The following is a 57,671-nucleotide window of genomic DNA, read 5'->3' on the forward strand; positions in this document are numbered from 1 at the left end:
CCGTCGATGGGCGGCGCTATTCCGTTGATGTGCAGTGCTATTCCGTCGATGGGCGGTGCTATTCCGTTGATGTGCGCCGCTATTCCGTTGATGTGCAGTGCTATTCCGTTGATGAGCGGTGCTGTTCCGTTGATGTGCGCTCCTATTCCGTTGATGTGCAGTGCTATTCCGTTGATGTGCGGGGATGTTCCGTTGATGTGCGCTGCTATTCCGTTGATGTGCGGCGCTATTCCGTTGATGTGCAGTGCTGTTCCGTCGATGTGCGGCGCTATTCCGTTGATGTGCGCTCCTATTCCGTTGATGTTGCGTCCCAGCATTTTTGAGCTAACGTTTTCCGTTCGTTTATCGGCTTCGTAATAACATTTTTTTAAAATATCATTATTCAAGCAGGAGTTTGTATAATGGTGTCGAATATTAGTGATATAGAAAAATTCATAAGAAGGAGTGTGTCATTTTTGAGTCCAACTGTTTTAAAACCTAGATGTAAATCCCATGCATTATTGGCTTATGAGGCGCTGTTTAGGCAATTTTTACCACAATACCGCAAGCATGAATCCATCATTTCAGAATACAGGAAGGAAAAGGCCGGTTATGATGGTGAACGAAATGTTGACTACAAGCTTTCCACCTACCCGCGAAAAGATTTCCTCGTCGTTCAAGGCATCCGTCTGAAGAATCCACCATTTTACTTCCAAATCGATACGCTTATCCTGACGAGACGATTCATTTGTATCCTTGAAATTAAAAATCAGAAAGGAACGCTTAAATATGATGCAAGTTTAAAGCAGATGGTACAAGAAATAGATGGAAAAGTCATATCTTACAAGGATCCAATTCTGCAAGCGGAAGCACAAAAAACGCACCTGCGGGAATGGCTGGCGATGCACGGAATTTTCAATGTCCCCATCGAGGCGCTTGTCGTCATCGCCTATCCGTCAACAATCATCGAAAACGTCCAGGGTGACCCAGGTGTTTATAATCAAATCATTCATCGTGAAGGCTTGCATCAGCACCTTGAGCGGGTGGGTCGCAACCATCCGAACCATTTGCTCACCAACGCACAACTGAAAAAATTGTGCCGTGTCTTAGCTGACGAGGACACCCCACTACAGACAGACATCTTAGAAAAGCACGGCGTCAGTGGCCGTCATTTGATCAGGGGAATCCCATGCAGCAAATGCCACACCTATCCGATGAAACGATTATATAAAAATTGGCAATGCCAAAAATGCCTTGCTACCAAACCAAAAGCCCACGAACGTGTCATCTTGGATCACTTTCTTCTTCATCAGCCAACTGTCACAAACCAGGAATGCAGAAACCTGCTCCAGATTGATTCCCCAAGAACGGCATACAACATCATGAATACGATGGGGCTTCATAAATCAGGGAAGAATAGTGCAAGAGTATATCATGCACCACCCCTTAGTGAATTTCCGCAAGATTCCAGTTTCCCGTTCAACTTGCAAAACCATATCGCAAAACAAAGCTTGGACTAAAATATACCCGCAGTTATATTTCGATTCGACCCGTCGATGAGCGGCGCTGTTCCACGATGGGGCAGCGCTATTCCGTTGATGTGCGGGGCTATTCCGTCGATGTGCGGCGCTGTTCCGTCGATGGGCGGGGATATTCCGTCGATATCCGTATCTATTCCGTTGATGCGCGCCGCTATTCCGTCGATACCCACCTCTATTCCGTTGATGCTCACCGCTATTCCGTCGATGCTCACCGCATTCCGTTGATGTCCACCCCTATTCCGTTGATGCACACTCCTATTCCGTCGATGCGCGCCGCTATTCCGTTGATACCCACCACTATTCCGTTGATGCTCACCGCTATTCCGTTGATGCACACCACTATTCCGTCGATGCGCACCTCTATTCCGTTGATGTGCGGGGCTATTCCGTCGATACCCGCATCTATTCCGTCGATGTCCACCTCTATTCCGTCGATACCCACCTCTATTCCGTCGATGTGCACCTATATTCCGTCGATGTCCACCGCTATTCCGTTGATGCTCACCGCATTCCGTTGATGTGCGGGGCTATTCCGTCGATGCGCGCCGCTATTCCGTCGATACCCACCACTATTCCGTTGATGCGCGCCACTATTCCGTTGATACCCACCGCTATTCCGTCGATGTCCGCTCCTACCGCTATTCCGTTTCCAATTTCCAGCCATCAACCCTTCAACGACGCTGACGCAAAAGCAGCCAAAAACCCAGCCTAAACTTGGCTGGGTTTTTGGCTTTGCTTGATCTTAGGAGTTAATTATGGTCTTTGGTTACGATTCTAGCTGTCACACCACCTCCTTAAGGTTGCTGTCGGACAAGGAATAACCGGTCATCCTATTGGTTTGGCGGTTGAGTCTTCTGGCTCTTCTTCATCTACTCTATACTTGTTCCGGGTTGCTTCACCTCCACGGAGATGGCGGATCGATTTGTTGTAACTTAGCACGTCCTTGACTTGGTTAAATAGTTCCGGGCTTACTTCCGGCAAGCGTTCTGTTAAATCTTTGTGGACTGTGCTTTTGGAAACTCCGAATTCTTTTGCTATTAATCGGACGGTTTTCCTCGTCTCCACGACATATCTCCCTATCTTGATAGTCCTTTCTTTGATGTAATCGTGCACACCGTTCGCCTCCCTAAGTTGGATATTTCCGAGGTGTGGGTTGAGACAAGGTGATACAATGTCACGCTGTTCACTCTTCTTTTGGATACGGACTTCTGTGCAGCTGTAGCTGTCGTATATATGGATCAAAACGAGAAAAAATGTACGCTTGAGGTTGATATGTAAGCAGATACAAAAGTTGGTCGGTTGGAAGGAATGCTACACAAGCTCTCACCTCAGACTTTTCTGAATGCTCGATTTGTATCATTTTATTATGTGCTGGCGTGGATTATGATTAAATTTACGTCATTTAGAATAGCGGACATGCAGTATTTTTGAGGTGTCGGGCGATTTTCGAATGATGACGAGCAGGTGGAAACCTTGCTTACGCGGGCGTTCATTGGAAAATAGTGGGATAACCGTTTGAGGATTCAAAAAGAGGATACACGTTTCTGATTCGAACAGATGATACACGTTTCTGAATGGGTGGGATGTCACTCACGTATTGCTTCTCCTTGATGGTGGCAATGCGTTCCCCCACGTTCTTTTCCAGGCCGGTGTGAAAATAGGGAAGGCTTACGTTGGCCGTTGTTTATCCAACTCGGCATGTTATTGCAGTAGCAGATCCGGGTCGCCGGTGAGCACAAGGATCACCTGCATGGCTGTTTCCACCGAGTTTAAAGGGAGAAAACATTACCCTAAGAAAAGCCTTGCCCTATTTTCCATTCGTGGTAGTTGGTATTCAAGCCATATCTAGTTTATAAAGTGCATTGAGTGGCAATCTACTGAAAAAATAGTCGTTTCGTTTTTCAACGAAGCTATTATATGACTGAAGGAGGATGCCTTTACTCCGCTTCGCCATACCTAGGTAGTACAATTTGAACGGACTGTCTATATCAACGTCTTTTAAAATGGTTTCTGCTTTAGCATAATTTCCTTTGGCTAGTTCGATGTGTGCCTGTTCGCTTTTGTCTGTCGTCGTTATGTCATCGAATCTTCCAAAGTGGGCTGATAGAAATGGGATACTCCGCTGCTCAATGGATTTAGCTTGCTTGTCCATCTTTTCCGCCCGGGCAATTTCCAATGCTTTATACAAATGGTATATACCTTGTTCGTACGTGTCATAAACATACGATAGTCCTAAATGGATGTGCATATTTATTTGTGTGCCCGGATTCGTCATTTGGTTCAACGCTTGGAATGCATATTTCCGTGCTACGATTGCCGCATTGCGGAACAAATAGTAGACAAATAAGTGTTGATATAGCCGGATATTAAAAGAAGATAGAAGAAATGGATCATTTATCTTATTAAATAGTTTTTGCTGTTTTTCCAGGAAATTACCAAATTCTCCATATGCGTTTCTCCTGTAATGAACAATAATTTTGATGAATTCAATTAACGACTGCAGCTCTGGTTCATCGGTTTGCAGTCTGTTCGTACGCCTGAGTATTTCATTTGGCGGGTAGCGCTTTTGTTTCTGATCGAGAGTAAGCTGATAGACTGCTGCCCAATGTTGAGTTGACAGATTTTCCGACTCTTTATTCCGATTGATTAATTGCTGCAAATCGTTATCATATCCATTCACGTATAAAAATTCCATTCCCTTTTTCCGGGCATCATCCGAGGAGGACTGCAAACAGTAGCTTCGTGCCACTTGCTGCGCTGTCTTCTCGTCATACTTATGCCGCGACAGCAATAATATTTGCTCAAGGGTTACCTGACTTACATCAGCTATGTTTGGGATTGCATTGGACAGGGTATCGGCTGTTAACTCGGACATGGATATCTCCCTTTCTTCGTGATGCGTGTTGCATGAATAGAACGACAAAATCCAACGCGCTCAAACTAATAGTACCACGATACAAGGTAAAATGTAATAGTATTATTGAAAATTTTGCGAAAAACGGATGTCTATATAGCACTCCCCTGAAGGTGGCTGCATAAAGGCGTTGGGGAAACTAGCATTTGCACTCGGGGAAATGGAAGCATATGGGATGAACGAGCGGGCTCCAAAAAAATAACCCTAGATGTTATACTAGGGTTATTGGTTGATTTATGGTTTATTGGTTGTCTGATGTGGAAGGTGAATCGGTTGGATTTTCACCTTCTGCATCTGGCTTTTCGGTTTTTTCCTCGTCGTTTGATGGTTCTTCTTTATCGGTTTTATCGGATTGGTCGGATGATTCATCGGACTTATCGGATTCATTCTCTTCCTTAGAAGATTCTTCTGATTTCTTGCTGTCGTCTGATTCTGCATTCTTTTCGTTTTTGTCAGAATCGGTGTTTTCCTCTTCCTCTTCGGACTTTTCATCGTCAGTCATGACCTCATCCAGTGCACTGACCGGCTGGTTGAAGAATGTTTCCGGATTAACGGCTTCTTCATCTTTTCTAATTTCAAAATGAACATGGGTGCCATTGTCTTTGCCGAATAGGCTCTCTCCGGCGGTACCAAGCACATCGCCTTGTTCCACTTGATCCTCAGCAGAAACGTTCACCTTGCCGAGACTTGCATAATGCGTTGTTACACCATTTTCATGTGTCAGTGTCACCTTATTGCCCATGAGTGGGTCTTCCTTGACTTCTGTAACTTTACCACTTAACGACGCTTGTACATCAAATGTTTCCCCATCATCAGCAGCGATGTCAATACCGGTGCTTTGATAGTAGCGATTGTTAAAGACAACAAGGGCATTCTCCTGCTCTTTTTGATCTGCGTCGTAGTCATAGTATTTAGTTACGATTTCTGCTTGATCCATGTTCTCAACAGGCCTCTGGATGATTTCCTGCTGATCCATGACAGGCTTTGCTTCCCGGTCATGTTCAACCGGTGTATAATCTTCCGTATCTGGTTCTTCCTGGCTTTGATTCATCTGATTGTCAAGGTTCTGGTACCAGACCACCAACGACAGGAGCAATGCAGCAACCGTCAAATACACTGCTGGAAAAAACCACTTCTTGCGTAAAATGCGACTCCACTTATTTTTTGGAGTTTTGTTTTCTTCTGTCATATGTCATCACCTCAACAACCATTCTGAGCAGAAAAATCAAAAACTATACATTTTATTCATAAAAATTCCCTGGATTCATGCATTTTTCTGTGAAAGTAGGGAAACGTAAAGGAATCAAGCGTGCTGAAACTAGTTTTTATTCCGGCACAACAGCAAAAAAGAGAGGAACGACGAATGGTCGAACCTCTCCTTCTTTATAGCACATAGCATTTTTATGCCATTCAAGTTTGGCGTTTTTGCGATGAACTTTGGCGTTTTCATGCTAAAGTTTGGCGTTTTCGAGGTAAACTTTGGCGTTTTCACGCTAAACTTTGGCGATTTTCCCTAAAATGCTCTTCCCGCATCCTTATTTGGCAACAAGGGTCGGAACGGCGTCGTTGACGGTGCTGATGTCGATTCCTTGGTAGTAGTGTTGGACAATTTCTTTATAAGTTTTCCCTTCTTTGGCCATACCGTTTGCGCCGTATTGGCTCATGCCGATGCCGTGCCCATATCCTTTCGTGGTGAAGATCAGGTGGTTGTTTTTCTTTTCAATGGTGAAGTCGGTGGAGCGCAGTCCCAATGCCTCACGCACGTCTCTACCTGTATATGTTTTGCCGCCAATGTTCAGCTGGCTGACGCGGTTACTATCAGTCCGGGCAATTTCCATAGTGAGTTTTTTGATGTCCGGCAGATCCGTTTTCAGCTGTTTTTCCACTTCCCGAAGTGTAAATATTTGCTGATCTAAAAATTTCGGTGTGTCTTTGTCCCACGGGCTTTTCACACTGCGTAAGTAAGGCACCTCATTTTTCCAATAGTCTTCTGAGTTTTCGGTATAGCCATTGCTTGTGGAAAAATAGGCCGGTGTGATTGGTTGGTCCTTATAGGTCAAAATTTCCCCTTTCGTTGCTGCGACTGCCTTTTTGATTTTTTTCATTTCTTTGTTGTAATCACTTCCCATCGTTTTCCGTAATTCTTCTTCATTATGATAGACTTGATCACTTGTCGTATCAGTGACATCCGGTTTATCTGAATTGTCCTGATGCAACAGGCGATTAACGATGTATGTTCTGGCGGCCAAGGCTTGTGCTTTCAGCGCCTCCATGTCGAATTCCGCCGGGGTCTCGGAGGCGACAACACGGGAAACATATGTCTCCAATGGAACATCTTCCACTTCATCGGTGCTTGCCCGTGCGACTTCAACGGAAAACGGCGACTCCCCAAGTGCGACTTCTACACCGGCAGCACTTCTTTCCACTGCTTTTCCCTCTGCACCCCCGCTGGACATGAATGGGAGAACGACGGCGGTTGGAAGGATTAATATGACCATAAGCAAACTTGTCAGGAACAGAAGGACGGGGATTTTCCATCGTCCGGACGCTTTACTAAGCCAAAGCGGTTTTTTGTTCTTCTGAAGTAATTGTAATTTGTCACGTTTCGCCAGGCTTTTGGGTCGCTTTTTTTTCAAGGTTTTCGGGATGATTGGTTTTTTCTTCATGAACTGCCTCCTTTACCTTGATTGGATAACTTCATCTTCTAGTATTCCTGCTATTAAATTTATACAATTTGGGGTCAAAATAGAACCAGAAAGTGAAATCAGCGAGGCCTTGTTAAATAGTCAGAAAAAAACCTGTGCAATGTTATGACTGCACAGGTTTTTTCCGCGTATTGACGGTTGGGGTACGTAAGAAATAGAGCGATGTAATTTTTTCTGGCATGTTAAGCCACGTCCGGCTACAGCGCCCAGCGACTAGCGCGACTTCCTTCACCTCCGTCCGATAAGTCAACATCGACTCCCTATGGTCGTCGTGTTTCCTTTATCTCCTTCGGCTAGTTAGGAAGATCGGCTAACCCCACCGCGATGCGCGGCAACGCCGACCCACCTGCGACGCGCAGGCGCAGTCCGTACGTCGCTAACCGGGCGCTTACGCCTTTGCTTTATCATGCAGGTGGCAGGCCACGTAATGGTCTGTCTCGACTTCTTTCCATGCCGGCTTTTGTTCCGCGCAAATGTCCATCGCAAATGGGCAGCGCGTCCGGAACACACAGCCACTCGGCGGATTGACCGGACTCGGCAGTTCCCCGTCCAGAATGATCCGCTCCCGACTGTCCTCAATATCCGGGTCAGGGATCGGGATAGCTGATAAAAGTGCCTGGGTGTACGGGTGCAGCGGGTTTTCGTACAGCGAATCACTTGAGGTCAACTCCACCATGTTGCCTAGATACATCACACCGATTCGGTCGGAAATTTGCTTCACCATGGATAAGTCATGGGCGATAAATAAGAAGGTGAGCCCTTTTTCCGCCTGCAATTTTTTTAATAGATTGACAACTTGTGCTTGAACGGATACATCCAATGCGGAGATTGGTTCGTCGGCGATAATAAAATCCGGATCAAGCGCAAGTGCCCGGGCAATGCCGATCCGCTGCCGCTGTCCACCGCTGAATTCGTGTGGATAGCGTTCAGCGTGACCACGATTCAGCCCCACCTCTTCCAACAGTTCAATAACGCGGTCAAGCTGCTTTTTTTTCGATGTATACATCCCGTGAACTTCCATCGGTTCGGCGATAATTTCCTTGACGGTCGAGCGGGGGTTCAATGACGCATATGGGTCTTGAAAAATCATTTGCATCGTCCGGTAGAATTGGAATTGTTCCTTATTGTCCAATTCGTGTACGTCCCGGCCATCATAAAGCACCTCACCCGACGTTTTATCATATAGGCCCATGATGGTGCGGCCGATCGTCGTTTTCCCGCAGCCCGATTCCCCGACAAGCCCGAACGTTTCGCCTTTATTAACATGAAACGTTACATCATTCACGGCTGTCAGCACGCTTCCTTTTCCCACTGCAAATTGTTTATATAGATGATTAATTTGTAAAACACGCGCTGTCATTGGGATTCCTCCGTCTGCTCCCAGTAGCGTCTGGCAGCACAAAGCTCTTTTTCATATTTCGTTCCTTTGATTGATATGATTTCAATCCCTTTTCCTGCCTGCGGTGAATGAAGCATTTTCCCATCACCGCAATAGAAGCCGACATGATGCAGCCTACCTTTTCCTTCTTCATAGGCAAAAAACAGCAAATCCCCCGGCTGCAGCGATTCTATCGGGACGACTTCCCCATCCCGCGCTTGGTCACTGGCATCACGCGGAATGATATACCCATTTGCTTTATGCATCGCATAGGCGAAACCGGAACAATCATAGCCGAACGCACTCATGCCGCCCCAAAAATAACCGAGCCCGAGATGCCGCTTTCCGTCCGCAATAAGCTGCTCTCCCGGCTGTTTTGGTAAGCCTTGCTGTGAATGAAATAGTTGTACGCCTCTGCGTGGTAGAAAACGTGTGCCATGGGGGGTAGCGACACAAATGCGGTCGTCTGTTTCGTGAATGACCGGCAGTATGGTCATATAGCTAAGCTTCATTATTTTTTCCCCTGCTTCATTTTCCAGCCACAGATATTTGTCAGAGACTGCAGCTGACATGGTGCGCTCCCAATCGGATTTATTGACGCGTTCAAGTTGCGCCAGCGGTACCCAGCCCGGATAGCCGCGCTCATCTTTGATAGAGCTTTGCGACGGGATGACGACATGCGCCCATTCGTCGGTTGTTTCTGTAATGATTACCGGCTCCCCGTACAGCAGCTGGGTTTGCACGCGGTCTTCATCAGTCAGCGCAACCGTTGTTTCATACGTTAAACCGGCAATCCACTTGTCAATATCGGTTGGGTTCGTCACCCCATGCCTGTCAATGGTGCGCGGTGACGCTGGTGAGGTCCAAACAGTGGCAACCTGGACCGCTGTCACCCATATGTCATCGGAAAATTGATCAAACATCATGTTCTTCTCCCCCTTTGTGCTGTTTTCGCCCGTACTTTGCAGTTGTTTGTGTCGTGGTGGACGGTTATATCAATATGATTACAATCTATCAACCGGATCTGACGGCGTATACGGTTCAAGCAATGATTGATTAGAAGACAGCGGTCAGCCCGAGATACCGCTATATACATCCACATTCCAGCGCACTGCCTCCGCTTTCATCCGGCTTATGCCGAGACCTGGTTTTTCCTCGAGTCGGATATGCCGGCCATGATAGCTGATGCCGTCCTCCATCGTGTCATCAGCGAGCATCAGCGGTGCATCAAAATCGTACCGCGTTACATTTGGCTGGCTTGCGGCAAAATGTGCTGCGGCCGTGATGCCGATACCTGTTTCAATCATGCTGCCGGTCATGCATTCCACACCATAAACGTCGGCCAGTTTTGCTATTTTCAACGCTTCGTGAATGCCGCCCGCCTTCATTAGCTTGATGTTGATTAAATCGGCCGCGTTTTTTTCCAGCACCATTCTGGCATCATGTGCGGAAAACAAACTTTCATCAGCCATGATTAAAGTTTCGGTGTTAGCTGTCACATATCGCATCCCGTCCAAGTCATGTTTAGGAACAGGCTGCTCAATCAATTCAATGTCCAACCCGAGCGTTTCCATTTTACGGATGGTGCTAATGGCCTCTTTCGCCTGCCAGCCTTGGTTAGCATCAAGGCGAATAGACGGCTCCGGCCCGACTTGCTCCCGAATGGCTTCAATGCGCCGTATATCTGTCAAACTATCATCACTGCCGACTTTAACTTTGAGCACATGAAATCCTTGCTCAATGCAAGTTTGTGCATGCGCCGCCATTTCATCCGGTTGATTCACACTAACCGTATAGTCCGTTTCAAGCGCTGATTGATAACCGCCAAGAAATTGATAGAGCGGCATCCCCGCGTACTGCGCTAAACAGTCATAAATGGCCATATCAACCGCAGCTTTGGCACTTGTATTACCGACTGCACTCCGGGATAAAGTTGCAAATACCTGCTCACGCTTTCGTACCGATTCACCAAGTAATCGTGGTTTAATGATGTTGTTGACGGCATAATCGATGCTTGCCACGCTGTCACCGGTGATCACATGGGTCGGGGGCGCCTCTCCCCAACCGGTGATGCCATTATCACAAGTAACTTTGACAACCACGGTCTCTGCAGTCGTTACGGTGCGCAAGGCTGTTTTAAACGGCGTATGCAGCGGAATCGACGCATACCCAGTTTCGATTGTTCGGATGTTCATTTTGTTATCTCCTTTCGAGAATCCATAGATACGGGCCAGGCCCATCTTGCGGGCGGTGGAATATTGCGCGACTGGTTCTATTCGCTTACCCAGTGCGGCGGATTGTCGCACGACTGGTTCTATTCGGTCGTCCTGGTGCGGCGGTGGCTTATTGCACACCCGGCTCGACCGTTAATGTTTTCGCTGATGTCGATAAAACGGCATGTGCCCCCAGCGGAACGGAAAAATGCGGAAAACAATGACCGATTTTAAATCCTGCCATAACCGGACAGCTGAGATTTGCCAAATAATCGTTAAAAACTTGTTCCAATGAGAGAGACGGCCCTTTATTTGGCTCCGCATCGGCAAAATCACCGACAATAATGCCGGCCGCTTCGTCTAATTTACCCGCGAGACGCAGCTGGTTGAGCATCGAATCGACTCTATATGGCGCCTCACCAATATCCTCCACCAGCAAAAGTTTATTTTTGGTATCAATCTCATATGCGGTACCGAGTGTACTGATTAATAATGATAGATTCCCTCCAACAAGCTGCCCTTCCGCTTCGCCCGGCACAATAACCTCCAATGGGGAAACTTCCTCGGTGTAGTGCAACGTTTTCGGGTAAAATAACTGCTGAAATAAGTTTGCGGATAGTTGATCAAAATCCTTATCAGCAATATCAGATACCGGCATCGGTCCATGAAAGGTGACCAATCCCGTCTGTTGGCGGATGGATGTATGCAGGTAAGTGATATCACTATAACCCCACATAATTTTGGGATGTTTCCGGATCAACTCGTAATCAATTTTATCGGCAATCCGCGCGGTTCCATAGCCGCCACGAGCAAAAAATATTGCTTTGACGGATGTGTCGGCTACCATAGCGTGAAAATCCGCAACCCGCTGCCCATCCGTTCCAGCCAAATATCCATACTGCTCATCAAGTGCTGCACCAAGCAACACGTGCAACCCCATCCGCTCGAAAAAAAGAATCGATCGAGTTAGACGCTCCCCATCAATCGGACCAGCCGGTGCAACCACTCCAATCGTATCTCCCATCTTCAAACACTGCGGTCTCATCCTCATCAAACCTTCCTCCTTGGGCCAGGGGGACAGGAAACTTGGGCCAGTTTTCGCGCGAGTTGCGGGTCGGGCCGCGCGCCTTCCCCCTGTTTTCGCTCGAGTTCAGGACGCTCTCGCTCAAGTTCAGGACGCTGTCGCTCGAGTTCGGGCAGCCGTCGCTCGAGTTCGGGCAGCCGTCGCTCGAGTTAAGGACGCTGTCGCTCAAGTACAGGCCGCTGTCACTCGAGTTCGGGCGTTTCTCGCTAGAGTTCCCCCTCGTTGTTCGAACCATCTCACCCAGGTTTACGCTAATCTTGCATTTCCTCATGCTTCCCTAATCAAAAGGAGGATTTCCGGCTGCTGCCGGAAATCCATGGCATGTTACTCCTTATCTGCCCATTTCAAATCAAGATAGCCTACTGGATGGCGGACAACGCCTGTTACATCATCCTTGTAGATGTATACATGGTTGTAGTAATGAATCGGGAAAATCGGCATTTCTTCTGCCAGTAATTTTTCCGCTTCATACATGTACTCCCAGCGTTGTTCTTCATCAGCTTCCTGCTTTGATTTGGCAATCAGGTCATCATATTTCTCATTTGACCAGCCCGTGCGGTTCATGGACGATCCGGTAATAAAGCTTTCCAGGAAGTTGATTGGATCCGGGTAATCAAAAATGAATGAGCTACGGGAGAATTGCAGATTTAACTGTTTCTGGTCTTCCAAAAAGACATTCCATTCTGTATTTTCCAGTTCTACATCAACGCCTAAGTTCTCACTGAACATATTTTGCAACGTTTCGGCAATTGCTTTATGCGAATCACTCGTATTATACGTCAGGGTCACTGGTGGCAGTTCGTCATAGCCTTCTTCTTGCATTCCTTCTTTCAACAGTTGCTTCGCCTTTTCCGGATTAAACGTTACCAGGTCACCATTCACGTCTCGGAATTCTTTACCTGATGGGCCTGTAAATCCTGGAGATACAAACGCTTTTGCGGCCTTTTCTTTGTTTTTGGTGACATAATTGACAATGTCCTCCTGATTAACCGCCAGTGCAAATGCTTTTCGGATTTTCTCATTCTGAAATGGCTCCATGTTGACGTTAAACCGGTAGAAATACAAACCGCCCTGATCTTCAATCACAACATCGTCCCCGTCAATTAACTTATCAGCCATTTCAGACGGAATTTCCGTCATATCCAGTTCATCACTTTCAAACATCTGGTATTCCGTTTCTACTTTGTTGACCATCGCCCAGTGCACTTTATCCAGATTTACCGTGTCTTTATCCCAATACTGGTCGTTCTTCACCATGGTCATTTCCTTGTCATGCTGCCACGAAGCTAATTTGAACGGGCCATTGGCGACAAAAGCGTCTGCTTCGGCGTACCATTCCGGATTTTCCTCTGCCACTTCAGCGTTTACCGGGAAGAATGCCGGATTTGTCACGAGCTGCAGGAAGAAGTTTGTCGGTGCATTCAAAGTGACTTCCAATGTTTTTTCATCAACAGCTTCTACCGCGACGTCTTCAGCTGACCCGTCACCGGCGTTGTACGCTTCCCCGCCTTCAATGAAATAACCGAGGAATGCTGCTGATGAGCCTGTTTCCGGATTTAAAAGCTGCTTCCACGCATAGACAAAGTCTTCTGCTGTGACCGGATCACCGTTGGACCAGTTCGCATCTTCGCGGAGATGGAAGGTGTACGTTTTGCCTTCGTTCGATTTTTCCCAGTCCTCGGCCATCGCCGGCTGCGGTTGGTCATCCTTACCAAGCCTTGTCAGCCCTTCCATCAAGTTGTTCAGGACGTTCCAGGAGACGGAATCAAATCCAATCGGCGGGTTCAGCGATGTCGGTTCTTCCCCATTATTCATGTACAGCACTTTTTCATCGCTGCTGTCTCCCTCCGCCTGCTTTTCTGAATCATTTCCTTCATCACTATTGCCCTCGTTACCTGAAGATGTGGTACATGCTGTCAGTACGGCGATGAACATCATTGCAATGAACCACAATAAACCCTTCCTCATACCTGTCTCCCCCTTATCATGTTTGATCGGCCGTTTCAGCCAATAATTGTTTTGCCCGGTCATCCTGAAGCCAGCAATCCACTTTATGTGTATCACTAACTTCCGTTTCAACCGGGTAAACTTTATTACACACCTCCATCGCCATCGGACAACGCGCGGTAAACGGGCATCCTTGTGGAGGTGAGAATAAATCCGGTGGTGTTCCATCAATCGGGATTAGTTTTTCCCCTTTCATATCAAGTCTTGGCACGGACTGGAGCAATCCCTTTGTATAAGGATGTTCCGCATGGTAAAAAATTTCACGTCGTGTGCCGGACTCGATAATTTTCCCTGCGTACATGACAGCGATGCGGTCGGCAATTTTCGCGACAACTCCGAGGTCATGTGTAATGAGAATAATCGAAACCCCGGTCTGCGTTTGGATGCGGTCAAACAGTTCCAATATCTGTGCCTGAATCGTTACGTCCAATGCTGTCGTCGGTTCATCCGCGATCAACAGCTCCGGCTCACAGATGAGGGCGATCGCAATGACAATCCGCTGCCGCATCCCGCCACTGAATTGATGCGGATACTGCTTAAAGCGTTCTTCCGGATTGGGGATTCCGACCAGCTCCATCATTTCAATTGCTTTTTCCTTCGCCTCAGCACTTGACGTTTTATGATGCTCGCGTAATCCTTCCATCAGCTGCGTGCCAATCGTCAATGTCGGGTTCAATGCGGTCATCGGGTCCTGAAAAATCATTGATATATCGACACCGCGAATCGAACGCATCTCTTTTTCTGTAACATCGGTGAGCTGTTTGCCTTTAAACGTGATCGTACCTCTCGAAATTTTCCCGGGCGGATCTGGAATAAGTCGCATGATGGCATTGGATGTCACACTTTTACCACAGCCGGACTCACCGACAATCGCAAGCGTTTCCCCTTTATTCAAATGAAAATTGACGCCCCTGACCGCTTTGACGGTGCCACCGTATGTAGTGAATGTCACATGCAGATCGTTGACTTCGAGTATTTTCTCCATCTGTGTCACCTACCTCCTCAGCTTCGGATCAAGCGCGTCCTGTAGTCCGTCACCCAATACGTTAAATGCAAACATCGTAAACGATATGAAAAAAGCCGGGAAAAATAATGTCCACCAGTTACCGGATAAAATTGCCCCAAGCGCATCATTAGCCATGACACCCCAGCTGGCATAGGGAAATTGGATCCCCAACCCTAGAAAACTCAAGAACGCCTCAGCAAAAATGGCAGTCGGCACCGTTAGCGTCATTTGCACGATAATTGGCCCCATTGTGTTCGGGAGCAGGTTCTTCCGGATAATGCGTGGTGTTTTGGTGCCAAATGACTGGGAGGCAAGTACAAATTCAAGATTCTTGATCTGCAGGACTTGGCCTCTGACAATCCTCGCCATCCCGACCCAGCCGGTTACCGACAGCGCGATAATAATGGTCGTCAGGCTTGGCCCCATCACAACGAGAAGCAGAATAACAACTAATAAGTACGGGAGACCATAGAGAACCTCAAAATACGCATCATCACACTGTCCGTGCGCCCGCCTTTATACCCGGCAATACCACCGTAAATAACGCCCACTGTAAAATCTATTAATGCAGCCATGAGACCGACAAATAGAGAAATCCGCGCACCAAACCACGTGCGGGTAAAAACGTCCCGGCCCAATGAATCAGTTCCGAACCAGTGATCCATCGATGGCGGCATGAATTGATTCGGCCGGTTTTGATCCGCAACCGAGTAAGGGGACAGCATCGGGCCAATAATCGCCATGATTCCGAGTAAAATTAAAAAAATGAGTCCGGCCATGGCCAGCTTATTTTTTCGAAGACGGTTCCACGCATCGCTCCAATACGAAAGTGATGGTCGAGCCACGGTTTCAGCCGCTTCCAAATCTTTTTCCTTCCATGAAAACCAATCGTCCGGTATGTCAGCAGGAGAATGGATTGTGTTTGGTTCACTACCTGGCTTTGTCATGATTCTCCTCCCTTTTTATGCAATTTAATACGCGGATCCAATAGACCGTATGCAATATCAACCAAAAACAGCATCAAAATCAAAAATGCACTATAAAATACGGTTGTCCCCATAATTACCGGATAATCTCGCTGATTAATGCTTTCAACAAAATATTTTCCCATTCCCGGAATACCAAAAATTTGTTCAATAACGAATGTACCGGTCAAAATACCTGCCAGCAGTGTACCCATAATAGTTACAACCGGCATGAGTGCGTTTTTCAGTGAGTGTTTAATAATAATTTTCCATGGCTTCAGTCCTTTTGCACGCGCCATTTTGATATAATCCTGGGTAAGCACTTCAAGCATGGTCGAACGCGTCAGACGGGCAATGATCGCCATCGGTCCGGTAGCCAGAGCGATTGTAGGCATAATCATATGCATAGGGCTGGACCACGTCGCTGCCGGCAAAATGTTCAAATTGACAGCTAACACTTGAATGAGCAGTGTGGCCAAGACAAAGTTTGGTATCGATATGCCTAAAACCGCAATCGTCATCGCTAAATAATCTATCATGCCATTATGTTTCAACGCCGCAAAAATACCGAGTATGACTCCGGAGATGACAGCCACGACAATGGTAGCTATCCCCAGTTCAAACGAAATCGGAAATCCCCGACCAAGCAAATCATTCACCGATTCCGTCGGCTGTTTAATCGACGGACCGAAGTCAAGCGTGACAACAGATTTTAAATAAAGGAAATATTGTATGTAGTACGGTTCATCCAAATTATAATGTTCTTTCAGGTTTTGCTGCACGGCTTCATTCGTCGTACGCTCCTCATTCAACGGTGAACCCGGTATCGTCACCATTAAAACGAAAGTAAGTGTGACAATGATCCATAATGTCACCGCCATGATAGCAAACCGTTTAAGAATATAACGAAGCATGTTGTCCCCCCTACCAAACTATTATTAAGAACAGTGGCTAATTACAAGTAGTTTCATAATCACCTGCCCGAAAGCATAGCAATTTAATGGTGCACAAACGAATGATTTAATCCATTTCATCATTTTTAATTTTCATTTAATTGTACCAGAAATCAGATCAAATGCAATAATTTTTTGAAAAGAAGGACAGGTGAACCAGGGGGACAGGTTTTTTGGTCCAGGTTGAGGGAGTTGGCTCGGGCCGCGCGACTCTCGCCCTCGGCCGCGAGCGTTCCAGCCCGGGCCGCGCGAGCGTTTCGGCCAACAAAAAAACAGGTGCACTTACACCTGTTTTTCTCATACATATGCGGTTCATTAAGCAACTGATCGATAAACGAAAGATTCGCTATTAAGATTCTAGAGAGAGAAAGGCTAGGAAATTTCCTGGCTGATCGTTTATATGCAAAAATGGCTTTACCGAATCACCGTTAGCATCGATCCGTTCAATTGATGCACCGAGCCCGGCCAGCTTTTCTGCAAAATTCACGTAGCCGCGGTCGAGGTGTTTCAAATCAGTTACACGAGTTATTCCTTCAGCCCGCAAGCCTGCCAGGATAAGTGCGGCGGCTGCACGAAGGTCTGTTGCTGCGACTTCTGCCCCTTGCAGTTCGCCCGGGCCTTCAATAATTACGCTGCGCCCTTCGATTTTCATTTTAGCATTCATGCGGCGAAATTCTTCCACATGCATAAACCTATTTTCAAATACGGTTTCCGTGATGACACTAGTTCCATAGGCATTCAGCATCAGTGCCATCATCTGTGATTGCATATCTGTTGGGAATCCGGGATGAGGCAGTGTTTTGATATCCGTCGCTTCTAGTTTGTCAGGTCCTAGAACGCGAATGCCTTCCCCTTCCTCAACAATAGTCACACCCATTTCTTCCAGTTTGGAAATGATTGATCGCAAATGGCCAATTTCAGCATTTTCAATTAAGACATTTCCGCCGGTGATGGCCGAGGCAGCCATAAACGTTCCGGCTTCAATTCGATCCGGGATAATGGAGTGATTTGCACCGTGAAGTTCTTCTGCGCCTTCAATACGGATTGTTTCCGTACCGGCGCCAACTACTTTTGCACCCATTTTATTGAGGAAATTGGCCAGATCAACTATTTCAGGTTCCTTAGCACAGTTTTCAATCGTCGTTGTGCCCTCAGCTAATGATGCTGCCATCATGATGTTTTCCGTCGCACCAACGCTTGGCATATCTAAATAGATTTTTGCACCGTGCAACCGTCCTTCTGCTTCCAGTTCAACAAAGCCATTACCAACGTGTGTGCGAGCTCCCATAGCCTCAAACCCTTTCAGATGCAGGTCAATCGGCCGGGAACCTATTGCACAGCCGCCGGGCATAGCAACTTTCGCATGACCGTAGCGTGCAAGTAACGGCCCAATCACGAGAACGGATGCACGCATTTTTCGCACATATTCTGTTGGTGCTTCTGTCAATAATTGGTTAGATGCGTTTACATGAACAGTATTATAATCAAACATTACATCTGCATTCATATTGCGTAGGACTTCATTAATTGTATATACGTCGGCAAGGACAGGAACATCAGTGATGACACTTTCGCCTTCACTTGCGAGCATACTTGCCGCTATAACAGGCAACACGGCATTTTTGGCACCTTCAACTCTGACAGTGCCATGCAGTCGCTTCCCACCTCTTACGATGATTTTTTCCATATTTTTTTAATCCCCTTATTATCCGTTTTCAGTATATTAGTATTCAGTAATCAGTATAGGTGTGCCTATCGTTAGCGTTGTTCGATCAGGTCCTTTATTTTTTAGCACCATTTGTACGTTCATCGATTCATTATTAATCATAAGTTCTTCGTTCAGCATGGGAGTATGCCCGTAAACTATTTTTTCAAATTGCGACGTTTCCACGGTGTCTTTCTGCGTTTGCGATACTTTTACATTCATCGTTTCCGTAAGTTTATCTAAAAAATAAACACCATCCATTTTACCATCAATGGTAGTCGTCAGACAAGCAAATGTTTTTGCATGTTTGCTAAAATATGTATCCTTCATGTGTGCTATTCGCGAGTGATATGCTTTTTCCGTCTTATTATTCCAAACATCTCCGCTAAACACTGCGATGAATTCCGCCTTGTAAGCAGTATTTTTTGGAATAACCACTTGATAATGTTCGGTTATATCAGTCTGATTTTGTCTGTGCTCAAACAAATATTTTATACTATTTTCATCCGCTTTGCTTGAGGAAATGTAATCATTTTTTGATTGCAGTTTTTTAATATAACCTCTTAATTGTTCCCTGTTCATCTTTTCTTTAACCACAACCTGCCAACTGTCAGCTTGTAAACCTATATCAGCTGTCACACCGGCCAACGTGGTGAGACTATCCGTTTGCTTGGAAATAGCCGTTACGTTTGTTGTTAATAGTAAGAAAATCGTAAATATAAGTGCTATGAAACGCATAAAAAAATCCCCCTTGTTCACTATAAATATAGTATGAACAAGAGAGATTTGCCTTAAACGGTAAAAGACTATTTTCGTTGTTGGTAACTATTAATGATATTGTGTTAGAACAAATATAGTAAGTCCTGCGACCATTGAATAAAGTCAAGAAAGAAGCGGCTGACCCCGGTACCAATGAAAATAGCAACCAATATAATAAGCACTCTAGCCTCGGTTTCCCGGCCCTTTCTGATTAAAGGATCAATATTAATGGTTGTAATAACACGCCACGTGACGTAGATAAAGAATAAATGCGATATCATTCCGATTAAAGCGGTCATACCGATTGATGAAAACATAAGAACCACCTTGCTTTGTATTGTCTTCTATTAAAGAGGTTTTGTTAGTCTATTTGTTACTTTGCCATCTATGCAGCCGAATGTCAATTGATTACCAGTCTTGCACAGATGTGAAGTCGCCAGTGCGGAGATCAATATTTCTGATAATAATGTCGATATTTCCCGGGAAATGATAGGGTTGGTCAAATCCTTTCCTTTTCTGATGATTTAAGTAACATGTTAACGAATTAGATAGTACTCGAAATGAATAATGTATTCCTGACTAACACTTATACTAATTAAGGCTGGGAGGCAAAAATTGCGATGTTCTGTGCGACGTGGGTTTACCTCAAATATGATAATAAAACCACTCAAAAAGTCAACTAGCGTCGTATATAAAACGTGAAGTTAAATTATAAAAAAGAAAAATCCCTTATAACAAATTGTTACAAGAGATTTTCTATTTATCGTGCGACATCCAATCGATTCATTGCTCGTTTGAGTGCTAATTCTGCCCGCTGGAAGTCGACGTTATCCTGTTGTGACTGGAGACGTCGCTCAGCGCGTTTCTTTGCTTCTTCTGCACGCTGAACATCAATTTCGGCCGGCTTTTCTGCGGACTGGGCTAAAATCGTTACTTTATCAGGCCGCACTTCCAGAAACCCACCATTAACAGCGAGGCTGACCGAATCATTGTCATCCTGTTTAAGACGGACGGAACTGATTGATAATGGCGCAACCATTGGAATATGTCCAGGCAAAACGCCGAGTTCGCCATTTTCCGCCTTACAGCTGACCATATCAAATTGATCTTCCAATACCGGGCCATCAGGAGTAACAACACTCACATCCAGTGTTTTCAATGTAACCCCTCCTTGAGACAATGGCATGCCCGGATGAGACAGGACTTGATGCTGAGCACAGCTATCAAGCCAGGTAACGGTTATTCAACGTTACCTGTAAGCAACATATCGGTGCCACAGCTATATCATACCAAGTGCGCCGTATGTGCTTGTGAACTGTTTCATCCAGTGATGCCTGATTGATTATTCCATTTCTTTTGCTTTTTCATCAACGTCTTCAAGCCGTCCGACAAGGCGGAAAGCGTCTTCCGGTACATCATCGTACTTGCCGTCAAGGATCTGCCTGAAGCCTTTTACCGTTTCTGAGACCGGTACATAGGATCCCGGCTGGCCTGTGAATTGTTCAGCAACGTGGAAGTTTTGTGACAGGAAGAACTGGATACGACGTGCACGGGACACCGTCAGTTTATCCTCGTCTGAAAGCTCGTCCATACCAAGGATAGCAATAATGTCTTGCAATTCTTTGTACTTCTGTAATGTCTGCTGAACTTCACGTGCGACATTATAATGCTCCTCACCGACAATTTCCGGGTCAAGTGCACGTGATGTCGAAGCCAATGGGTCCACAGCAGGATAAATCCCCTGTTCAGACAAACCACGGTCCAGGTTAGTTGTCGCATCCAAGTGCGCAAATGTTGTCGCCGGTGCCGGGTCTGTGTAGTCATCGGCTGGCACGTAGATGGCTTGAATGGATGTAACTGATCCTTTGTCCGTCGTTGTAATACGTTCCTGTAATTGTCCCATTTCGGTTGCCAGTGTCGGCTGGTAACCAACGGCAGACGGCATACGGCCCAGCAATGCGGACACTTCCATACCTGCCTGAGTAAAACGGAAGATATTATCAATAAATAATAGAACGTCTTGTCCTTCTTCATCACGGAAATATTCAGCCATGGTGAGGCCCGTCAAGGCAACACGCATACGAGCTCCTGGTGGCTCGTTCATCTGACCGAAAACCATGGCCGTCTTCGAAATAACGCCCGAATCTTTCATTTCATAGTAAAGGTCGTTACCTTCACGTGTACGTTCACCAACACCGGCAAATACGGAAATACCGCCGTGTTCTTGTGCGACGTTGTTAATTAGTTCCTGAATCAGAACGGTTTTACCAACACCGGCACCTCCGAACAAACCGATTTTTCCGCCTTTCGTGTATGGTGCCAATAGGTCAACAACTTTAATACCTGTTTCCAAAATTTCTGTATCTGTTGTAAGGTCCTCGAATTGTGGTGGCTGACGGTGAATTGGATCACGGCGCACATCATTCGCAACCGGTTCTTCCAGGTCAATATGTTCACCAAGTACGTTGAACACACGGCTAAGCGTTTGTTCACCGACTGGGACTGAGATAGCCGCACCAGTATTGACGACTGGCATATTACGCTTGAGACCGTCTGTTGAGGACATCGCGATGGTGCGCACTGCATTGTCACCGAGATGAAGTGCAACCTCCAATGTCAGGTCGATTGCATTATTATCATCATCACTGTGGACAGTTAGCGCATTATAAATGTCCGGCAGTTCACCCTCGTCGAACTTAACGTCGACAACAGGGCCCATGACTTGTGTAATGTGTCCCTTGCTCATTGGTTTCCCTCCTATCTTACTCTTCAAAACTGCAGCAAATGCCTGAATCAAAATAGTATATTACAACCGTTTCTTATCCTGTTTCCACGTTCGAACTGCGCATAGAAAGTTGACAGTGACGATTTATTCGAGTGCAGCCACTCCGCCGATAATTTCATTGATTTCTTGTGTGATAGCCGCTTGACGTGCACGGTTATATGACAAGGTCAAATCATCGATCAGATCGTTGGCATTATCAGTGGCATTACGCATTGCTGTCATTCGTGCAGCGTGCTCGCTTGCCTTACTGTCTAAGAGCGCACCATAAATCAGGCTTTCTGCATATTGCGGCAGGAGCACTTTCAAGATCTGCTCCTGATCTGGCTCATATTCGTACTGACTGACGCTGGAAGTATTTGCTTCCTGGGCAATATCGGTCAACGGTAGCAGCTTTTTAGTTGTCACAACTTGTGAAATAGCACTTACATAATGATTATATACTAGTTTTAACTCATCAATTTCCCCATCAATGAACGTTTGCACTGTTTCAGCTGCAAGTTCTTTAATGTCATTGAATTCCGGTTGGTCCGCCATACCAACAATACTTTTCGTTACCGGCATGTTGCGCTTTTGGAAAAATTCATAGCCGACACGACCGATAGCAATAACTGTATATTCATCGGTTGATTGGTGGTTTTTATTAATTAATTCATATGCCTTTTTCAGCACATTACTATTAAATGCACCAGCGAGACCACGGTCAGATGTAATTACGAAATAGCCAGTTTTCTTCACTTCCCGTTTCTCAAGCAGTGGGTGTGATGCATCCATACTACTGGCTGCGATATTGGCGACCACTTCCTGAATTTTTTCGCTGTATGGCACAAAAGACTTTGCATTTTCTTCAGCCTTATTCATTTTGGAAGCGGAGACCATCTCCATCGCTTTGGTAATCTTTTTCGTCTTTGATGTTGAATCGATACGCTTCTGTATATCTCTAAGTGATGCCAAGCCTTGTTCACCACCCTTCCTTAACAAGAGGCAGGAGGTCAGAGGTCATCATCGGGGCATCCGAGACCTCTATTCCAAACCTATTATTATGGTCCGTTATTATTCACTTGGACTAAATGTCTTTTTGAATGCTTCGACTGCTTCGCTCATATCATCCTGTTCAGCTAATTTACCTGTTTCACGGATAACAGAAAGCAACTCACTGCGATTTTCATCAAGCCATGTATGGAATTGTTCCTCAAATCTAGTAACATCTTCAACCGGAATGTCATCGAGGAATCCTTTTGTCAGTGCATAAATAATCATTACTTGTTTTTCAACGGCCAGTGGCTTGTGCAAGCCCTGTTTCAGTACTTCAACAGTACGGGCACCACGGTCAAGTTTGGCTTTTGTCGATTTATCCAAATCTGAGCCGAACTGTGCGAATGCTTCCAGTTCACGGAACGACGCTAAGTCAAGACGCAATGTTCCGGCAACTTTCTTCATCGCTTTTAGCTGTGCCGAACCACCGACACGGGATACGGATAAACCAGCGTTGATCGCCGGGCGTACACCGGAGAAGAACAAATCGGATTGCAAGAAGATCTGCCCATCGGTAATAGAAATAACGTTCGTCGGAATATACGCACCGATATCGCCTGCCTGTGTTTCAACAAATGGCAGCGCGGTCAGTGATCCTCCACCTTTATCGTCGCTCAATTTCGCTGCACGTTCCAAGAGACGTGAATGCAAGTAGAAGACATCACCTGGGAATGCTTCACGGCCTGGTGGGCGACGTAGCAACAAGGAAAGTTCACGATAAGCTGCTGCCTGCTTAGTTAAGTCATCATAGACGACAACCACGTGCTTTCCGTTATACATGAAATCTTCACCCATGGATACCCCTGCATATGGTGCAAGGTATAACAGTGGAGCAGGTTCTGACGCGCCAGCGGAGACAACAATGGTCTTATCAAGCACACCATGACGGCGGAATGTTTCCACTGTAGAGCGGACGGTTGAATCTTTCTGTCCAATCGCCACATAAATACAGAGCATATCCTCGTCTTTTTGATTTAAAATGGTATCCACTGCGATAGTCGTTTTACCGGTTTGACGGTCACCAATAATCAGTTCACGCTGTCCGCGTCCGATTGGTACAAGTGCGTCTATCGCTTTAATACCGGTCTGCAATGGTTCTTCAACTGACTGGCGGTCCATAATGGAAGGAGCCGGTGATTCGATTGGACGGTTTTTTGTCGTCTCAACCGGGCCTTTGCCGTCCACTGGTTGACCAAGCGGATTCACAACACGCCCCAGCAATTCCTCCCCAACAGGTACTTGCATAACTCTGCCTGTGCGGCGGACTTCATCGCCTTCTTTTATATCTGCATATGGTCCTAATATGACGATACCAACATTACTTTCTTCAAGGTTTTGCGCCATACCCATAACACCGTTCGAAAATTCAAGAAGCTCACCGGCCATGGCATTATCAAGGCCATGAGCACGTGCGATACCGTCACCGATTTCGATAACTGTACCGACATCGCTGACTTCGATATCAGCGTCAAAATTCTCGATTTGCTGTTTGATCAGCGAACTGATTTCTTCAGCTTTAATGCTCATACCATTTCACCCCTATCTTCATTAGTTTGCCGTTGTGATATTCCGCTCGAGCCGTTGCAATTTACCTTTGAGTGTCCCGTCATAAATGGTATTGCCGATTCGCAGCTTAATACCGCCGAGAACTGATGGGTCAACAACGGTCTTAAGTTTGATAGCTTGTTTGTCGACTCGCTTAGCAAACGTGTCTTCAATTCGTTGTTTTTCCGTTTGTGATAATTCTCGAACAGAATATACAGTCGCCTCTTCAATTCCTTTCGCATCATTTACCAAGTGGATAAAATGGTCAATAATAGACGGTACGACGTCATAACGATGACGCTCTCTTAACAGATGCAGCATGTTGACGACATCGGCCGAGAATGATTGAAACACTTCATCGATGAATTGTTTCTTTTTTTCATTATTAACGCGTGGATGCTTCAGGAATGATATCATTTGTTCATTGTTATTAAAGATTGTTTTCAGGACTTCAAACTCTTTGGCCATTTGATCTGTTGTTCCTTTTTCATTGCCAAGCTGGAAAAGCGCGTCCGCATAGCGTCTAGCTACTGCCACTTCACTCATCGCTCTTCCCCTAACTCTTTAATGTATTCATCAATCAGCTTTTCCTGATCTTGTGTGCTAAGTTCTTTTTCAATCACTTTGCCGGCAATTTGTACGGATAATGTAGCCACTTTGTCCTGAAGTGCTTGAAGTGCTTTTTCTTTTTCATTTGCAATTTCTTCTTGTGCCGATTCTTTAATACGATCTGCTTCACGGCGAGCAGCTTCGACAATTTCGCGTTCTTGCTTGGCTCCGGCACTTTTTGCATCGTCAATAATCTGTTGTGCTTCCTGCTTTGTCTGTTTCAACTGCTCTTTTGCTTCAGCCTGTGCCTTTTCTGCTTCTGCACGGCTCTTTTCGGCAGCATCGATTTCACCACTGACATAATCTTCCCGTTTCTGCATTGTTTCCATTAACGGACCCCATGCAAATTTACGTAGCAGTGCAATTAAGACAAGAAAGAAGAACAGCTGGGTCAGCATCGTTCCGGGCTGGAGACCGCCGAGAGATGCATATATCGTTGTAAATCCAGTTAACGACTGCACAGAATTCACTCCTTTCACAGTTACAAATCATTGCCTGTCATTCTATTTCCGGCAGTATAAACAACGGCGAAGCGTCCCATAGGAGTTAATCTTCGCCATTATCGTTTTTGCATCTTTAATTACATGACCATTAATGCGATAACAACCGCGATGATCGGCATCGCCTCAACCAGTCCGACACCAATGAACATGGTTGTCTGTAGCTGACCTCTTAATTCTGGTTGACGAGCAATCCCCTCAACCGTACGACTTACGATCAAACCGTTACCTACACCGGCACCTAATGCCGCCAAACCTACTGCAATTGCTGCTGCTAATGCTCCAGACATAATATAAATCCTCCTCAAAATGGTTTTATTTTTTATTCATCCTGTTTCAGCGTTGAAATTGCCAAAACGGGCTTGTTCCTAAATTCAAAATGCTTAGTGGTCACTTGATACTTTATGAGAAATGTATACCATTGTCAGCATGGTGAAAATAAACGCTTGGATCGCGCCGATAAACAGACTGAATCCTTGCCATGCCATCATTGGAATCGCTCCGCCTAAAAAGCCCAGAATACCTGATGATGTCAGACCGGCTAAAAGTCCCAAAAGAACTTCACCGGCATAAATATTACCAAACAAACGAAGTCCCAATGTCAGTGTGTTCGAAAACTCTTCAATGATTTTAATAGGGAAAAACAACCAAAACGGCTTAACAAAGTCTTTCCCGTATTCTTTAACCCCGCGTACTTTAATCCCGTAATAATGAGAAAGTACGATGACCGTTGCCGACAATGTCAGCGTTAGGCCCGGATCGGCTGTCGGTGACTTCCACCATAATTCATCGCCGAATGTTATCAGGGTCATGACACCGAGCAGGTTACTCACTAAAATATACGTAATCAGTGTCAATCCTAGCGGCAGGAAGACTTTACCGGTTTTCCAATCCATCGTGTCACTAATCATCCCTTTGACAAAATCAACGACCCATTCCATGAAATTCTGAATTCCGGATGGCTTCATTTGTAGTTTTCTCGTCGCAAGGACACACAGAACGAACACGATAAGCGTGGAAATGCCCGACATGACAACGACAGATAGGTTGAAATCGAGCCAGGATATCCCAAAAACGTCATGCGCTATTGGTGTTTCATGATCCATTTTCTTCACCCCTTCCAAGCATTGTTTTTCATTCCTACGTAAAACATAAGGCGCTTACCCGCGATACAGCCAGTAGTGACGTTCTATGATGCAACACGCTTTATCCCTTTTGGAATCGAGACATAAAAAAATCTATCACAATGACTAGATAGGATGTCATTAAACCCACTAGGACAGAAATCACATTGAAATATGCGTCAAACCGTAGCGCAATCAGGACAGCTAGTGCCGCTGCTGCCAGCCTGGATATGCTGCCAAGCCCGCCTGCAGATTCATTTTTTTCTGTGGACGCAGCGAATGCATCAATTTTCCGTTGCAGAAGCCATAAGTTGTAAAAACTTACACAACCGCCTAATAAAAGTCCGAGGAATATTTGTTGATATGGTGTGAAACCTGCCCCTAAAACATAAATTGCTAAAAGATAGAACATCCACTTGCGCTGCCTGCTGACCATATTTTCATAGTACGACATGATTTGACTCTTCTCCCGGGGAATTGACATGATAGATTGTTCAAATTGAGCAGCCTGCATCATAAAAAAGGTTCCGGCATAAGTGAGGCAAATCACTGCCTAGACGGAACAACTATCATAAGATATGTAAGGTAGGACGCCCTGAAACCATGAAACCCTTACCATTCCAAAAGCTAGTTTACATTAGCCATACCCTATTGTCAATTAGTATAGGTATGAAAAAAACACTTTATCACCTCAGTTTTTGCTGGTCCTTCATCCTCCATCTGTCGGGGGCGGACGAATTCTCTAATATTTATTATAACGGAAAAATACGTGTGCATATTTGAAAATTGTGTGACAAGTGTATTTTGTCGAATTTTTCAACTTGGCATTTGTCTATTTTAGATTTAAATATTCTAGCAGTTAATCCCGCCTTTTCAAGCGGGATTAACTGCCGGTTATGGCTGAATAGGTATGTGTAATTTGGTTTGATAACTTTCTACTCGGCCGCTTTTTAGTTTTACTCGAATAACGGCGCGATAAGTTCCAGGTTTACCGAGTTCCGAACGTTGGAGTGTGCCTTTGTTCATTCCGGTCGCTGTATCTTCCTTAGTTAGCAATGTCCGTTCATACACGAGCGTTTCCATGCTGTAAAGATCCACCTCAACCCTTTCTGCCGGATCGGTTAAATAAAACTGATAAGTGTACGTATCCTCGGAAAACGGTTTTAATCCTAAATCGAATCCCATTACTTTCGGATTATCCGCCGTCTTGTTCACAAACAAATACGGTAATTTATATTGCTTATTAGCACTATTTAACCTTAGCCATCCTTGGTGGATTCCTTTTTCAAGCATTTTACTATTGATGCTCAGCTCAATCGGCAACCGTTTAGATTCCCCCGGTAATAAGGTGACTGACTTCGGAAGGCGCCAATTCACTCCATGTTTGTTCTTAGGTAATTGAAACGAATAGGTCTGCTTTGATTCGGATGTGTTTTCAATGGTGATTTGCTTTTTGTTTGTCTCATGAAAAGACGTGATCTTTCCAAATGAAAGAAGCGGGTTATCAATGATTGTATTCGTCCTGATTGCTTGTTTCGGCTGAATTTCACCAGCACCCTGAATGATTGGTGCATAGGCTTGTCCATTGGTTTTATTGATTTGTTTTGCCGTTGTTTTTACAGCGCCGGTAAGCTGGGCAATGTCCCAATCCGGATGTGCCTCCATCAATAGCGCCATGACACCGGTAACGTGCGGAGCCGCCATGCTGGTCCCTTGCAAATGCTGATAACCACCCGGGACTGTACTCAAAATGTTCGTACCTGGTGCACTGATTCCAGGCTTTAAATCCCAATTAACGGTGACGGGGCCGCGTGAACTGAACGCAGCAATCTTTTTCTGCGTCTGCATGTAGCTTGTGTCCATGTATAAGCTGTCGGATTCCGCTTGCTTACGTAACCATTCCCCATCCTGTTTGGTGATAGATGCAACGGGGATGGTGATGGGGTCTTTTGCATTCCCGACCATCCCTCTGAACATTCCCGATTTGTTATTGTAAATGAGCACAGCTTTGGCGCCTGCATTCTCAGCCTGTTTAGCCAGATCGGAAAATGGCGTTTTACCTCGCTTGATTAGCGCTATTTTTCCCCGCACATCCCCGCTTTTAAATACTTGTATGCCATAATCCTTTTGCAAATTCCAAGGAACCGAACCTCGCATCAACTCCAGATTTATTTTTTTATCATGGCGTGTTTCCTCTAAATAGGGTTGTGTCTGTGGATAGGCCGCCGCACCGACGGACAGTGCGTTTTTCGCTGTGGCAGGGGAACCAATTGTCCACTTATCCGGACCGCTGTTGCCATTAGCTATGACGACCGGTACCCCAAGCGCCACTGCCCGGTTCACCGCAACACTCGTCGGAAAGTCCGGACCATTAATTGAGTTGCCGAGCGAAAGATTAATCACATCCGCCCCATCCTCCACTGCGCGCTCCAATGCGGCAATAATCTGTATGGATGTACCCATACCGCCTGGACCAAGGCCACGGTAACTATAAATATCTGCATCCGGTGCAACACCTTGAAGTGCACCATTAGCAGCTATGATTCCAGCGACGTGGGACCCATGCTGTGTCGGCATCCCCTCTGACGGAAGTGTTTCCATCGGATCATCATCAAGGTCGACAAGATCATACCCGCCGGCAAAATTCGCAGCCAGATCCGGGTGGTTGTAATCAATGCCCGTATCGATAATCGCGACCTGGACGCCTTTTCCGGTATAATTTGTATTATTCAATTCGGAAGGCAAGACACTATCTTCGGTTATCCCGTCGTCCAGATTAGTCATCGTATCGGCTTCTTGGTCAGTTTGGGTTTTATAAGTTGTCACCTGGTGGACGGCTGTGATGAAATCAAGTGATCCTAATTTAGCAAGTTGCTGCGGCTTGGCTTTTAAGGCTATCCCATTGAATAACTTGTCATAGACCGCAACAATATTGATATATGGATGGTATGTTTCAAGATAGGTCTTGCGTTTTTCCGGATTGCCATCCACCTCAATAATAACCGCTTTTTGTTTGTTATTGTCCGCTTCTGGTGCATCCTTCCATGCGGCAACAGAAACCGGCAGCATAAAGATGACCACGATGAGCAGCAGCAACATTTGCCGCATAGCAGAAGTCCCCTTTTTGATTGAATGTTACTGATTAGCATTTGATTATAAAGGGAAATTCATGCATCATCACATTGTGGAAGGAGTACGATTTGAGGTGCCGCGCGAGTTTCGGGCCGGGCCGCGCGAGTTTTCCTGGTGATTGAAAAGGATCCAGCCGCTGCTGGATCCTTCCTTATTTTTCCTGATTGGACATGTATTTCTCAATTGCGTCAGCGATCCTGCCGGCAGCTTCTCCATCACCATAAGGGTTGGAGGCTTTGGCCATTTTTTCATGAGCAGTTTCATCGCGCAACAATTCATCAGCAAGGTTAAAGATGGTTTCCTCATCGGTTCCGGCCAATTTCAATGTACCTGCGTCAATACCTTCTGGGCGTTCGGTTGTATTGCGCAGGACAAGTACCGGCACGCCTAGTGATGGCGCTTCCTCCTGCACACCACCTGAATCGGTCATGATTAGATGCGATTTGGCGGCAAAATTATGAAAGTCAACCACACCAAGCGGTTCAATCAATTTAATCCGATCGTCATTTCCTAAAATATGGTTGGCCGTCTCTTGGACAACCGGATTCAGATGGACCGGATAAATAACTTGAATATCGTTATGGGTATCAACAAGCCGCTTGATGGCTCGGAACATTTGCTCCATATTACTGCCGAGGTTTTCCCGGCGATGTGCTGTCACAAGAACTAGACGCCGATCACCGACCTCGTCGATAACAGGGCTGGAATAAGTAGTATCAACGGTCGTTTTTAACGCATCAATAGCTGTATTTCCGGTAACTACGATGCTATCGGCGGATTTGTTTTCATGCAGCAAATTCTGTTGGGCTTTTGGTGTCGGGGCAAAATGTAAATCGGCCATGACACCTGTCAGTTGGCGGTTCATCTCTTCCGGATACGGGGAATATTTATCCCACGTGCGCAAGCCAGCCTCAACATGACCAACTGCTATCTGATTATAATAGGCTGCAAGAGACGCGGCAAACGTGGTTGTCGTGTCACCATGAACGAGTACCATGTCCGGCTCCGTCTCTTTCATGACCGCATCCAGTCCTTCCAGTGCCCTTGTTGTAATCTGAGCTAGCGATTGCTTCTTTTTCATGATGTTCAGGTCAAAGTCTGGCGTGATACCGAAAATGGACAGCACTTGATCAAGCATTTCACGATGCTGAGCAGTTACCGCGACAATCGACTCAAATTTTTCCGGGCGTTTTTTCAGCTCCAGGACAAGCGGAGCCATTTTAATCGCTTCCGGCCTTGTTCCAAAAATGCTCAACACTTTAATCCGTTTGCTCACGCTTCATTCACCCCATCATTATTTTGTGCCATATAGACGGTCGCCGGCATCGCCAAGCCCCGGAATAATATAGCCATGTTCATCTAAACGCTCGTCCAGCGCTGCAAGAAAGATATCAACATCAGGATGCTCGTTCTGAATGACCTCGACGCCTTCTGGTGCCCCAACCAAACACATAAGGCGGATCTGTTTTGCCCCGCGTTTTTTCAAGGACTGGATTGCGTCATTGGCTGATCCACCTGTTGCCAGCATTGGATCAATAACAATCAGCTCACGTTCTTCAATATCCGATGGCAGCTTAATATAATATTCGTGTGGCTGAAAAGTTTCAGGATCGCGATACATACCGACATGACCTACCCGTGCAGCAGGAATCAGCTGTAACATCCCATCAACCATGCCAAGTCCAGCGCGCAGAATCGGAATCAACCCGATTTTCTTACCGGCTAAAATATTCGTTTTTGCTTCTGTCACCGGTGTTTGCGTTGTTGTCTCCTGCAGCGGCAGATTCCTTGTTATTTCAAAAGCCATCAGCATGGCAACCTCGTCCACCAGCTCCCGGAATTCCTTTGTCCCAGTATCTTTATCACGTATGTACGTCAACTTATGCTGAATCAGCGGATGATCCAGTACATGTACTCTTCCCAATTTAACGACACTCCTTCTTATAAATGGCATCTGTAAAATTGTACTGAAAAAAAGTCACACTTGCAAGCGGGGTGCGGGTACATGATTGTCCAAGATATGCGGGCTACTGGCGCAAGGTGCGAGTTTCACCCCCGGCCGCGCGACTTTTTCCATTTTCGCGAGCGTTTCACCCCCGGCCGCGCGACTTCCGCACCGGATCGCACGACAAAAAGGATGCTCCTAGTAGGAACATCCTTTTTGTTTATTTATATAATGGGAATTTGTCGGCCAATGTGTGTACACGAGTTTTTGCTTCCTGCAGCACATTTTCGTCGTCGTGATTTTTCAGGACGGTGGCGATGATGGATGCGACTTCTTTCATTTCCGCCTCTTTAAAGCCACGTGTGGTCACAGCTGCAGTTCCTACGCGAAGGCCACTCGTGACGGATGGGCTTTCCTTATCAAATGGGATCGTATTTTTGTTTGCTGTGATTCCGATATCATCGAGCACGCTTTCGGCAGTTTTTCCTGTCAGGTCGAGTGGGGTGACATCAAGCAAAAGCAAATGGTTGTCTGTTCCGCCTGATACGATCCGTACGCCCTCATCCTTCAGGGCATCACTTAGCGCTTTTGCGTTGCGGATGATTTGTTCGGAATAGCTTTTAAATTCATCGGTCAATGCTTCCTTAAATGATACGGCCTTGGCTGCGATGACATGCATTAACGGCCCGCCCTGCATACGAGGGAATACAGCTTTGTCAATCTTTTTCGCATATTCTTCTTTGCACAGAATCATACCGCCACGAGGGCCGCGCAATGTCTTATGCGTCGTCGTCGTTACAAAATCGGCATATGGAACTGGATTTTGATGAAGTCCGGCCGCGACAAGTCCGGCAATATGCGCCATGTCGACCAGCAGGTAAGCATCGACACTGTCAGCTATTTCCCGGAATTTAGCAAAATCAAGCTCGCGTGCATAGGCGCTGGCACCGACGATGATTAATTTCGGCTGGACTTCTTTTGCTCGTTCGAGAACCGCATCATAATCAAGCTGTTCGGTCTCCTTATCCACACCGTAATCAACAACATTGTACAGTTTCCCGCTGAAATTCACCGGGCTGCCATGTGTCAAATGGCCACCATGACTCAAATTCATGCCAAGAATAGTATCACCCGGCTGCAAAACGGAAAAGTAAACGGCCATGTTTGCTTGTGCTCCGGAATGCGGCTGAACGTTAGCGTGATCGGCACCGAATAATTCTTTCGCCCGGTCGCGTGCCAGGTTCTCCACGACGTCAACATGCTCACACCCGCCGTAGTAGCGTTTCCCTGGGTAGCCTTCTGCGTATTTGTTCGTCAGCACCGACCCCATTGCTTCCATCACTACTTCTGAGACAAAATTTTCTGATGCAATCAATTCTATTTTTTCGTGCTGACGCGTCTTTTCTGCCTGCATTGCTTCAAAAACTTCCATATCTGTCTGCTTTACATGTTCCATATGTATTTCCCCCTCGTATCATATTGTTTAGACCGCATATTCAGCCTATTATTTCTTCACAGCTATATTGGCTCCGTTACCTGTTACTACTGGCGGACGCTTTTTCCAAGCCTTTTGGAAGAAACCAACTGCCCCGTTACTTTGTGCGATATGGCGCTAACGTAGCTCTCCTTGTCTTGCGGCTCCTTGGGTTGCTGTAAACAACTGAAAGCAAAATTAGCCACGTCCTGCTACGACGAACAGAACGTGACGGCTTTCCCTGCAAGTACACTCGCGCTTTTCGCACTGTACTAACCTGCCAGCACTGCACTAATGTAATAGATTACAAGAATGCATCCGCGTACCATCGTCAGTTATTCCGGATAGACCGCACGTTTGCCGCCGATTAGTTTTGGCCTGGTTCGGGCGGTAGTCACCCGTGCATTCCCAACCGTTCGGTGTTTAAGTCGGAGCGGGATGGCTACTGGCCGCAAATGCATGCCTATCATCGTTTCCCCGATATCGATACCATGATCTGCCGTTACGGTTTCGGCAACAACAGGATCTTTCATCGATTTATAAGCGTAAGATGCCATGGAACCGCCTGCTTTTGGAACAGGAACAGCGGTGACTTCTTGGAATTGATGCCGCTTTAGTGTTTCCCGTTCCATGACCAGTGCACGGTTCAGATGTTCGCAGCTTTGGAAAGCGAGATTAATGCCAGTTTCAGTCTGCAGTGATGTCAGCGCTTCATAAATAATCGAAGCAAGTTCTTCGCTGCCGGATGTGCCAATGCGTTCACCAGCAACCTCACTCGTCGAACAGCCGACAACAACGAGGTCACTTGCTCGTAAATGCCCGCTTGCAGCCCACTCATTGACAATCAAATCCACATCCGCTTTGACCTGTTCATGCAAATTCGAAGCATCACACATACAAATCACCCCTGGCTATAAATTTATTCCTAGCGCAGTATCAGCTGTTTTCGTACGCTGCTACTTTGTCCAGACGATTGGTGTGCCGGCCACCGTCGAATGCTGTTTCCAGCCAGACTTTTGCGATTTCACGCGCGAGTCCCGGACCAATCACCCGCTCTCCCATCGCCAATACGTTCGAGTCATTGTGCTGACGGGTTAGTTTGGCACTATACACATCGCTAACGAGTGCGCAGCGGATACCCTTTACTTTGTTTGCGGTAATGGACATGCCAATGCCTGTTCCACAAATGAAAATGCCCCGGTCAAACTCACCGTTTGCTACCCGTTCTGCCGCTGGTAGCGCATAGTCGGGATAGTCAACCGACGTCTCACAGGAGCAACCTGCATCCTCATAAGTAATATCCATTTCGTCCAAAAGCTTTTTCACTTCATTACGGAGCGTCATTCCCGCGTGGTCTGCTGTTATGAGTACATTCATGTGAATACGTCCTTTCTTCCTGTTGTTTTATAGCCACCGTTCTAACACGGCCTACTCCCATTTAGCTATCCAATTTTTCCACCAGTTTATTCACATACGTTTCCAATTCAGTCAGCGTCTGCTCGTAGATGGTTCTCCCGCCGCCAAACGGGTCGGCTATATCATAATCGATCAGGGCCGCTTCCAGTTGACGGATTTTTTCCCATTCGCTTTGTAAATGTTTCTCCAATTCCTGCTCAAGCTGTTTACCGTCAAGATGCCGGAACTCCTGCATCAGGCGCGCTCGTTTCTCCTCATAGTCGGCACGCCGCTGGGTCAGTTCCTTCCACCGATCTTCATCGGCTTGGGAGACATATTCTTTCAGCGTGTAATATTTTTCCTGAAAGTCGGGAAATTCCATGATGAGCGACTGCTTATGCCCTGTCGTCATCGTCAGAACCAGATCCGCCCAACGGAGCAATTCGTCTGTCACCGGCTGTGATGCTGTATTTATGGAAATGCCTTTTTGTTTCAGCACCTCGATTGCCTGGTCATTCGGGCGCTGGCTATGCGCAGCAAAGATACCCGCCGATTGAACCGCGGCAGCAGGCACTTTCTGTTTTAATAACGCTTCTGCCATGGGACTCCGGCATGTATTACCGGTGCAAACAAACAATATATTCATCAGAGTACCTCCGCAAGCTGATAATCCTATATAAACTATACCATAAAATCGGCCGTATTGTCAGAAAAAAATGAGGAAATGTCACCTTTAAACTTTATGAGCGATTTTTCTCACTTCCTGCCTACTTCAAAACTCAACCTCTGTAAAAAATTTAAGCTCCTAGAGTTGACTGTGGCCAACTTGCATCTTGACTTATAACAACTGTTTTAACATCCGATTTAATAAGTAAAAACGCTTGGATAGGTTATGGCTTATCCAAGCGTTTTTTGTTTTGTTTTATTATTTCCTTTCACAATAGCGCGCGTTTTTTTGCACTGTGATTTATTAATACCAGAACGGTATTTAGGAAAACAATTTGAAAAGCAACAGATATTATAATTACACCAGCTCGACAATATTGGTGTTGATATTAATATAGATGCCGATGCTATTGCACGACGATTGGATCCGGAAAATCCAACTGCAAAAAGAGTTGCTGCGGGAAAAGGTTCAATTGAAACAACCCTTGCTGGAAAGAATGCGCTTAAACAAATAGCGAAAGCAAAAGAATATGGTTATGAAGTGACTATGCTTTAATTGCACTCGGGTAATGTTAGTAAAAATATCGAAAGAGTTGCAATGAGGGTTAAGAATGGCGGTCATGTTATTTATTCCGTGAAAGCGCCCGATCGTAAAATTTTTCTAACTACTTTTGTTATTTTTTAAGCTTAATAACTCATAAAGGCAGATACAAAAGAGAAAAATTACGCCTAAAATTATAAAGCTACTTACTTTAGGTAAATCTAAAATAAAGATTATTAAGATAAATATAATAGCAACTATACTCGCTTCTAAATATTCTCTTTTCTTTGAATTTCTTTTGTTGGGCATAATATCACTCCCACACTATGGCTCCAATAAGTGAATACACGCTTATTAAACAACTGCGCCCGATTGTGTAGCAAAGTATATTCCAATCTAAATCTCAGCACCCCCTGAAGATTCCTTCTCTTCGTTACTCAATTGCGCAGAGTATTGCGCAATTTTATTGCTAACAAAAAGGAATGCTAAAAAAATCAAAGCGCTAAATATCCAACCACTTATATTCATATATATAATTACTTTATCGTAGCCGTTTGCTCCATATGATTTGATTAAAGATGCCTTTAATGAATTCAAAAAAAGACCACGAAAAACAAATAATAAATTTACTAATTGAAACCATAAAAATAAGCCTTTTGATTTATATAACTTTCGACTATCTTTGCGAGAGTAACCCTGCAAGTATGCCACATCTACAGCGAAATAAAGTGCCAATGGTTTTTTTATTATTGTTGAGATTAAAAAAATCACTCCGAAACCATAGCCAAGATACACCTGATTCCAAAGCATATTATTTGCAGATGTAGATAATAAATTAACAGCAGTACTAATAAACAACGATGTAATAACGAAAAGCCCAGCTATGTTGAGCTGCTTTTCTTTAATAAAACGATAAACAGTATAGATAAATCCAGGAACGGTTGACAAAAGTATAGCCGTGTAATCGCCAAGTGGCTCTCTTCCATAATTCCATATTAAAAAGGGTATAGCTCCATAACATATCAAATCCAGAATCATAAGTCTTTTATTCATCGGCGTCACCAAGCAATCAAAAAACCCCTTTCTGACATTCAAAGGTCATCTCTACAAAATAATATAAATTCCCTTTTCTATAAAAATAACGGTTATCTTATTCATGATAAGCGCCCTTTAACGGAAGAAAGCAAGATGTTTCATTCTTCACATATTCGAGATTCCTATCCCGACAAAAATTAAACCGAATATTATAGAGCTTAATAATAGTATAATGAAGCAGGTAATAATGATAATAAAGTTTCTAAAAGAACCTAGAACGAGATATCTGACGAAAGAAACCCAACCTGTTAATACAAATAGTAATATAATACATACTTGTAAAAATTGGGGTAAATATAAATTGTAGGAGACAGGGAAAAAAATAAGCCACGCTAAAAATAAGTATTGTCCAGTTAGTGATAAAATTAAAAATTTCAAACCTTATCTCCCCTTATTCCCGAAAAGCGCCTTTTTGTTGAAGAGACAATCAATCCAAAGAGTTTAGCTTATTATATAAGACCCTTTTCTTTCGTTCTATTTTCTTGACCTTTTTAAAAGTAATTAAAGAGAGAATCACTAATAACGTATACATCTCACTGTATTTATCGTTTTTGTAGTCATTTATAATATCCATACAGAACCAACTCCTTTTCAGGAATACTAATTTTATTCAAGGAAAGCGCCCGATTGTTTTATTTTTTGTTTTTGAAATCCTCAGCCTTTTCTGCAGATATATTACGGCAAAGGCAATGGCAAGGATGTACAATACTCCATCTATAATTCTAACAGTTACCGTGTATTCAAAGAATGTACTAGCCAAGAATCGCAGTACCCCAATAGCAACTAAGTCAATTATCATTATCCATTTATAGAACTTGTAACTAATAATAATCCCTCCAACTTCCACAAAATGGCCCAATTCAGGCACAGTGCTTATTCAACAACTGCGCCCTATTCTGGAACAATGCCTTTTCAACAACCGCATCCTATAGTACGCTCAGAGCTTTTGATAATCGTCCATCTTAACCCTTATTACCATTTTTTGTACTTTTGATGGACCGTATAACCATCCAAGTGACGAAACCAATCAAAGAGACAAAAATGATAAGTGCAATATTGGCAGTACCTATTATTTCCATTCTATCCCTCCTGTTATTGCTGTCCTATATGTGATTGTTCAACTTTTGCGCCCGTTAATGAAAAAGGCGTTATTACTCCAAAGAATATTTATCCTCTTTTTGATGAACTTGAAAATTTAAATATTGCAACCAATAGGGTAATAATACTTAATGCCCAAAAGACACCTGCAAAACCTATTTGTAGCGAATTCTCTTCAGAAGCCATCGGGTGGTTGTAATCAAGTTGTAAAGTAACAGCATTCATAAAGAAAACGAACGCAATTGATAACAGTATTAAATGCACCAAAATTAACAAATAAGCTATGCTGTTCCTTTTATTTTTAACCCATAACGCGATAGTGGATATCGAAAATACTAAAACGATAAAAACAAAACCAATTATCAATAAATTTGGAACCTCTTGCTCTAAAGGCACAATTATCCCCCTAACCTTTTACCTTAAAATTATAACTACTTTAACAACGCGCAATGAAGTTGTTCAACATAATGGCCCATTTCATTAAGGGCGCCAATACTTATTCCCTATTAGCGCCCGATTGCTTTATAATGCGCTTCTTTCGCGATACAAGCGCAACGTAAGTGCATTTAACAAAATGGTAACTATGACAAGTACCGTTGAAGCAACAGCTACACCGCGCATTGTATCTGCCAGTGCAGCAAAGTCTTCAATTTTTACCAAGTAAAGGTTGTAAAAAATTTGAAAACATATTGCGATAGCACAAACGCTAAAACTGATAATGGTAAGAGCAATCCATTTCATATTCATCTGTTTTTTACCTACCGCAAGATTAATAAAAAGAATTATCCAAGCTATTAAACCAAGCATCAAACTGCCGAGGTTAAGCAAACCAGCACCCATTATAAGTCATCCCACCTTCATTTTCTTTCTAAATTTCTCCTCAATCTGGCCCGTTTGTTGAAGAACAAAATGTTCATATCCTTGTATATATTCTAACATATATTAGAAAAAATCTTTGTATTCTTTTATTTAGACTTTTTATTAACGGAGCATTTGACATCAAAAAACATTATACCAATGACTACGTTAAATGGTATGATGTTTCTTGTTAATTCAGTTTTTCTCCATCAAAAGAGAACCAATTTTAGAAGTAGCTTTTATGTTTATCAAGGTTGTCAAGGTAACAATTAGAAGTGTTTCAAGCTTGTCACAGTTAACTGTAGGTTCTTCATCTTTTGATGCGAAGGTTGAGTTAATTTAAAAAAGACTTTCCACCGTTACTAGCAGAAAGTCCGTTCGTCCAGGTTTAGCCAAACAGAACATACAGCCCGAACCCGCAAAGAATACTGCCGCCGAGCATTTCACTGTACACACCAAGCAATCCATGCACTTTTCTCCCTAAGATCATCCCGGCCCACGTAAGGACCATGCTGGCGGTGGCGAACGACAATAACGTCACCACTGTTCGTACTTCTGACATACCAAGGCTAAGCCCAACGGAAAAACTGTCAAGGCTGACACTGAGAGCAAAGAACAACAGCCCCATCCCTGCAGGCTGCACCAGTTTTGGAGATTCATAGTTAAACGCGGAGAAAAACATTTGTGCTCCAATACCAAACAACAACAGTCCACCGATTAGTGTTGTATAATCACCAAATTGACCCGAAATGGCTTGTCCCAGCAAAATACCAATAAACGGCATGATGATATGAAAGATGCCAATGACCACTCCGATAAATGCAATCCGTTTCAGCCTGAGCTGCTGCATCCCCAGACCAAGGCTGACGGAAAAGGCATCCATCCCGAGCGCAATGGCCATAAACATAATTGATACGAATTCCCCTGCATAATAAACTGCCATCGATAATCCTCCCTGGACATGCTACTTCACTATATGCACGGGAGGATGCAAATATGTTTTGACATAGACGGTCAGACTATATGTTTGCTTGAATAAAACACCTTACTCAGTCATTTTCTATCACTTATCCATAACCAGACATCTCGCTATCGAAAAACTTGTGATGAAGTTATTTTTTCACTCGCTGATATAGTTGGTGGCTGCTTTTCGCAGACGGTTCATGATGGCCTGTCCAATGCTTGTCTCCGGAAATGTTTCACATAAAATAACATCGACGTCTGCATGCTTAAACAATCGCAATGCATCATAGATATTGGCTGCTACTTCCGGTAACGTAGCGCCGAGCGGGGTGACTTTGTCCGCTTGTAGCTTGTTAGCCGTATCTGTCCCGGCCATGACACCGACGCGTTTTTGCTGCTTGTGTTCTGCGTCAATGACAGCCTGAATGTTTTCCGGTGGTCCGGCTACGAGCCACAACGGTACTTCCGGCGCATAATGCGTATATTTCATGCCTGGTGCTTTCGGTTTTTCACCGGTACTTGCGAGCGCCGGATCGACCATCACCGTACCGCACACTGCTTGTAGTTGTTCTTTCGTGATGCCGCCCGGCCGTAAAATTACCGGTATGCCCTGTGTACAATCGACCACCGTTGATTCCAGACCAACCCCGGTCGGCCCTGCATCGACAAGCCCGGCTATCTTGCCATGAAGATCACTCCACACATGGTCAGCTGTCGTTGGGCTTGGTTTGCCGGATACATTCGCACTCGGCGCGGCTATTGGGGTGTTGCAGGCTTCGAGCAATGCCTGTGCAACCGGGTGGTCAGGAATACGCACACCGATTGTGGATAACCCTGCCGTTACATTGCGTGCACATATGCCTTTTTCGGGGAGCACTAATGTGATAGGTCCGGGCGTGAATGCATCTACCAATTGTTCGGCAACCGGCGGCAATGTACCCACAAGACTGCGCAATTGCGGCAAAGAGGCTACGTGCGCAATCAATGGGTTATCCCCAGGCCGTCCTTTTGCTTCGAATATACGCGCAACAGCTGCTTCATTCGTTGCGTCGGCACCAAGGCCGTAAACTGTTTCAGTCGGAAAGGCAACCGTTTCCCCGTTCCGCATCAGGGCGGCTGCTTCCTGAATAGCATTGTCATCTATCTCGTCTCTATGGATGATCCATCGTTTCGTTTCCATCAGCTTTGTCCCTCTTTTCTATCGTACATTGTAGCTGATGGTTGCTTTCTACGCAAAAAGAAAGCAGCCTGTTCGTTATTCACAGGCTGTCCACAATCGAAGGATATAATTCCACGTTAATATTGATTTATTCACAAATTTTAAACAACATGTGGATAACCCGTATAGACTGGGTAAAATAATCCGAAACCGCTATCATTATTTGGTCGATTTCGGACTATAAATGGATCATCCATTTGTTTTTCCACAATGTTGTGCATAAAATTTTAGCGTTATCCACGAAAATCAACAAGTTATCAACAAATTCCTGTGGACAAATGTGGATATGTACTAGGAAACGTTGTACGTCCACCAATTTCCATTGTTTTTTGGGAGTTTATCCGTTATTTCATTTTCCTTTTGTGGATAAAATTGCAACGCTTCAAGTAACACATCCACCATTGGCTGGTGACTGTGGACAAATACTTGTTTTGCCTGTTTTTCTTTTGCCAGCGCTAGAATGGTTTCCAGTAGAACAGGCAATGACCCTGCCTTATTTTTCGTGACATAGAGCTGCTTCAGCCAATAAATGTCATCTTCCACCGTGTCTAGTACGAAGCAGCCTTCAATCGTGTCGTCTATCTCCACAACATAGCCTTTTTCCAGCAATAGATTCTTTTCAACATCTTTATTATCTTTTAAAAAGCGTTGGAGCTTCTCTTCTGATGCATGGTTTGCTGCGATAATTTCCATCTTGATCACCTCATAGCATTCTTTTTCTAGCATTCTATGCGGAAACTAGAAAAACTATGACCAATCAAACCATTCAAAGAGAAAAAACTTCACTTCTGCCTTGTCTTCTTTGTCTTCGCGTTCGTCGGCTTTATTCTCGTCTTTTTCTTCCGCTTCAGCGACACTTGTTCCATTCGAAAAGTCTAAAAAGCACAATGGCGGGAACAATACACACCACCAATTCGCACCTTTTCCTTTGCCAAGTGTGATTAGCACGGCTTCATACTCACCAGCGGGATATAAATACGACCCATATAGCTTAGCTGGGAACGTAACATTTTTTCCGTACTCAACGTTGTAGGATTGCTCTTTATTTTCTTCTTTTAATACGTCACCAACGATTTTTTTAATTTCAGGAGTGCGGTTTTCTATCATTGTTCGCGCTTGCTCGATATTCGTAATATCCCCAACCCATTCCGTGATTGCAGCATTTACTTCATCACGAACTTTCCGCTTCAACTGTTGATCGTCCTGCTTATCACTGTTAGCCAAAATCCGTAGTCTAATTGCTTCATCCGGGATAACCTCTACATCTGATTGCGCATCAGATTCCATTTCCTCACTCGTACTTACTAAAGGAAGTGAAAATAATAGAATAAAAAATATAATAATAGCAACCGTTATCTTCCTCATATAAAAAATCCCCTCTCCAACCTGTTTAGCAACAGTCTGGACAGAGGAAAGAAAAAACATACTAGCAATCTAGCAAAAACTTTTCGTGAACCAGGGGGACACGCGTGAACCAAGGGGACAGGTTCACTGGGCCGCGCGTGAACCAGGGGGACAGGTTTACTGGTCCGGAATACATGCATGAACGATGCGGTTTTTCCGATTAATGTCTGGCAGGATGGTGATGGTGCTTTCCGGGATGGCTTGATGGAGCAGGTCTTTAACAGCTGTTCCTTGTTCATGGCCGATCTCCAGAAAAACATGGCCGGGCCGGTTGATCACTTGCGTTAAATCAGCAATTATCTGTTTATACGCTGCAAGACCGTCATCAGCAGCAAACAGGGCAAGCTCCGGGTCGAAGTTTTTGACGGTATCGGCCAGCTGATCCTTCTCAGAGGCTGCAATATACGGCGGATTGGAGACTAGTATGTCAGGACGGATATTTTCATTGATTAGAGGCGCGAGACCATCTCCGTGTAAAAATGTCACATCCACCCCTAGCTTATCGGCATTTTCCCGGGCAACATGGAGCGCCTCTGGTGAAATATCTGTTGCATAAACGGTCGCATGCGGCAGTTCAAGTGCGAGCGTAATGGCAATCACACCACTGCCAGTACCGATATCAACTAACGTGAGCGGTTTGCCGGAAGCGTTGTGGATAACCTTTTCCACAAGTTCCTCCGTTTCTGGCCTTGGAATGAGTGTATGTTCATTCACATGAAAATCCCGCCCGTAAAATGGTGCCATCCCGGTCAAATGCTCCAATGGGATACCGGTTTCGACATGCTGCTGAATCCCTTGCCAGAAACGCTCTAAAACGGCTTCCGGCACAACATCGTGCATCATGGTCAAAAAGGTTGTCCGCGTCACTTGCAGACAGTCCATCAGCAGCAATTCGGCAAATTTAGGCTCGCGGCCATTTTGTTCTAAAAAAAGAGAAGCCCGGCGTAGGACTTCATACTGTTGCACATCTTTTTCCATGGTTATTCACCAATTTCATCCAGTTTTTTTGCCTGTTCTTCCAAAAGCAGCGCGTCGATAAATTCATCCAGTTTGCCCTCCATCACCTGATCAAGCTTCTGGATCGTCAAACCGATACGATGATCAGTGACGCGAGACTGCGGAAAATTGTACGTACGAATACGTTCGGAGCGGTCACCGGTACCGACAGCCGATTTACGGTTCTCGTCAATCTCCGCCTGCGCTTCCTTCTGGTACATGTCATAAATACGCGCACGAAGCACTTTCATCGCTTTTTCCTTGTTTTTGATCTGGGATTTCTCATCCTGGCAGGAAACGACGATACCGGTTGGCTCGTGAGTCAAGCGCACTGCGGACATTGTCGTATTGACGCTTTGCCCCCCGGGACCGCTTGATGCGAACGTGTCGACGCGGATGTCTTTTTCATTGATGTCCACTTCCACATCTTCCGCTTCCGGCAAAACGGCAACCGTGGCAGTAGATGTGTGGATGCGGCCGCCGGATTCCGTTTCCGGGACACGCTGCACGCGATGGGCGCCATTTTCATATTTCAGCTTGGAATAGGCTCCTGTACCATTGACCATAAAAATGATTTCCTTGTAGCCGCCGACACCGGTCGTGTGCGCTTCAACGACATCAATTTTCCACCCTTGTGCCTCGGCATACTTGGCATACATGCGGTAAAGATCGCCGGCAAACAGCGCCGCTTCGTCACCACCGGCAGCCCCACGAACTTCCATGAACACGTTCTTATCGTCATTCGGGTCTTTTGGCAGAAGCAAGAGCCGAAGCCGTTCCTCCAATTTCTCCTTCTCATTGGTTAGCTCTTCAATCTCAGCTTTAGCCATGTCTTTCATTTCATCATCTGATTCGTCTTCCAACATTTCCTTCGCATCGTCCAGCTGCTGAGTCACTTCTTTATACTGTCCGTACGCCTGAACGACTTCCTCCAGATCAGATTGTTCCTTGGAATATTCACGCAGTTTAGTTGTATCATTGATTACTTCCGGATCACTGAGCAATTCATTCAATTTATTGTAACGATCTTCCAATGATTGTAAACGATCTAACACAACGGTCACCTCTTTTCGATTAACATTCTAATTATAATATACGCGGGTTGGCAGGTCAAAGTTATGACAACTTAGGAGTGAGTCAAGTTTTTGCGGGAAGTTTCTCTCGACTATAGTTAGTATCTTACGCGCAGCACGGATCGGGAAGCGAAAGTCGCGCGACAGTCGGGTGAGTTGCACGGACCGGGGCAAAACCCGCGTGAAAATCGAGAAGCTCGCGCGGGGCGAGCCGAATCTCACGCAAAAATCAAGAAAGTCGCGTGGACCAGTGTTCCTGTCCCCGCGGTTCTTCTTTGGGCTTGTTCGGGACGTCATGATGGTGGCGGCATCTTGGTTCATATGATTCTGATGCTCCGACGAGTATGACCGGGTCGTCATAGGAAGCGGGCTTTCCATTAATCAGCCGCTGCGTACGGCTTGCGGGAGATCCGCAAATCGGACAGATGGCGTTTAATTTGGAGACAGACTCGCTCTGGGCCATGAGTTTTGGCATTGGGCCGAATGGCTCACCGCGAAAGTTGGTATCTAATCCTGCAATGATCACGCGAGTCCCTTTATTCGCCAGGTAATCAACAACAGCGGTTATCTTCTCATCAAAAAATTGTACCTCATCGATTCCGACGACATCAATATGCTGTTCGCCAAGGCTGTCAAGCAATTCCGCGGCATTTTTCGCAGGACGTGCAATAATTGACGTACCATTGTGGGAAACGACGGACTCATCAGCAAATCTGTCGTCAATAGCCGGTTTAAATACCCTGACTGACAAATTTCCATACGTTGCACGACGTACTCGCCGGATGAGTTCTTCCGATTTTCCGGAGAACATGCTGCCACAAATTACTTCTACCCAGCCGCTTTGTTTCATAACGTACATGTCGGGATCTCCCTTCAAGGTTGTAATTCTATTATGTAGCAATGGCTTGCTATTATTTTTATTCGATATCAATTAGGAGGGTTCGCTAATGTTAAACATATCTTCGGGCGTAAAAGTGAAAAAACAGGCAACAATAGTTACATTGCCTGTTTTTCCTCTAAGAGACGTATGCTGACCGGTCGGCTTCACTTTTTAATCAATCCAGCTTCCCGGGCTAGCGGCTCAGCTTTTTACTCAATCTAGCTTCGGCTCCCAGGGGCTAGTAGACTTCCTTCACCTCCGTACGATAAGTCAACAACGGCTCGCTATCGCTCGCCGTGTTTCCTTTATCTCCTACGGCGAACTCCAGTCTATACGCCCCTAAACGGTCGCCTCAGCTTTTTAATCAATCCAGCTTCCCGGGCTAGCGGCTCGTGTCGTAAGCAATAACCCCTTCGAACGGAAAAACCGCCGTTCTACGGGTTTCTTGCTTACGCATGTCGCCGCTGACCAAGCCCGCTCAGCTTTTTAACTTAATCCAGTTCCGCCTCCCAGGGGCTCGTGTCATAAGCAATGGACACTTCAAACACCAAAACCGGGCGTTTTACGGTCCCTTGCTTATGCAGTCGCCCCTAAACGGTCGGCTTCACTTTTTAACTTACTTCATATTATATTTTTTCTTGAAGCGGTCTACGCGTCCGCCGACTTTATCCGCTTTTTGTTTTCCGGTGTAGAATGGGTGTGATGCTGAGCTGATCTCAGTACGAATTAATGGGTATGTGTTGCCATCTTCCCATTCAATGGTTTCCTCAGAAGTTTGTGTTGAACCGCTTAGGAATTTAAAGTCTGAGCTTGTATCCAAAAACACAACTTTTCTGTACTCCGGATGGATGTCTTTTTTCATAGTTTTTCCACTCCTTCTTGCCCTGTAACCTTTGGAAACAGAGTTATTGTAAGAGGTGACAGGCAGTATACCTTATCCAAACTCACATAAAAAGATTATAACAGTGGAGCGTTATGATTGCAATAGCAAACAATTCCTTGCACTTGCTTAACGTTCCATCTTTTTGCGTTTCATTTCTTCTTCCATCTGCTGAAGAAATTCAGCGTTGTTTTTCGTAGCACGTAACCGTTTCAAGAAGCGGTCAAGAAAGTTATTAGAATCCTGCATCGTCTTGCGGATTGCCCACATTTTATCAAGATGATATTTGGAAACGAGCAGTTCTTCTTTTCGTGTTCCGGATTTCAGGATATCGATAGAAGGGAAAATCCGGCGCTCGGCAAGGTTGCGATCCAGATGCAATTCCATATTTCCGGTTCCTTTAAATTCTTCATATACAACGTCATCCATGCGTGAGCCTGTATCCACCAGCGCTGTTGCCAGGACGGTGAAACTTCCGCCTTCTTCAATATTTCTAGCCGCACCAAAGAAACGTTTCGGACGGTGGAAGGCTGCCGGGTCAATACCCCCGGAAAGTGTCCGGCCACTTGGCGGAATAACAAGGTTGTATGCACGGGCAAGCCGGGTGATACTGTCCATCAGCACGATGACATCGCGTTTATGTTCAACGAGACGCATCGCCCGTTCCAATACTAGCTCGGATACTTTAATATGACTTTCCGGTACCTCATCGAATGTGGAGCTGACGACATCTACATCTTCATGGACCGAGCGCTCGATATCCGTGACTTCTTCCGGGCGCTCGTCTACTAGCAAGATAATCAGTTTAGCATCCGGATGATTGATGGAAATACTATTGGCAATTTGTTTCAAAAGCATCGTTTTTCCGGCTTTTGGCGGTGCAACGATGAGTCCACGCTGACCGAAGCCAATCGGGGTCATTAAATCGATAATACGGGTCGATAAATTTTTTGTTTCTCGCTCTAGCTGCATGAATCGATCGGGATAAAGTGCTGTGAGCGCAGGAAAGTGCACCCGTTCTTTGGCCGTTTCCGGGTCTTCCCCATTCACCGCATCAACGTGCAATAGCCCGTAATAACGTTCATTTTCTTTTGGCGGTCTTACTTTCCCGGATACTTTATCACCGTTACGCAAATCGAAACGGCGGATCTGTGAAGCAGAAATGTAAATGTCTTCAGCACTTGGAGAATAATTGATTGGTCTGAGGAAGCCGAATCCTTCTGATGGAATAATTTCCAGTATTCCATCCATAAACAAGAAGCCGTCTTTTTCCGCTTGTGCTTTTAGTATAGCGAAAATAAGTTCCCGCTTTGTCAGTTTTGCATAATATGAGACTTTATATTCCCTTGCCTGGGCGTAGAGTTCCTTTAGTGTCAGCGTCTCTAGCTGGGAAATGCTTAATGATGCCATTCAATTCACCACACCTATTTATTTTTTTCCATCTATTTATAAATACTATGAATAATCGATAGTTTGTCCACATTTGTCTTTCGTTTTAACTACTCCATGTAGCCGACGTCCGATGTTTCTTTTTGTATCTTTACTGGCAGGTTTCAGGCGCATGCGCGCTTAAGTGGCGGCTATTTGGGGTTTTGGGCTGTTGGATCCCTCCCCAATTATTGCTACCTGAAAATATAAAAGAAATGAAGAGTTGTCGGAAGTAGAATTGAAGTTTGCCTATCTCTATATAATAACCATAGACTGCTATGAATAAACATCTACCATGATACCCTTTTATAAGTCAATAATCAACTCTATTTCAAAAATTTCATGAGAAAACAATCATGTTCAGAGAGGAGGTGTGTTCGAAAGTATTTTTACAGGAAGGGAGCCGAGTGAGTGACTCCCTTCCTAGTCTGTTTCCAAGTGTTGCAGAAGTCCCGGAGCAGGCTTATTCATAAAATCTATGTCAGTTGTTTTGCTTATGGCTCCATGACGAGATTTGGCTTTTTCTTCAGGCTGTGTTTACCGTCAATAAAACGAACTGTTCCGCTTTTCGCACGCATGACAACGGTTTGGGTTGTTACTTTCTCGCCTTTAAATTGGACCCCTTGCAGCAATTCACCGTCTGTTACACCGGTTGCAGCAAAGATAGCATCATCACCGCTACAGAAGTCATCCATGTAATAAACTTTTTCCAAATCAGCAATGCCCATTTGGCTGCAGCGGGCAATATCTTCTTCGTTTGCCGGCATTAATTTTCCTTGTATTTCCCCACCGAGGCATTTCAGCGCAACGGCACTAAGAACACCCTCAGGAGCGCCACCGATGCCCATTAGAACATCAACACCGGTATCATCAAACGCGGTATTCATTGCCGCGGCTACATCGCCATCCGAAATCAATTTAATCCGCGCTCCGGCAGACCGGATTTCTTCAATTAATTCCGTATGCCGTGGCCGATTGAGGACAATTACCACCAGGTCCTCCATTGATTTATTACGGGCTTTAGCTACTGCTTCGAGATTGTCTTTTACTGGTGCATTAATATCGATTTTGCCAACGGACTCTTTTCCGACAGCGATTTTCTTCATATGCATATCAGGCGCGTGCAGCAGATTTTTTTCATCTGCAATTGCGATAACTGCCAGGGCATTCCATGTGCCTTGTGCGACAATATTTGTTCCTTCCAGCGGGTCGACGGCAACATCGACTTTCGGACCGGAACCTGTACCGAGATTTTCACCGATATAAAGCATTGGCGCTTCATCTTTTTCCCCTTCACCGATAACGACCGTTCCCTGCATTGGAATGGTATCAAAAACACTGCGCATAGCAGACGTTGCTGCATCATCTGCTTCATTCTTTTTTCCAAGACCCATCCAGCGTGCCGATGATTGCGCGGCAGCCTCTGTTACGCGAACGAGTTCCATTGATAAACTTCTTTCCATTGTTTCCCTCTCCTTTACGTAAAAATATCCTCATCCCAAAAGGATTTACATATGGAAAGGCGGCGGGATCTTATTTTTTTTGTGTTTGCCGTCTGTCCGTACACCCTAAGTCATTCATTTTTAACTAGAGCGTTTTTTATGTCTTTTTAGCAGGTGACTCCCGGTTCTCTTATTTTTTAGGAGTCTTGAAACTGTTCAATCTCTGCTTCATTCATTTCTTCCCGCCATACTTTGGCACCGAGGCTGTTTAATTTGTCTGTTATTTTTTCGTAGCCACGGTCAATATGTTCAATACCAGTAATTTCAGTAATACCATTAGCCATGAGACCGGCAACAATCAGTGAGGCTCCTGCACGCAAATCACTCGCTTTCACACGGGCACCCTCGAGCTGTGACGGTCCCGACACAATTGCAGAACCGCCTTCCACCTTAATGGAGGCATTCATTCGCCGCAGTTCATCAATATGTTTTAAACGTGCGGAATAAATGGTATCGGTCACAACACCTGTATTGGCAGCCTTTGTCAGCAGGGTGGTGAATGGTTGCTGCAAGTCAGTCGGAAAACCGGGGTAAACCAATGTTTTAACATCGACACTGCGGAGCGTTTGTTTAGGAGCTATATAAAGCTGCTCATCACCTTCCTCAATTGTCACACCCATTTCGCGAAGTTTTGCAAGAACTGATTCAAGGTGCTGTGGGATAACATTGTCAATGATGACTTCATTACCTTGAGCTGCAGCAGTAATCGCGTATGTCCCGGCCTCTATACGATCCGGAATTATTACATGCTGACATCCGTGCAATGATGAAACCCCTTCAATTCGGATGACATCGGTGCCGACTCCTTTGATATTTGCTCCCATATTTGTCAGGAGCGTCGCCACATCGATGATTTCCGGTTCCTTTGCAGCGTTTTCGATAATGGTTTTACCCTTTGCCTTCACCGCTGCAAGCATAATATTAATGGTTGCTCCGACACTAACCACATCAAGGTAAATTCTGGCACCGTGCAGCTCATTGGCACGAAGGTAGATAGCACCCTGTTCATTGGTAACCTCAGCACCCAATGCCTCAAAACCCTTGATGTGTTGATCAATAGGACGCGGGCCTAAATGACACCCGCCCGGAAGACCGATAACAGCCTGTTTAAATTTACCGAGCATGGCACCCATGAAATAGTACGAGGCACGCAGCTTTTTTACTTTTCCATTCGGAAGCGGCATAGATACCATTCCTGCTGGGTCAATATGTACCGTTTGCCCGTCCCAACTAACCTTACCGCCAATTTCTTCGAGCAAATCACCGAGATTGTAAACATCGGATATATTCGGCAGTCCTTCAATCATTACATCTGAGTCAGCCAGAAGTGCAGCCGGCAACAGCGCAACCGCACTATTTTTCGCTCCATTGACCCTGACTTTTCCATTTAGCAATCGGCCGCCTTCAATCAATATCTTTTGCAATTACGAGCACCTCATTTCTTGACGAACACGTGAGATTTGAGTAGATGTCCCCCGAGTTAGTTGCAGCCTTGTACGCAGTGCCGGATAAGGCTGTCATTGCGGGTTGCATCCACATTTCACCTTATCCTGCACGTTTTTCCCAGTTTTATGCATTTTTATTTACTTTGGAGAGGCAGGAAAATATATGACTTAGGCTGTATTTAGCTGATGTCCAATTAAGCCATGTCCAGCTCCAGCGCCCAGCAACTAGCAAACTTCCCACTCCTCCACTACGATAAGTCAAGTTCATCTAATCTTATTGCGGCTAGTAGGGAAGATCGGCTAAACCCGCCGCGACGCGCGGCAACGCCGACCCACCTGCGACGCGCAGGCGCAGTTTGTACGTTGCTACGACGCACAGGACGTGCTAGTGCAGGCGTTGTCACAGGACGTGACGGTTTTAGCCTGCAAGGGCGCTTACGCTTTTCTTATTGGTTCCAGTCGGCAAGAAATTTTTCGATTCCTTGGTCGGTCAGTGGGTGTTTCACGAGCTGGCCGAACACTTTGTATGGAATGGTGGCAATGTGTGCTCCATTTTTGGCTGCGTCCATCACATGCAATGGGTGTCTGATTGAAGCGGCGATAATTTCTGTGTCAATATCGTGCAAGTCGAATATCTCCCTGATCGCTGCAATCAATTCCATGCCATCATGACCGATATCATCTAGCCTGCCAAGGAAAGGCGACACATAGGATGCACCGGCACGTGCAGCCAAGAGTGCTTGATTAGCATTAAAAATCAAGGTGACATTCGTCTTGATGTTCAGATCACTGAACGCTTTAACAGCTTTTAACCCTTCCAGTGTCATTGGTACTTTCACCGTGATATTCGGTGCGATTTCCGCCAATTCCTTGCCTTCTTTAATCATGCTTTGTGCATCTTCGGAAATGACCTCTGCACTGACAGATCCGGAAACTTCATCCGTAATTTCCTTCAGCCGTTCATGGAAGGAAACACCTTCTTTGGATACAAGACTCGGGTTTGTCGTTACTCCAGCTAAAACACCAAGCTCATTGGCAGACCGAATTTCCTCAATATTAGCGGTATCGACGAAAAATTTCATCGATTAATCCCTCACTTTCAACAAAATATGTATCTTAATCGTTACTCAATCAGGGTTTGAGAGAAGCAATGACAACCACCTGATTAGACGCTCAAGTGTCACGCAACTAAATTTATCTATAGTATAAGAATACCAACAAGAAAGGAAAGTCGCAAGAAGAAAAAGTTGCAGGCACCCGCCCGATTGTTGGGCTGTACCTGCATATGTCCATGGTTACCTTTGGCTACACCATTTTTAGCATTAAAAAACACTGCTAAAACATTGGCGCAGTATCAATTTGCATATGGATTATGTATGAATGCGTAAAAGTATCAGTATGTGATTATCCCATAATGCATTTTGTGTACTCACAGATGTCTGTCACATTAAATGGCTTGGCGATGACTTTTTTAACCATGCCAAACTGTTCTGATTCCTTTGCAAGATTCTCTGATAATCCGGACATGACAATTGCCGGGACAGTGATTTTCTCCTGTTCGAGCTGCTCAAGCACCTGCGCACCGTCAATAACAGGTAGCTTATAATCAAGCATAAGCAAATCAAACGTCCCCTCGTGCAACGAATCAAGTGCCTCCTTTCCGGTCTCCGCGGTTGTCACTTGATAGCCTTCACTTGTTAGGATTTCTTTCAGCAACATGCGAATGCCCGGTTGATCATCTACTACCAATATGTGTTTTTTCATAACGTCTTGCCATCCCCCCAAACTTTTTAAACCACATTCAACCAACAAGTATACGTATATTAATTCTACACAAATTTTAAAAATCCTTCTTTTAAAAGAATATAAATACTGTGGTCTTGTTAATAACTGCGAAAATAATGGGGTTATTAAGGAAAAAGCTAGGACAGAACACCTTTAATAAAGGAAAAATCCGAACGATGATTCAGATATGATATGAATCAGTTCGGATTTTTGCTTATTGACATAGCGCAGAAAAACACGAGAGACTCCCGCGGTGATCACTTGTTAAATATGTTTTTGGACGGCAGCTCCGACAAATCCATGGAACAAGGCTTGTGGCCGTGTTGGGCGTGATTTGAATTCCGGATGGAACTGGCAGGCGACAAACCATGGATGATCCGCAAGTTCGATTGTTTCAACAAGCCGGTCATCCGGGCTTGTACCGGAAAAAATCATCCCATTCTCAGACATTGCTTCCCGGTAATCATTATTAAATTCGTAGCGGTGGCGATGACGTTCATTAACGACATCCTCCTCCCCATAGGCGTGCTTGGTCTTTGTGTTTTCGACTAATTTGCACGGGTAAACACCAAGCCGTAATGTTCCGCCTAGATCGGAAATTGTTTTTTGCTCCGGAAGCAGATCAATAATCGGGTGCGGTGTATCAGGATCAATTTCTGCTGAATGAGCCCCTTCCAATCCAAGCACATTCCGGGCAAATTCAACGGTAGCCAGCTGCATTCCAAGGCAAATTCCTAAAAATGGAACCTTCTTTTCCCGAGCATAACGGACAGCTTCTATCTTGCCGTCAATTCCCCGATTACCGAAACCGCCTGGAACTAAAATGCCATCAACGTTCGCCAACTCCTGTTTAATGGTTTCTTTATCAAGTTGTTCGGAATTGATCCATTTGACAGTAACATCTGTGTCAAAGGAATAGCCTGCATGCTTCAATGCTTCCACGACGGATAAATAAGCATCCGGCAATTCTACATACTTACCAACAAGACCAATTTCGGTTGTCCGTGACAAATGTCGCACACGATGGAGAAGTTCGTTCCATTCTTCCATATCCGGCTCCTGACAGTCCAGTCCTAAGTGATCACATGTCAATTGGTCCAGTCGCTGATGTTGCAGCGCGATTGGAACTTGGTACAATGTATCAGCATCACGCATTTCAATAACGGCGTTTTTATCCGTGTCGCAAAATAGCGCAATTTTCTCTTTCATCTCTTCACTGATTGCCAGTTCCGAACGCAGCACAATCGCATCAGGCTGAATGCCGAGTGAACGCAATTCCTTCACACTATGCTGGGTCGGTTTTGTTTTTACTTCAGCTGCGGCTTTAATGTATGGCACAAGCGTACAGTGAATGTACATAACATGCTCTTTACCGATGTCACTCTTAATTTGACGAATTGCTTCAAGAAACGGCAGTGACTCAATATCACCGACCGTGCCACCGATTTCCGTAATCACTACGTCCGCTTTCGTCGCCTGTCCCGCACGGAAAACCTGCTCCTTGATTTCATTCGTTATATGGGGGATAACCTGCACTGTGCCGCCAAGATAATCACCACGGCGTTCTTTCTTAATCACACTGGAATACACTTTTCCCGTCGTTATATTACTATACTTGTTCAAATTAATATCAATAAATCGCTCATAATGGCCAAGGTCGAGATCTGTCTCCGCACCATCTTCCGTTACAAACACCTCACCGTGCTGATACGGGCTCATCGTACCTGGGTCGACGTTGATATACGGGTCAAATTTCTGGATGGTCACCTTCAGCCCACGATTTTTTAAAAGCCTTCCCAGCGAAGCAGCCGTTATTCCTTTCCCCAGCGATGACACAACACCACCGGTTACGAAAATATACTTTGTCACTAGTCATCCCTCTTCCTTTTTTTAAAATGTTTATACCATGATGGTTGTTAGCTTCTGACGCACATATAGAAACATGCAGGTCTGACCTCGGTTTCTAGCGAGTGCCAACTTTTATATATGGTTATCTCCAACACACAAAAAGCGCTTCCCCTTAAAGATCAGGGGAAGCGCTTGGCGTAGCATCTTAACGAGCCCAATAAAAATTGTAATCATATCCGGGTGAAAAGTCAAGCAGCCGTTTCAAACTGGCTTGCTTCTGAACGTCTCACCTTATTTCTCTTCATCGTCACTTTCGGCTTTCTCACTGTCAAATTCTTGATCGAATGCTTCATCCATATCATCACTTTCATCCAAATCAAGATCATCAACGTCATCATCGAGGAAATCATCGTCAATGGCCAAATCTTCTTCGGTAACATCCTGATTTTTTGGCGTTTCCTCTTTTTCCTGTTTTTCCTGTTTTTCCTGTTTTTCCTCTTTTTTCTGTTTTTTCTTTTTCGACTTTTTCTTCGGTGTGGCAGCCACTTCTTCGTCTATCTGTTCGACGGGATACCAGCGCTTCAGCCCCCAAATTCCTGCACTTGCATTGAGAAATCTGCCGTCAACCGTTAAATCTGTGTAAAATTGTGCAATGAACTCATGTTTCTTTTCTTCAGTAAAACCTTTAAGGTCTGCTGTTTTGTCATAAAGCTCATTAAAATCCAATGCTCTCCGTTCATCCAGTAAAATTTCATGGGCCAATTCAAGCATTGATTTCACTTCAAGTTCTTCGCGGCTGTATTCCTTTATACTCACGATACCGCACTCCCTTTTCCATGTATTTCATTAATCAAGGCTAGCATGCCTGATAGAAACGCCCTATACGCTTAAATCATACCATTCATTATAAACAAAACTCAATGAAATATGCCAGCGTAAACCGTGAAAAAGTAACAGTTAGAACAAGAAAGGCAGTGAGATAACGCGCGAGAAGCCTTCAACTGTATAGAACCGGTTGATTCTCTTAAGGCCCCGCCATAAATGAAGTGCCCACTACATGTTCCGTCGATATTGACCGCCGACCTCGTACAATGCATTTGTGATCTGGCCGAGACTTGCCATCCGGACGGTTTCCATCAACTCCGCGAAAATGTTGCCTCCCGATGCCGCTGTTTCTTTCAGTCGATCAAGGGCCGCTTTTGCTTCTGCAGCATGGGCTTCCTGGAATTTCTGCAGTTCCGCGATCTGGTGCTCTTTTTCCTCTTTGGATGCACGCGCAAGCTCCATCGATTCCGTCTGTTCTTCTTCGGGCGGATTTGGATTCAGGTACGTATTCACACCGACAATCGGTAATTCACCGGAATGTTTCATCCCTTCATAGTACATCGATTCTTCCTGGATCTTGCCACGCTGGTATTGGCGTTCCATCGCACCAAGGACCCCGCCGCGATCATTCATTTTTTCAAATTCCTGCAGCACCGCTTCCTCCACAAGGTCAGTGAGTTCCTCGACGATAAACGAACCTTGCAAGGAATTTTCCGTTTTGGTCAGCCCAAATTCTTTATTGATGATCATCTGGATTGCCATCGCCCGTCTGACGGATTCTTCTGTCGGTGTGGTAATCGCCTCGTCGTACGCATTCGTGTGCAAGGAGTTCGTGTTGTCCTGAATGGCTAAAAGTGCCTGCAGTGTCGTCCGGATATCATTAAAGTCCATTTCCTGTGCGTGCAGGGAGCGTCCTGACGTCTGGATATGGTACTTCAACTTCTGGCTCCGTTCGTTCGCCCCGTATTTATCGCGCATGACAATCGCCCAGATGCGACGGGCTACCCGGCCAATCACCGTATATTCCGGATCAAGCCCGTTGGAGAAGAAGAAAGACAGGTTCCGTGCGAAATCATTCACATCCATACCTCTGCTCAAATAATACTCCACATACGTAAACCCGTTAGCAAGCGTAAAGGCCAGCTGGGTGATCGGGTTGGCCCCGGCTTCAGCGATATGGTAGCCGGAAATCGATACCGAATAATAGTTGCGAACCTGTTTATCAATAAAGTACTCCTGAATATCCCCCATCATGCGCAAGGCAAATTCGGTGGAGAAAATGCATGTATTCTGGCCTTGATCCTCTTTTAAAATATCCGCCTGCACTGTACCACGGACGATGGAAATGGTGTCATCCCGCAGTTGTTCGTATTCTTCCTGTGTCGGTTCACGTCCGTTTTCATCTTTGAATTTCGCCACTTGCTGATCAATCGCCGTATTGAAAAACATCGCCAAAATAATCGGCGCCGGGCCGTTAATCGTCATCGATACGGACGTTTTCGGATCGGTCAGATCAAATCCGTCGAACAGCTTTTTCATATCATCGAGCGTACAGATACTGACCCCGCTCTCACCCACTTTTCCGTAAATATCCGGACGTGGCGCCGGGTCTTCCCCGTACAAGGTGACCGAATCAAATGCGGTCGACAAGCGTTTTGCCTCGCTGTCTTTCGATAAATAATGAAAACGGCGATTCGTCCGCTCCGGCGTCCCTTCACCGGCAAACTGGCGGGTCGGGTCTTCCCCTTTACGCTTAAACGGAAAAACACCTGCTGTAAACGGAAACGCACCAGGCACATTTTCCTTCATGAGCCAGGCAAGCCGCTCGCCCCAGTCTTGGTATTTCGGCAGGATCACTTTAGGAATCTTTAGCCCTGAAATCGATTCGGTCGTCAGCTCCATCTCCAATTGTTTATCCCGTACCGTATAGGTCATTTTGTCACCGCTGTACTGTTCTTCCAGCGTATCCCAAGAATCGAGCAGTTTTTTGGCGGAAGGGTCTAATTTTTCCTGATACACTTCCATTTGCTTATCAACCGACTGCACGCCTGCGTCATCATCCAGCACTTGTTTCGCCCCGTCCAGCTGGTATAGTTTACGGGCAATGTCACTTTCTCGGTCAACCTGCTTATGATAATTGCGGACATGTGTAGCAATCTCACGCAAATAGTGGCGGCGCTCGTTGGTAATAATCATGTTTTTCTTCTCGGCGATGGTGTGCCGATCAAAATCGACCTGAACGTCCCAGCCAAACCGGTCGTTCAACGTATCGATTACTGATGCAAACAATGCATTCGTTCCGGCATCGTTAAACTGGCTGGCAATGGTGCCAAACACCGGAAATTGACTTTTATCCTGGCCGAACAATAAGTGACTGCGCTCATATTGTTTGCGCACTTGGCTGAGCGCGTCTTC

Annotated in this window: 55 protein-coding genes and 1 pseudogene (2 of these 56 only partly in view); 6 read left to right on the plus strand and 50 right to left on the minus strand. The window is 45.3% G+C overall.

Going from position 1 to position 57,671, the window contains the following annotated elements:
• The 4 genes from FFL34_RS07465 to FFL34_RS07480 form a co-directional block, all read left to right on the plus strand.
• On the plus strand, positions 1 to 357 hold the end of the coding sequence (locus FFL34_RS07465) for a ribosomal eL19 family protein (RefSeq protein WP_138602883.1). 456 nt of this gene lie to the left of the window's left edge; 357 of the gene's 813 nt are visible here — the last part of the coding sequence; the start codon falls outside the window, past its left edge; it ends in the stop codon at positions 355 to 357.
• A gap of 89 nt (positions 358 to 446) precedes the next feature.
• On the plus strand, positions 447 to 1,499 hold the full coding sequence (locus tag FFL34_RS07470; protein ID WP_234031556.1) for a nuclease-related domain-containing protein: 1,053 nt from the start codon (positions 447 to 449) through the stop codon (positions 1,497 to 1,499).
• Between the two features lie 56 nt (positions 1,500 to 1,555).
• Entirely contained in the window at positions 1,556 to 2,038 is a 483-nt protein-coding gene (locus FFL34_RS07475) for a hypothetical protein (RefSeq protein ID WP_138602885.1), read from the plus strand.
• A 20-nt stretch (positions 2,039 to 2,058) separates the two neighbouring features.
• Entirely contained in the window at positions 2,059 to 2,232 is a 174-nt protein-coding gene (locus FFL34_RS07480; RefSeq protein ID WP_234031454.1) for a hypothetical protein, read from the plus strand.
• Positions 2,233 to 2,345: 113 nt separating this feature from the next.
• Here the strand turns inward: FFL34_RS07480 and spoIIID are convergent, their stop codons facing one another.
• The 8 genes from spoIIID to FFL34_RS07520 all read right to left on the minus strand — a co-directional run bounded on the left by spoIIID (position 2,346) and on the right by FFL34_RS07520 (position 11,781).
• On the minus strand, positions 2,346 to 2,633 hold the full coding sequence (gene spoIIID, locus FFL34_RS07485) for a sporulation transcriptional regulator SpoIIID (protein ID WP_234031455.1): 288 nt from the start codon (positions 2,631 to 2,633) through the stop codon (positions 2,346 to 2,348).
• A 721-nt stretch (positions 2,634 to 3,354) separates the two neighbouring features.
• Complete coding sequence (locus tag FFL34_RS07490) at positions 3,355 to 4,395, minus strand: AimR family lysis-lysogeny pheromone receptor (RefSeq protein ID WP_138602887.1); 1,041 nt, start codon at positions 4,393 to 4,395, stop codon at positions 3,355 to 3,357.
• A 280-nt stretch (positions 4,396 to 4,675) separates the two neighbouring features.
• Positions 4,676 to 5,623 (minus strand): M23 family metallopeptidase, encoded by a 948-nt coding sequence (locus FFL34_RS07495; RefSeq protein ID WP_138602888.1) that lies wholly within the window; start codon positions 5,621 to 5,623, stop codon positions 4,676 to 4,678.
• 346 nt (positions 5,624 to 5,969) lie between these two features.
• Positions 5,970 to 7,100, minus strand: a complete 1,131-nt coding sequence (spoIID, locus tag FFL34_RS07500; protein ID WP_138602889.1) for a stage II sporulation protein D — start codon at positions 7,098 to 7,100, stop codon at positions 5,970 to 5,972.
• A gap of 427 nt (positions 7,101 to 7,527) precedes the next feature.
• A complete protein-coding gene (locus FFL34_RS07505) occupies positions 7,528 to 8,499 on the minus strand; it encodes an ABC transporter ATP-binding protein (RefSeq protein WP_138602890.1) in 972 nt (323 codons plus the stop codon).
• Complete coding sequence (locus tag FFL34_RS07510) at positions 8,496 to 9,443, minus strand: C40 family peptidase (protein ID WP_171046322.1); 948 nt, start codon at positions 9,441 to 9,443, stop codon at positions 8,496 to 8,498. Before FFL34_RS07510 ends, FFL34_RS07505 begins: the two co-directional genes overlap by 4 nt.
• A gap of 144 nt (positions 9,444 to 9,587) precedes the next feature.
• Positions 9,588 to 10,712 carry a mandelate racemase/muconate lactonizing enzyme family protein gene (locus tag FFL34_RS07515; protein WP_138602891.1) on the minus strand — a complete coding sequence of 375 codons (1,125 nt, stop codon included), beginning with the start codon at positions 10,710 to 10,712 and terminating at the stop codon, positions 9,588 to 9,590.
• Positions 10,713 to 10,860: 148 nt separating this feature from the next.
• A complete protein-coding gene (locus FFL34_RS07520; protein ID WP_171046323.1) occupies positions 10,861 to 11,781 on the minus strand; it encodes a S66 peptidase family protein in 921 nt (306 codons plus the stop codon).
• A 35-nt stretch (positions 11,782 to 11,816) separates the two neighbouring features.
• On the opposite strand from FFL34_RS07520, the gene FFL34_RS07525 reads away from it, so the two are divergent.
• Positions 11,817 to 12,095: a hypothetical protein gene (locus FFL34_RS07525; RefSeq protein ID WP_138602892.1), complete on the plus strand. Its 279-nt coding sequence runs from the start codon at positions 11,817 to 11,819 to the stop codon at positions 12,093 to 12,095.
• A 43-nt stretch (positions 12,096 to 12,138) separates the two neighbouring features.
• On the opposite strand, the gene FFL34_RS07530 is transcribed toward FFL34_RS07525, so the two are convergent.
• The 4 genes and pseudogenes from FFL34_RS07530 to FFL34_RS07545 all read right to left on the minus strand — a co-directional run bounded on the left by FFL34_RS07530 (position 12,139) and on the right by FFL34_RS07545 (position 16,706).
• Entirely contained in the window at positions 12,139 to 13,782 is a 1,644-nt protein-coding gene (locus FFL34_RS07530) for a peptide ABC transporter substrate-binding protein (RefSeq protein WP_138602893.1), read from the minus strand.
• A 16-nt stretch (positions 13,783 to 13,798) separates the two neighbouring features.
• Entirely contained in the window at positions 13,799 to 14,806 is a 1,008-nt protein-coding gene (locus FFL34_RS07535; protein WP_138602894.1) for an ABC transporter ATP-binding protein, read from the minus strand.
• Between the two features lie 9 nt (positions 14,807 to 14,815).
• Positions 14,816 to 15,774, minus strand: a pseudogene (locus FFL34_RS07540) (ABC transporter permease).
• Positions 15,771 to 16,706, minus strand: a complete 936-nt coding sequence (locus FFL34_RS07545; protein ID WP_138602895.1) for an ABC transporter permease — start codon at positions 16,704 to 16,706, stop codon at positions 15,771 to 15,773. Before FFL34_RS07545 ends, FFL34_RS07540 begins: the two are co-directional and overlap by 4 nt.
• Before the next feature lie 212 nt (positions 16,707 to 16,918).
• On the opposite strand from FFL34_RS07545, the gene FFL34_RS07550 reads away from it, so the two are divergent.
• A complete protein-coding gene (locus FFL34_RS07550; RefSeq protein WP_138602896.1) occupies positions 16,919 to 17,098 on the plus strand; it encodes a hypothetical protein in 180 nt (59 codons plus the stop codon).
• On the opposite strand, the gene murA is transcribed toward FFL34_RS07550, so the two are convergent.
• The 38 genes from murA to icmF form a co-directional block, all read right to left on the minus strand.
• Entirely contained in the window at positions 17,095 to 18,432 is a 1,338-nt protein-coding gene (murA, locus tag FFL34_RS07555) for a UDP-N-acetylglucosamine 1-carboxyvinyltransferase (protein ID WP_138602897.1), read from the minus strand. The two genes, FFL34_RS07550 and murA, sit on opposite strands and share 4 nt — an antisense overlap.
• A 36-nt stretch (positions 18,433 to 18,468) precedes the next feature.
• Complete coding sequence (locus tag FFL34_RS07560; protein WP_138602898.1) at positions 18,469 to 19,188, minus strand: YwmB family TATA-box binding protein; 720 nt, start codon at positions 19,186 to 19,188, stop codon at positions 18,469 to 18,471.
• A 104-nt stretch (positions 19,189 to 19,292) separates the two neighbouring features.
• Positions 19,293 to 19,526 carry a DUF1146 family protein gene (locus FFL34_RS07565; RefSeq protein ID WP_138602899.1) on the minus strand — a complete coding sequence of 78 codons (234 nt, stop codon included), beginning with the start codon at positions 19,524 to 19,526 and terminating at the stop codon, positions 19,293 to 19,295.
• A gap of 443 nt (positions 19,527 to 19,969) precedes the next feature.
• Complete coding sequence (locus FFL34_RS07570) at positions 19,970 to 20,368, minus strand: F0F1 ATP synthase subunit epsilon (protein WP_138602900.1); 399 nt, start codon at positions 20,366 to 20,368, stop codon at positions 19,970 to 19,972.
• Between the two features lie 183 nt (positions 20,369 to 20,551).
• Positions 20,552 to 21,955, minus strand: a complete 1,404-nt coding sequence (atpD, locus tag FFL34_RS07575; protein WP_138602901.1) for a F0F1 ATP synthase subunit beta — start codon at positions 21,953 to 21,955, stop codon at positions 20,552 to 20,554.
• Positions 21,956 to 22,078: 123 nt separating this feature from the next.
• Positions 22,079 to 22,945: an ATP synthase F1 subunit gamma gene (gene atpG, locus FFL34_RS07580; protein ID WP_138602902.1), complete on the minus strand. Its 867-nt coding sequence runs from the start codon at positions 22,943 to 22,945 to the stop codon at positions 22,079 to 22,081.
• 99 nt (positions 22,946 to 23,044) lie between these two features.
• On the minus strand, positions 23,045 to 24,553 hold the full coding sequence (gene atpA, locus FFL34_RS07585; protein WP_138602903.1) for a F0F1 ATP synthase subunit alpha: 1,509 nt from the start codon (positions 24,551 to 24,553) through the stop codon (positions 23,045 to 23,047).
• Between the two features lie 21 nt (positions 24,554 to 24,574).
• Entirely contained in the window at positions 24,575 to 25,117 is a 543-nt protein-coding gene (locus FFL34_RS07590) for a F0F1 ATP synthase subunit delta (protein WP_138602904.1), read from the minus strand.
• On the minus strand, positions 25,114 to 25,641 hold the full coding sequence (gene atpF / locus FFL34_RS07595; RefSeq protein WP_234031456.1) for a F0F1 ATP synthase subunit B: 528 nt from the start codon (positions 25,639 to 25,641) through the stop codon (positions 25,114 to 25,116). Before atpF ends, FFL34_RS07590 begins: the two co-directional genes overlap by 4 nt.
• Before the next feature lie 119 nt (positions 25,642 to 25,760).
• A complete protein-coding gene (gene atpE, locus FFL34_RS07600; RefSeq protein ID WP_090085689.1) occupies positions 25,761 to 25,970 on the minus strand; it encodes a F0F1 ATP synthase subunit C in 210 nt (69 codons plus the stop codon).
• 93 nt (positions 25,971 to 26,063) lie between these two features.
• Positions 26,064 to 26,786 carry a F0F1 ATP synthase subunit A gene (atpB, locus tag FFL34_RS07605; RefSeq protein WP_138602905.1) on the minus strand — a complete coding sequence of 241 codons (723 nt, stop codon included), beginning with the start codon at positions 26,784 to 26,786 and terminating at the stop codon, positions 26,064 to 26,066.
• 100 nt (positions 26,787 to 26,886) lie between these two features.
• Positions 26,887 to 27,258 carry an ATP synthase subunit I gene (locus FFL34_RS07610; protein WP_138602906.1) on the minus strand — a complete coding sequence of 124 codons (372 nt, stop codon included), beginning with the start codon at positions 27,256 to 27,258 and terminating at the stop codon, positions 26,887 to 26,889.
• A gap of 440 nt (positions 27,259 to 27,698) precedes the next feature.
• The gene (locus FFL34_RS07615) at positions 27,699 to 29,912 is read right to left on the minus strand and encodes a S8 family serine peptidase (protein ID WP_138602907.1); all 2,214 of its coding nucleotides are present in this window, start codon (positions 29,910 to 29,912) and stop codon (positions 27,699 to 27,701) included.
• A gap of 175 nt (positions 29,913 to 30,087) precedes the next feature.
• Positions 30,088 to 31,212: a non-hydrolyzing UDP-N-acetylglucosamine 2-epimerase gene (gene wecB, locus FFL34_RS07620; RefSeq protein ID WP_138602908.1), complete on the minus strand. Its 1,125-nt coding sequence runs from the start codon at positions 31,210 to 31,212 to the stop codon at positions 30,088 to 30,090.
• Positions 31,213 to 31,230: 18 nt separating this feature from the next.
• A complete protein-coding gene (gene upp, locus FFL34_RS07625; protein WP_138602909.1) occupies positions 31,231 to 31,860 on the minus strand; it encodes a uracil phosphoribosyltransferase in 630 nt (209 codons plus the stop codon).
• A 241-nt stretch (positions 31,861 to 32,101) separates the two neighbouring features.
• Positions 32,102 to 33,337, minus strand: coding sequence for a serine hydroxymethyltransferase (locus tag FFL34_RS07630; protein ID WP_138602910.1), 1,236 nt, complete (start codon positions 33,335 to 33,337; stop codon positions 32,102 to 32,104).
• Between the two features lie 353 nt (positions 33,338 to 33,690).
• Positions 33,691 to 34,251 (minus strand): TIGR01440 family protein, encoded by a 561-nt coding sequence (locus tag FFL34_RS07635; protein WP_138602911.1) that lies wholly within the window; start codon positions 34,249 to 34,251, stop codon positions 33,691 to 33,693.
• Positions 34,252 to 34,291: 40 nt separating this feature from the next.
• On the minus strand, positions 34,292 to 34,732 hold the full coding sequence (rpiB, locus tag FFL34_RS07640; RefSeq protein ID WP_138602912.1) for a ribose 5-phosphate isomerase B: 441 nt from the start codon (positions 34,730 to 34,732) through the stop codon (positions 34,292 to 34,294).
• Positions 34,733 to 34,793: 61 nt separating this feature from the next.
• Positions 34,794 to 35,396 carry a low molecular weight protein arginine phosphatase gene (locus tag FFL34_RS07645; protein WP_138602913.1) on the minus strand — a complete coding sequence of 201 codons (603 nt, stop codon included), beginning with the start codon at positions 35,394 to 35,396 and terminating at the stop codon, positions 34,794 to 34,796.
• A 957-nt stretch (positions 35,397 to 36,353) separates the two neighbouring features.
• Positions 36,354 to 37,010 (minus strand): VC0807 family protein, encoded by a 657-nt coding sequence (locus FFL34_RS07650; protein ID WP_138602914.1) that lies wholly within the window; start codon positions 37,008 to 37,010, stop codon positions 36,354 to 36,356.
• A 1,209-nt stretch (positions 37,011 to 38,219) separates the two neighbouring features.
• Positions 38,220 to 38,546, minus strand: a complete 327-nt coding sequence (locus tag FFL34_RS07655; RefSeq protein WP_138602915.1) for a hypothetical protein — start codon at positions 38,544 to 38,546, stop codon at positions 38,220 to 38,222.
• A 126-nt stretch (positions 38,547 to 38,672) separates the two neighbouring features.
• Positions 38,673 to 38,990: a hypothetical protein gene (locus FFL34_RS07660; protein ID WP_181954989.1), complete on the minus strand. Its 318-nt coding sequence runs from the start codon at positions 38,988 to 38,990 to the stop codon at positions 38,673 to 38,675.
• A gap of 406 nt (positions 38,991 to 39,396) precedes the next feature.
• Positions 39,397 to 39,951, minus strand: coding sequence for a manganese efflux pump MntP (locus FFL34_RS07665; RefSeq protein WP_138602917.1), 555 nt, complete (start codon positions 39,949 to 39,951; stop codon positions 39,397 to 39,399).
• A gap of 177 nt (positions 39,952 to 40,128) precedes the next feature.
• Positions 40,129 to 41,151, minus strand: a complete 1,023-nt coding sequence (locus FFL34_RS07670) for an L-threonylcarbamoyladenylate synthase (RefSeq protein WP_138602918.1) — start codon at positions 41,149 to 41,151, stop codon at positions 40,129 to 40,131.
• A gap of 330 nt (positions 41,152 to 41,481) precedes the next feature.
• Positions 41,482 to 41,883, minus strand: a complete 402-nt coding sequence (locus tag FFL34_RS07675) for a GNAT family N-acetyltransferase (RefSeq protein WP_138602919.1) — start codon at positions 41,881 to 41,883, stop codon at positions 41,482 to 41,484.
• A gap of 54 nt (positions 41,884 to 41,937) precedes the next feature.
• Positions 41,938 to 42,555: a stage II sporulation protein R gene (spoIIR, locus tag FFL34_RS07680; protein ID WP_138602920.1), complete on the minus strand. Its 618-nt coding sequence runs from the start codon at positions 42,553 to 42,555 to the stop codon at positions 41,938 to 41,940.
• Between the two features lie 156 nt (positions 42,556 to 42,711).
• Positions 42,712 to 43,572, minus strand: a complete 861-nt coding sequence (prmC, locus tag FFL34_RS07685) for a peptide chain release factor N(5)-glutamine methyltransferase (protein WP_138602921.1) — start codon at positions 43,570 to 43,572, stop codon at positions 42,712 to 42,714.
• A gap of 2 nt (positions 43,573 to 43,574) precedes the next feature.
• Entirely contained in the window at positions 43,575 to 44,645 is a 1,071-nt protein-coding gene (gene prfA, locus FFL34_RS07690; protein ID WP_138602922.1) for a peptide chain release factor 1, read from the minus strand.
• A gap of 247 nt (positions 44,646 to 44,892) precedes the next feature.
• Complete coding sequence (locus tag FFL34_RS07695; RefSeq protein WP_138602923.1) at positions 44,893 to 45,522, minus strand: thymidine kinase; 630 nt, start codon at positions 45,520 to 45,522, stop codon at positions 44,893 to 44,895.
• A gap of 637 nt (positions 45,523 to 46,159) precedes the next feature.
• On the minus strand, positions 46,160 to 46,405 hold the full coding sequence (locus FFL34_RS07700; RefSeq protein WP_138602924.1) for a type B 50S ribosomal protein L31: 246 nt from the start codon (positions 46,403 to 46,405) through the stop codon (positions 46,160 to 46,162).
• Between the two features lie 147 nt (positions 46,406 to 46,552).
• A complete protein-coding gene (gene rho, locus FFL34_RS07705; RefSeq protein ID WP_138602925.1) occupies positions 46,553 to 47,833 on the minus strand; it encodes a transcription termination factor Rho in 1,281 nt (426 codons plus the stop codon).
• Between the two features lie 512 nt (positions 47,834 to 48,345).
• Positions 48,346 to 49,314, minus strand: coding sequence for a class II fructose-bisphosphatase (glpX, locus tag FFL34_RS07710; protein WP_138602926.1), 969 nt, complete (start codon positions 49,312 to 49,314; stop codon positions 48,346 to 48,348).
• A gap of 176 nt (positions 49,315 to 49,490) precedes the next feature.
• Complete coding sequence (locus tag FFL34_RS07715) at positions 49,491 to 50,777, minus strand: UDP-N-acetylglucosamine 1-carboxyvinyltransferase (RefSeq protein ID WP_138602927.1); 1,287 nt, start codon at positions 50,775 to 50,777, stop codon at positions 49,491 to 49,493.
• 467 nt (positions 50,778 to 51,244) lie between these two features.
• Complete coding sequence (gene fsa, locus FFL34_RS07720) at positions 51,245 to 51,880, minus strand: fructose-6-phosphate aldolase (protein ID WP_138602928.1); 636 nt, start codon at positions 51,878 to 51,880, stop codon at positions 51,245 to 51,247.
• Positions 51,881 to 52,202: 322 nt separating this feature from the next.
• On the minus strand, positions 52,203 to 52,562 hold the full coding sequence (locus tag FFL34_RS07725; RefSeq protein WP_138602929.1) for a response regulator: 360 nt from the start codon (positions 52,560 to 52,562) through the stop codon (positions 52,203 to 52,205).
• A gap of 285 nt (positions 52,563 to 52,847) precedes the next feature.
• Positions 52,848 to 54,452: a CTP synthase gene (locus FFL34_RS07730; protein ID WP_138602930.1), complete on the minus strand. Its 1,605-nt coding sequence runs from the start codon at positions 54,450 to 54,452 to the stop codon at positions 52,848 to 52,850.
• 270 nt (positions 54,453 to 54,722) lie between these two features.
• Positions 54,723 to 55,247: a DNA-directed RNA polymerase subunit delta gene (gene rpoE, locus FFL34_RS07735; RefSeq protein WP_138602931.1), complete on the minus strand. Its 525-nt coding sequence runs from the start codon at positions 55,245 to 55,247 to the stop codon at positions 54,723 to 54,725.
• 237 nt (positions 55,248 to 55,484) lie between these two features.
• A protein-coding gene (gene icmF, locus FFL34_RS07740) for a fused isobutyryl-CoA mutase/GTPase IcmF (protein WP_138602932.1) crosses the window boundary here: on the minus strand, positions 55,485 to 57,671 show its 3' portion. It continues 1,050 nt past the right edge of the window; only the last 2,187 of its 3,237 coding nucleotides appear in the window; its start codon lies off the right edge, out of view; its stop codon occupies positions 55,485 to 55,487.

The sequence above is a fragment of the Lentibacillus cibarius genome (assembly GCF_005887555.1).
GTDB lineage: Bacteria > Bacillota > Bacilli > Bacillales > Amphibacillaceae > Lentibacillus > Lentibacillus cibarius.

Coding starts and splice junctions, on each gene's coding strand:
- FFL34_RS07475 (WP_138602885.1), top strand. CDS start 1,556: ATGGGGCAGCGCTATTCCGTTGATGTGCGGGGCTATTCCGTCGATGTG.
- FFL34_RS07480 (WP_234031454.1), top strand. CDS start 2,059: ATGCGCGCCGCTATTCCGTCGATACCCACCACTATTCCGTTGATGCGC.
- FFL34_RS07490 (WP_138602887.1), bottom strand. CDS start 4,395: ATGTCCGAGTTAACAGCCGATACCCTGTCCAATGCAATCCCAAACATA.
- FFL34_RS07495 (WP_138602888.1), bottom strand. CDS start 5,623: ATGACAGAAGAAAACAAAACTCCAAAAAATAAGTGGAGTCGCATTTTA.
- spoIID (WP_138602889.1), bottom strand. CDS start 7,100: ATGAAGAAAAAACCAATCATCCCGAAAACCTTGAAAAAAAAGCGACCC.
- FFL34_RS07505 (WP_138602890.1), bottom strand. CDS start 8,499: ATGACAGCGCGTGTTTTACAAATTAATCATCTATATAAACAATTTGCA.
- FFL34_RS07510 (WP_171046322.1), bottom strand. CDS start 9,443: ATGATGTTTGATCAATTTTCCGATGACATATGGGTGACAGCGGTCCAG.
- FFL34_RS07515 (WP_138602891.1), bottom strand. CDS start 10,712: ATGAACATCCGAACAATCGAAACTGGGTATGCGTCGATTCCGCTGCAT.
- FFL34_RS07520 (WP_171046323.1), bottom strand. CDS start 11,781: ATGAGGATGAGACCGCAGTGTTTGAAGATGGGAGATACGATTGGAGTG.
- FFL34_RS07530 (WP_138602893.1), bottom strand. CDS start 13,782: ATGAGGAAGGGTTTATTGTGGTTCATTGCAATGATGTTCATCGCCGTA.
- FFL34_RS07535 (WP_138602894.1), bottom strand. CDS start 14,806: ATGGAGAAAATACTCGAAGTCAACGATCTGCATGTGACATTCACTACA.
- FFL34_RS07545 (WP_138602895.1), bottom strand. CDS start 16,706: ATGCTTCGTTATATTCTTAAACGGTTTGCTATCATGGCGGTGACATTA.
- murA (WP_138602897.1), bottom strand. CDS start 18,432: ATGGAAAAAATCATCGTAAGAGGTGGGAAGCGACTGCATGGCACTGTC.
- FFL34_RS07560 (WP_138602898.1), bottom strand. CDS start 19,188: ATGCGTTTCATAGCACTTATATTTACGATTTTCTTACTATTAACAACA.
- FFL34_RS07565 (WP_138602899.1), bottom strand. CDS start 19,526: ATGTTTTCATCAATCGGTATGACCGCTTTAATCGGAATGATATCGCAT.
- atpD (WP_138602901.1), bottom strand. CDS start 21,955: ATGAGCAAGGGACACATTACACAAGTCATGGGCCCTGTTGTCGACGTT.
- atpA (WP_138602903.1), bottom strand. CDS start 24,553: ATGAGCATTAAAGCTGAAGAAATCAGTTCGCTGATCAAACAGCAAATC.
- FFL34_RS07590 (WP_138602904.1), bottom strand. CDS start 25,117: ATGAGTGAAGTGGCAGTAGCTAGACGCTATGCGGACGCGCTTTTCCAG.
- atpE (WP_090085689.1), bottom strand. CDS start 25,970: ATGTCTGGAGCATTAGCAGCAGCAATTGCAGTAGGTTTGGCGGCATTA.
- atpB (WP_138602905.1), bottom strand. CDS start 26,786: ATGGATCATGAAACACCAATAGCGCATGACGTTTTTGGGATATCCTGG.
- FFL34_RS07610 (WP_138602906.1), bottom strand. CDS start 27,258: ATGTCGTACTATGAAAATATGGTCAGCAGGCAGCGCAAGTGGATGTTC.
- FFL34_RS07615 (WP_138602907.1), bottom strand. CDS start 29,912: ATGCGGCAAATGTTGCTGCTGCTCATCGTGGTCATCTTTATGCTGCCG.
- FFL34_RS07630 (WP_138602910.1), bottom strand. CDS start 33,337: ATGGAACATGTAAAGCAGACAGATATGGAAGTTTTTGAAGCAATGCAG.
- FFL34_RS07635 (WP_138602911.1), bottom strand. CDS start 34,251: ATGTGTGATGCTTCGAATTTGCATGAACAGGTCAAAGCGGATGTGGAT.
- rpiB (WP_138602912.1), bottom strand. CDS start 34,732: ATGAATGTACTCATAACAGCAGACCACGCGGGAATGACGCTCCGTAAT.
- FFL34_RS07645 (WP_138602913.1), bottom strand. CDS start 35,396: ATGAATATATTGTTTGTTTGCACCGGTAATACATGCCGGAGTCCCATG.
- FFL34_RS07650 (WP_138602914.1), bottom strand. CDS start 37,010: ATGAATAAAAGACTTATGATTCTGGATTTGATATGTTATGGAGCTATA.
- FFL34_RS07660 (WP_181954989.1), bottom strand. CDS start 38,990: ATGGGTGCTGGTTTGCTTAACCTCGGCAGTTTGATGCTTGGTTTAATA.
- FFL34_RS07665 (WP_138602917.1), bottom strand. CDS start 39,951: ATGGCAGTTTATTATGCAGGGGAATTCGTATCAATTATGTTTATGGCC.
- FFL34_RS07670 (WP_138602918.1), bottom strand. CDS start 41,151: ATGGAAACGAAACGATGGATCATCCATAGAGACGAGATAGATGACAAT.
- FFL34_RS07675 (WP_138602919.1), bottom strand. CDS start 41,883: ATGGAAATTATCGCAGCAAACCATGCATCAGAAGAGAAGCTCCAACGC.
- spoIIR (WP_138602920.1), bottom strand. CDS start 42,555: ATGAGGAAGATAACGGTTGCTATTATTATATTTTTTATTCTATTATTT.
- prmC (WP_138602921.1), bottom strand. CDS start 43,572: ATGGAAAAAGATGTGCAACAGTATGAAGTCCTACGCCGGGCTTCTCTT.
- FFL34_RS07695 (WP_138602923.1), bottom strand. CDS start 45,522: ATGTACGTTATGAAACAAAGCGGCTGGGTAGAAGTAATTTGTGGCAGC.
- FFL34_RS07700 (WP_138602924.1), bottom strand. CDS start 46,405: ATGAAAAAAGACATCCATCCGGAGTACAGAAAAGTTGTGTTTTTGGAT.
- rho (WP_138602925.1), bottom strand. CDS start 47,833: ATGGCATCATTAAGCATTTCCCAGCTAGAGACGCTGACACTAAAGGAA.
- glpX (WP_138602926.1), bottom strand. CDS start 49,314: ATGGAAAGAAGTTTATCAATGGAACTCGTTCGCGTAACAGAGGCTGCC.
- fsa (WP_138602928.1), bottom strand. CDS start 51,880: ATGAAATTTTTCGTCGATACCGCTAATATTGAGGAAATTCGGTCTGCC.
- FFL34_RS07725 (WP_138602929.1), bottom strand. CDS start 52,562: ATGAAAAAACACATATTGGTAGTAGATGATCAACCGGGCATTCGCATG.